This window comes from Streptomyces sp. NPDC001549 (assembly GCF_042894025.1).
Classification (GTDB): Bacteria; Actinomycetota; Actinomycetes; order Streptomycetales; family Streptomycetaceae; genus Streptomyces; species Streptomyces kutzneri.
The window spans coordinates 114,183-171,853 of sequence record NZ_JBIAVJ010000002.1 but is presented as its reverse complement, the minus strand read 5'-3'; the positions used below and the strand labels follow the sequence as shown (position 1 = coordinate 171,853).

At 70.6% G+C, this 57,671-nt stretch carries 47 protein-coding genes, 2 tRNA genes and 2 pseudogenes (2 of these 51 cut by a window edge); 34 read left to right on the top strand and 17 right to left on the bottom strand.

The features are described from left to right. On the top strand, positions 1-570 hold the 3' portion of the coding sequence (locus ACFY04_RS03665) for a DMT family transporter (protein WP_389114028.1). Its footprint begins 351 nt before the window's first position; the window shows 570 of its 921 coding nt (coding positions 352-921); its start codon lies off the left edge, out of view; it ends in the stop codon at positions 568-570. Positions 571-580: 10 nt separating this feature from the next. Continuing rightward, a complete protein-coding gene (locus ACFY04_RS03660) occupies positions 581-1,483 on the top strand; it encodes a LysR family transcriptional regulator (protein ID WP_327735482.1) in 903 nt (300 codons plus the stop codon). 143 nt (positions 1,484-1,626) lie between these two features. On the opposite strand, the gene pepN (ACFY04_RS03655) is transcribed toward ACFY04_RS03660, so the two are convergent. Beyond that, positions 1,627-4,233 (bottom strand): aminopeptidase N, encoded by a 2,607-nt coding sequence (gene pepN / locus ACFY04_RS03655; protein ID WP_389114027.1) that lies wholly within the window; start codon positions 4,231-4,233, stop codon positions 1,627-1,629. Positions 4,234-4,374: 141 nt separating this feature from the next. Beyond that, positions 4,375-5,403 (bottom strand): aspartate-semialdehyde dehydrogenase, encoded by a 1,029-nt coding sequence (locus ACFY04_RS03650; RefSeq protein ID WP_389114026.1) that lies wholly within the window; start codon positions 5,401-5,403, stop codon positions 4,375-4,377. Positions 5,404-5,663: 260 nt separating this feature from the next. On the opposite strand from ACFY04_RS03650, the gene ACFY04_RS03645 reads away from it, so the two are divergent. After that, positions 5,664-7,148 (top strand): M28 family metallopeptidase, encoded by a 1,485-nt coding sequence (locus ACFY04_RS03645; protein ID WP_389114025.1) that lies wholly within the window; start codon positions 5,664-5,666, stop codon positions 7,146-7,148. Between the two features lie 96 nt (positions 7,149-7,244). Here ACFY04_RS03645 and ACFY04_RS03640 read toward each other — a convergent pair whose 3' ends face one another. Together ACFY04_RS03640 and ACFY04_RS03635 are read right to left on the bottom strand one after the other, a co-directional pair. Next, positions 7,245-10,568, bottom strand: a complete 3,324-nt coding sequence (locus ACFY04_RS03640) for a S8 family serine peptidase (protein ID WP_389114024.1) — start codon at positions 10,566-10,568, stop codon at positions 7,245-7,247. A gap of 273 nt (positions 10,569-10,841) precedes the next feature. Further along, positions 10,842-11,402: a CGNR zinc finger domain-containing protein gene (locus tag ACFY04_RS03635; protein ID WP_389114023.1), complete on the bottom strand. Its 561-nt coding sequence runs from the start codon at positions 11,400-11,402 to the stop codon at positions 10,842-10,844. 123 nt (positions 11,403-11,525) lie between these two features. Here ACFY04_RS03635 and ACFY04_RS03630 point away from each other — a divergent pair, with 123 nt between their 5' ends. Further along, complete coding sequence (locus ACFY04_RS03630; RefSeq protein WP_389114022.1) at positions 11,526-12,413, top strand: pyridoxamine 5'-phosphate oxidase family protein; 888 nt, start codon at positions 11,526-11,528, stop codon at positions 12,411-12,413. On the opposite strand, the gene ACFY04_RS03625 is transcribed toward ACFY04_RS03630, so the two are convergent. Together ACFY04_RS03625 and pepN (ACFY04_RS03620) are read right to left on the bottom strand one after the other, a co-directional pair. Next, complete coding sequence (locus tag ACFY04_RS03625) at positions 12,389-13,348, bottom strand: hypothetical protein (RefSeq protein ID WP_389114021.1); 960 nt, start codon at positions 13,346-13,348, stop codon at positions 12,389-12,391. The genes ACFY04_RS03630 and ACFY04_RS03625 overlap by 25 nt on opposite strands. Positions 13,349-13,570: 222 nt before the next feature. After that, positions 13,571-16,129, bottom strand: coding sequence for an aminopeptidase N (gene pepN, locus ACFY04_RS03620; RefSeq protein ID WP_389114020.1), 2,559 nt, complete (start codon positions 16,127-16,129; stop codon positions 13,571-13,573). A 139-nt stretch (positions 16,130-16,268) separates the two neighbouring features. Here pepN (ACFY04_RS03620) and ACFY04_RS03615 point away from each other — a divergent pair, with 139 nt between their 5' ends. After that, positions 16,269-16,913, top strand: coding sequence for a DsbA family protein (locus tag ACFY04_RS03615; RefSeq protein ID WP_266391394.1), 645 nt, complete (start codon positions 16,269-16,271; stop codon positions 16,911-16,913). Positions 16,914-17,040: 127 nt separating this feature from the next. Here ACFY04_RS03615 and ACFY04_RS03610 read toward each other — a convergent pair whose 3' ends face one another. From ACFY04_RS03610 to ACFY04_RS03600, 3 genes are all read right to left on the bottom strand, one after another. Continuing rightward, the gene (locus ACFY04_RS03610) at positions 17,041-17,697 is read right to left on the bottom strand and encodes a superoxide dismutase (protein ID WP_389114019.1); all 657 of its coding nucleotides are present in this window, start codon (positions 17,695-17,697) and stop codon (positions 17,041-17,043) included. Between the two features lie 185 nt (positions 17,698-17,882). Then, on the bottom strand, positions 17,883-19,292 hold the full coding sequence (locus tag ACFY04_RS03605; RefSeq protein WP_389114018.1) for an amino acid permease: 1,410 nt from the start codon (positions 19,290-19,292) through the stop codon (positions 17,883-17,885). Positions 19,293-19,529: 237 nt separating this feature from the next. Beyond that, a complete protein-coding gene (locus tag ACFY04_RS03600; RefSeq protein WP_389114017.1) occupies positions 19,530-20,927 on the bottom strand; it encodes an amino acid permease in 1,398 nt (465 codons plus the stop codon). Between the two features lie 286 nt (positions 20,928-21,213). On the opposite strand from ACFY04_RS03600, the gene ACFY04_RS03595 reads away from it, so the two are divergent. Beyond that, entirely contained in the window at positions 21,214-21,798 is a 585-nt protein-coding gene (locus tag ACFY04_RS03595) for a biotin transporter BioY (protein ID WP_389114016.1), read from the top strand. A 75-nt stretch (positions 21,799-21,873) separates the two neighbouring features. On the opposite strand, the gene ACFY04_RS03590 is transcribed toward ACFY04_RS03595, so the two are convergent. Then, positions 21,874-23,307, bottom strand: a complete 1,434-nt coding sequence (locus ACFY04_RS03590) for an amino acid permease (RefSeq protein ID WP_389114015.1) — start codon at positions 23,305-23,307, stop codon at positions 21,874-21,876. A gap of 218 nt (positions 23,308-23,525) precedes the next feature. Between ACFY04_RS03590 and ACFY04_RS03585 the strand changes: the two genes are divergently transcribed. After that, positions 23,526-24,011 (top strand): ribose-5-phosphate isomerase, encoded by a 486-nt coding sequence (locus tag ACFY04_RS03585; protein WP_030010996.1) that lies wholly within the window; start codon positions 23,526-23,528, stop codon positions 24,009-24,011. 70 nt (positions 24,012-24,081) lie between these two features. Then, complete coding sequence (locus ACFY04_RS03580) at positions 24,082-24,888, top strand: Fpg/Nei family DNA glycosylase (protein WP_389114014.1); 807 nt, start codon at positions 24,082-24,084, stop codon at positions 24,886-24,888. Between the two features lie 69 nt (positions 24,889-24,957). On the opposite strand, the gene ACFY04_RS03575 is transcribed toward ACFY04_RS03580, so the two are convergent. After that, positions 24,958-26,193, bottom strand: a complete 1,236-nt coding sequence (locus ACFY04_RS03575) for a GNAT family N-acetyltransferase (RefSeq protein WP_389114013.1) — start codon at positions 26,191-26,193, stop codon at positions 24,958-24,960. A 117-nt stretch (positions 26,194-26,310) separates the two neighbouring features. Here ACFY04_RS03575 and ACFY04_RS03570 point away from each other — a divergent pair, with 117 nt between their 5' ends. Together ACFY04_RS03570 and ACFY04_RS03565 are read left to right on the top strand one after the other, a co-directional pair. Then, positions 26,311-27,453, top strand: a complete 1,143-nt coding sequence (locus ACFY04_RS03570) for a PP2C family protein-serine/threonine phosphatase (RefSeq protein ID WP_314244742.1) — start codon at positions 26,311-26,313, stop codon at positions 27,451-27,453. 115 nt (positions 27,454-27,568) lie between these two features. Next, a complete protein-coding gene (locus tag ACFY04_RS03565; RefSeq protein WP_389114012.1) occupies positions 27,569-28,465 on the top strand; it encodes an ABC transporter ATP-binding protein in 897 nt (298 codons plus the stop codon). 3 nt (positions 28,466-28,468) lie between these two features. Here the strand turns inward: ACFY04_RS03565 and ACFY04_RS03560 are convergent, their stop codons facing one another. Then, complete coding sequence (locus tag ACFY04_RS03560; protein ID WP_389114011.1) at positions 28,469-28,858, bottom strand: DUF4232 domain-containing protein; 390 nt, start codon at positions 28,856-28,858, stop codon at positions 28,469-28,471. Between ACFY04_RS03560 and ACFY04_RS03555 the strand changes: the two genes are divergently transcribed. From ACFY04_RS03555 to ACFY04_RS03535, 5 genes are all read left to right on the top strand, one after another. Next, positions 28,857-29,129, top strand: coding sequence for a hypothetical protein (locus ACFY04_RS03555; RefSeq protein ID WP_389114010.1), 273 nt, complete (start codon positions 28,857-28,859; stop codon positions 29,127-29,129). The genes ACFY04_RS03560 and ACFY04_RS03555 overlap by 2 nt on opposite strands. A 75-nt stretch (positions 29,130-29,204) precedes the next feature. Beyond that, complete coding sequence (locus ACFY04_RS03550; RefSeq protein WP_389114009.1) at positions 29,205-30,593, top strand: pyridoxal phosphate-dependent decarboxylase family protein; 1,389 nt, start codon at positions 29,205-29,207, stop codon at positions 30,591-30,593. After that, complete coding sequence (locus tag ACFY04_RS03545; protein ID WP_389114008.1) at positions 30,590-31,045, top strand: HD domain-containing protein; 456 nt, start codon at positions 30,590-30,592, stop codon at positions 31,043-31,045. Before ACFY04_RS03550 ends, ACFY04_RS03545 begins: the two co-directional genes overlap by 4 nt. Before the next feature lie 176 nt (positions 31,046-31,221). Continuing rightward, the gene (locus tag ACFY04_RS03540; RefSeq protein ID WP_030008564.1) at positions 31,222-31,416 is read left to right on the top strand and encodes a membrane protein; all 195 of its coding nucleotides are present in this window, start codon (positions 31,222-31,224) and stop codon (positions 31,414-31,416) included. Between the two features lie 115 nt (positions 31,417-31,531). After that, the gene (locus ACFY04_RS03535; RefSeq protein ID WP_389114007.1) at positions 31,532-32,101 is read left to right on the top strand and encodes a TIGR04222 domain-containing membrane protein; all 570 of its coding nucleotides are present in this window, start codon (positions 31,532-31,534) and stop codon (positions 32,099-32,101) included. An 83-nt stretch (positions 32,102-32,184) separates the two neighbouring features. Here ACFY04_RS03535 and ACFY04_RS03530 read toward each other — a convergent pair. Beyond that, positions 32,185-32,255, bottom strand: a tRNA-Gly gene (locus ACFY04_RS03530). 168 nt (positions 32,256-32,423) lie between these two features. Between ACFY04_RS03530 and ACFY04_RS03525 the strand changes: the two genes are divergently transcribed. From ACFY04_RS03525 to clpX, 5 genes are all read left to right on the top strand, one after another. Further along, positions 32,424-32,500: transfer RNA gene (locus tag ACFY04_RS03525), tRNA-Pro, on the top strand. Positions 32,501-32,664: 164 nt separating this feature from the next. Next, entirely contained in the window at positions 32,665-34,053 is a 1,389-nt protein-coding gene (gene tig, locus ACFY04_RS03520; RefSeq protein WP_389114006.1) for a trigger factor, read from the top strand. Positions 34,054-34,329: 276 nt separating this feature from the next. Beyond that, positions 34,330-34,947, top strand: a complete 618-nt coding sequence (locus tag ACFY04_RS03515; RefSeq protein WP_030649990.1) for an ATP-dependent Clp protease proteolytic subunit — start codon at positions 34,330-34,332, stop codon at positions 34,945-34,947. A gap of 55 nt (positions 34,948-35,002) precedes the next feature. Continuing rightward, positions 35,003-35,671: an ATP-dependent Clp protease proteolytic subunit gene (locus ACFY04_RS03510; RefSeq protein WP_389114005.1), complete on the top strand. Its 669-nt coding sequence runs from the start codon at positions 35,003-35,005 to the stop codon at positions 35,669-35,671. A gap of 153 nt (positions 35,672-35,824) precedes the next feature. Further along, positions 35,825-37,111, top strand: coding sequence for an ATP-dependent Clp protease ATP-binding subunit ClpX (clpX, locus tag ACFY04_RS03505; RefSeq protein ID WP_301371147.1), 1,287 nt, complete (start codon positions 35,825-35,827; stop codon positions 37,109-37,111). Positions 37,112-37,258: 147 nt separating this feature from the next. Here the strand turns inward: clpX and ACFY04_RS03500 are convergent, their stop codons facing one another. Beyond that, positions 37,259-37,600, bottom strand: coding sequence for a hypothetical protein (locus ACFY04_RS03500; RefSeq protein ID WP_389114004.1), 342 nt, complete (start codon positions 37,598-37,600; stop codon positions 37,259-37,261). Between the two features lie 139 nt (positions 37,601-37,739). Further along, positions 37,740-38,678, bottom strand: a complete 939-nt coding sequence (locus ACFY04_RS03495; protein ID WP_389114003.1) for a hypothetical protein — start codon at positions 38,676-38,678, stop codon at positions 37,740-37,742. A gap of 127 nt (positions 38,679-38,805) precedes the next feature. Between ACFY04_RS03495 and ACFY04_RS03490 the strand changes: the two genes are divergently transcribed. Together ACFY04_RS03490 and ACFY04_RS03485 are read left to right on the top strand one after the other, a co-directional pair. Beyond that, positions 38,806-41,427, top strand: a complete 2,622-nt coding sequence (locus ACFY04_RS03490; RefSeq protein ID WP_389114002.1) for a valine--tRNA ligase — start codon at positions 38,806-38,808, stop codon at positions 41,425-41,427. Positions 41,428-41,610: 183 nt separating this feature from the next. Beyond that, positions 41,611-42,759: a sensor histidine kinase gene (locus tag ACFY04_RS03485; protein WP_389114001.1), complete on the top strand. Its 1,149-nt coding sequence runs from the start codon at positions 41,611-41,613 to the stop codon at positions 42,757-42,759. Between the two features lie 25 nt (positions 42,760-42,784). On the opposite strand, the pseudogene ACFY04_RS03480 reads toward ACFY04_RS03485, so the two are convergent. Both ACFY04_RS03480 and ACFY04_RS03475 read right to left on the bottom strand, forming a co-directional pair. Then, positions 42,785-42,976, bottom strand: a pseudogene (locus ACFY04_RS03480) (rod shape-determining protein); the annotation flags it as partial. A 55-nt stretch (positions 42,977-43,031) separates the two neighbouring features. Next, a pseudogene (locus tag ACFY04_RS03475) lies at positions 43,032-43,172 on the bottom strand (rod shape-determining protein); the annotation flags it as partial. Positions 43,173-43,288: 116 nt separating this feature from the next. Here ACFY04_RS03475 and ACFY04_RS03470 point away from each other — a divergent pair. From ACFY04_RS03470 to ACFY04_RS03415, 12 genes are all read left to right on the top strand, one after another. Beyond that, positions 43,289-44,827: a bifunctional folylpolyglutamate synthase/dihydrofolate synthase gene (locus tag ACFY04_RS03470; RefSeq protein ID WP_389114000.1), complete on the top strand. Its 1,539-nt coding sequence runs from the start codon at positions 43,289-43,291 to the stop codon at positions 44,825-44,827. Between the two features lie 3 nt (positions 44,828-44,830). Then, the gene (locus tag ACFY04_RS03465; RefSeq protein WP_389113999.1) at positions 44,831-45,199 is read left to right on the top strand and encodes a DUF4233 domain-containing protein; all 369 of its coding nucleotides are present in this window, start codon (positions 44,831-44,833) and stop codon (positions 45,197-45,199) included. A 64-nt stretch (positions 45,200-45,263) separates the two neighbouring features. After that, the gene (gene ndk, locus ACFY04_RS03460) at positions 45,264-45,674 is read left to right on the top strand and encodes a nucleoside-diphosphate kinase (protein WP_389113998.1); all 411 of its coding nucleotides are present in this window, start codon (positions 45,264-45,266) and stop codon (positions 45,672-45,674) included. 296 nt (positions 45,675-45,970) lie between these two features. Then, the gene (locus ACFY04_RS03455; RefSeq protein WP_008738981.1) at positions 45,971-46,990 is read left to right on the top strand and encodes a rod shape-determining protein; all 1,020 of its coding nucleotides are present in this window, start codon (positions 45,971-45,973) and stop codon (positions 46,988-46,990) included. A 134-nt stretch (positions 46,991-47,124) separates the two neighbouring features. Beyond that, complete coding sequence (mreC, locus tag ACFY04_RS03450; RefSeq protein ID WP_389113997.1) at positions 47,125-48,072, top strand: rod shape-determining protein MreC; 948 nt, start codon at positions 47,125-47,127, stop codon at positions 48,070-48,072. Between the two features lie 13 nt (positions 48,073-48,085). Further along, positions 48,086-48,793: a rod shape-determining protein MreD gene (gene mreD / locus ACFY04_RS03445; RefSeq protein ID WP_389113996.1), complete on the top strand. Its 708-nt coding sequence runs from the start codon at positions 48,086-48,088 to the stop codon at positions 48,791-48,793. Between the two features lie 13 nt (positions 48,794-48,806). Continuing rightward, complete coding sequence (gene mrdA / locus ACFY04_RS03440) at positions 48,807-50,984, top strand: penicillin-binding protein 2 (protein WP_389113995.1); 2,178 nt, start codon at positions 48,807-48,809, stop codon at positions 50,982-50,984. An 8-nt stretch (positions 50,985-50,992) separates the two neighbouring features. Beyond that, positions 50,993-52,192: a rod shape-determining protein RodA gene (gene rodA, locus ACFY04_RS03435; RefSeq protein ID WP_389113994.1), complete on the top strand. Its 1,200-nt coding sequence runs from the start codon at positions 50,993-50,995 to the stop codon at positions 52,190-52,192. A 49-nt stretch (positions 52,193-52,241) separates the two neighbouring features. Continuing rightward, a complete protein-coding gene (locus tag ACFY04_RS03430) occupies positions 52,242-53,762 on the top strand; it encodes a CHAD domain-containing protein (protein WP_389113993.1) in 1,521 nt (506 codons plus the stop codon). A 72-nt stretch (positions 53,763-53,834) separates the two neighbouring features. Beyond that, a complete protein-coding gene (locus ACFY04_RS03425; RefSeq protein WP_314244789.1) occupies positions 53,835-55,760 on the top strand; it encodes a TIGR03960 family B12-binding radical SAM protein in 1,926 nt (641 codons plus the stop codon). Between the two features lie 63 nt (positions 55,761-55,823). Beyond that, on the top strand, positions 55,824-56,966 hold the full coding sequence (locus tag ACFY04_RS03420) for a hypothetical protein (protein ID WP_389113992.1): 1,143 nt from the start codon (positions 55,824-55,826) through the stop codon (positions 56,964-56,966). Between the two features lie 110 nt (positions 56,967-57,076). Further along, positions 57,077-57,671 carry the 5' portion of a TIGR03936 family radical SAM-associated protein gene (locus ACFY04_RS03415; protein ID WP_389113991.1) on the top strand. 185 nt of this gene lie beyond the right edge of the window, so the window shows 595 of its 780 coding nt (coding positions 1-595); its start codon is at positions 57,077-57,079; its stop codon lies off the right edge, out of view.

Sequence of the window (57,671 nt, the reverse complement as noted above, 5' to 3'; positions counted from 1 at the left end):
ATCATGGCCGCCTCGCCCGTCATCATGGCGCTCTACGCCCGCCTCGGCGGCGAACGGCTCGGCAAGCGGCGGACCTTCGGCATGCTGCTCGCCGCCCTCGGGGTGCTGCTGCTCGTCGGGGACGGCTCGGTCGGCTTCGACTTCGGCGCCGGAGACCTGTGGATGTTCGCCGCCGCCCTCTCCTTCGCCACGTACAGCGCCCTGCTGCGGCGCAAGCCCGCCGAACTCGGCGGACTGGCCTTCCTGATCACCACCTTCGTGCTCGGCGCGCTGATGCTGGCACCCGCCTACGCCGTCTCCGTCTCCGTCCAGGGCGGCTTCGAGGTCACCACCGGCACGGTCGGACCGCTGCTGTACGTCGGGGTGTTCTCCTCGGCCGTCGCCTTCTTCGCCTGGAACAAGGCCGTCTCGATGATCGGGGCGGCCCGCGCCGGAGTCGTCTACTACCTCCAGCCGGTGTGCGTGGCCGGGCTCGGCTTCCTGCTCCTGGGCGAGCACACCGGACCGGCGCAGCTGCTCTGCATGGCGCTCATCCTCGGCGGAGTCGGGCTGGGGAGTGCCCGGCGGTAGGTTCGGGCCCATGACCGAGTGGGACATCAAGAAGCTGCGGATCCTGCGGACCCTCGCCGAACAGGGGACCGTGACCAGGGCGGCCGAGGCGCTCCACATGACGCCCTCGGCCGTTTCGCAGCAACTGACCAACCTCGCCCGGCAACTGGGCGTGGTGCTGCTGGAGGCCGAGGGCCGCCGGGTGCGGCTCACGGACGCGGCCCACCTCGTCCTGCGGCACACGGAGGCGGTCTTCGCGCAGCTGGAGCGGGCCGACGCGGAACTGGCCGGATACCTCGCCGGGGACACCGGCGAGGTACGGGTGGGGGCCTTCTCCACCGCCGTACCGGCCCTCGTGGTCCCGGCGGTGGCCGCGCTGCGGCGGACCCACCCCGGGGTGGAGGTCCGGGTCCGGGAGACGGAGGCCGCGGAGGCCTACGAGCTCCTGTCGGCCGGGGGCGTGGACCTGGCGCTGTCCCTCACGGCCCACGCACCGACCGCGCGCGATCCCCGGTTCACCCGGGTGGCGCTCCTGGAGGACCCGCTGGACGTGGCGCTCCCGCCGGGCCACCCGCTGGCGGCCGCGCCCGGCCTGCGGCTGGCGGACCTGTCCGGCGACCCGTGGATCTACGGGGGCAGCGGCCCCTGGTCGGAGATCGCCCGGTCCGCGTGCGAGGCGGCGGGCTTTGTCCCGGAACAGGCGCACTCGGCGTCCGGATGGACCGCGATCCTGGCGATGGTGGAGGCGGGGATGGGGGTGGCGCTGGTGCCCCGCATGGTGTCGAGCCGCGCCTCGGGCGGGACGATCCGGGTCCTGGCCCACGACCGTCCGACCCGCCACGTGATCGCGGCGGTCCGCCGGGGCGCCGAATCCGCGCCCGCACTGTCCCACGTCCTCGCGGCCCTCCGCGAAGCGGCCGCGGCCCGGCGGTAGGGGTTTTCCGGGCTTCGCCCGGACCCGGTCCTCACACGCCGGACGGGCTGAAATTCAGCCCCGCCCGGGGGCCCCTCCCAGCGGTAGCTGGGGGAGTGTGAGGCGCGGGGTCCGGGGCGGAGCCCCGGCTACGGCGAGAGCCGTCAGACCTGAGCGGCAGCGGCGGCGGCGTCCGCGGCCTGGGCCTTCAGGGCGCGCTCGACACCCGCGCGGGACTCCGAGATCAGCCGGCGCAGGGCCGCGCTCGGCTCTGCCGAGGCCAGCCACGCGTCCGTCGCGTCCAGCGTCTCCTGCGAGACCTGCAGCGCCGGGTAGAGGCCCACCGCGATCTGCTGGGCGATCTCGTGGCTGCGGGTCTCCCAGACCTCCTTGACCGCCGAGAAGAACTTCTCGGTGTACGGGGCCAGCAGCTCGCGCTGGTCGGTCTGGACGAAGCCGCCGATCACCGCCTCCTGCACCGCGTTCGGCAGGTCGCCGGACTCGACCACCGAGGCCCACGCCTCGGCCTTGGCCTCCGCCGTCGGGCGCGCCGCCCGGGCGGTCGCCGCGTGGCGCTCGCCGGCCGCCGTGGCGTCCCGCTCCAGCTCCGCGGCGATGGCCGGCTCCCCGGCGACGCCCGTCGCGGCGAGCCGCTCCAGGAACGTCCAGCGCAGCTCGGTGTCGACGGCCAGGCCCTCGATCTCCGCCGCGCCGTCCAGCAGTGCCGACAGGTAGGTCAGCTGCCCCTCGGTGCGGGCGCTGGCCGCGAAGGCCCGCGCCCACGCCAGCTGGTGGTCGCCCGCCGGCTCGGCGCCGCGCAGGTGCTCCAGGGTGGCCTCGGTCCAGGCCGCCAGGCCCTGCTCCCGCCACGCCGGGTCGGCGTACAGGTCGATGGCCAGCTTCACCTGGCGGTGCAGCGACTGGACCACGCCGATGTCGGACTCCTTGCCGATGCCCGAGAGGACCAGCGAAAGGTAGTCGCGGGTGGCGAGCTCGCCGTCACGCGTCATGTCCCAGGCGGAGGCCCAGCACAGGGCGCGCGGCAGGGACTCGGTGAAGTCGCCGATGTGCGCGGTGACGGTGGCGAGGGACTGCTCGTCCAGGCGGACCTTCGCGTAGGACAGGTCGTCGTCGTTCAGCAGGAAGACCGCCGGACGGGTGCGGCCGACCAGCTCCGGCACCGTGGTCAGCGCGCCGTCGATGTCCAGCTCGATCCGGTCGGTGCGCACGAGGGCGCCGTCCTGGAGCTCGTACAGGCCGACCGCGATGCGGTGCGGGCGCAGGGTGGACTCGCCCTTGGCGCCGGCGGGCAGCGCGGGCGCCTCCTGGCGGATGCCGAAGGCGGTGATCACACCGTTCCCGTCGGTGGTGACCTCCGGGCGCAGGATGTTGATGCCGGCCGTCTCCAGCCACGCCTTGGACCAGGCGGCCAGGTCGCGGCCCGAGGTCTCCTCCAGGGCGCCCAGCAGGTCGGACAGGCGCGTGTTCCCGAACGCGTGCGCCTTGAAGTACGCCTGCACGCCCTTGAAGAAGGCGTCCGTGCCGACGTAGGCGACGAGCTGCTTGAGCACCGAGGCGCCCTTGGCGTACGTGATGCCGTCGAAGTTGACCATGACGTCGTCGAGGTCACGGATGTCGGCCATGATCGGGTGCGTGGACGGCAGCTGGTCCTGCCGGTACGCCCAGGTCTTCATGGAGTTGGCGAAGGTGGTCCACGCGTGCGGCCACTTCGAGCCCTCCGCGTACGCCTGGCACGCGATCGAGGTGTAGGTGGCGAACGACTCGTTCAGCCACAGGTCGTTCCACCACTCCATGGTGACGAGGTCGCCGAACCACATGTGGGCGAGCTCGTGGAGGATGGTCTCCGCGCGCACCTCGTACGCCGCGTCCGTCACCTTGGAGCGGAAGACGTACTGGTCGCGGATGGTGACCGCGCCCGCGTTCTCCATGGCGCCCGCGTTGAACTCCGGCACGAAGAGCTGGTCGTACTTGGCGAAGGGGTAGTCGTAGGCGAACTTCTCCTGGAACCAGTCGAAGCCCTGCCGGGTGACGTCGAAGATCGCGTCCGCGTCGAGGAACTCGGCGAGCGAGGGGCGGCAGTAGATGCCGAGCGGCACGGACTGGCCGTCCGGGCCCTCGTAGGAGCTGTGCGCCGAGTGGTACGGACCGACGATCAGCGCGGTGATGTACGAGGAGATGCGCGGGGTCGGCTCGAAGCGCCAGACGTTGTCCTTGACGTCCGCGGCCTCGGCCCCCTCAGGAATGTCCCGTGGGGAGTTCGAGATGACCGTCCAGCCCTCGGGGGCCGTCACGGTGAACTGGAACGTGGCCTTCAGGTCGGGCTGCTCGAAGCTGGCGAAGACCCGCCGCGCGTCCGGTACCTCGAACTGGGTGTAGAGATAAGCCTGCTGGTCGACCGGGTCGACGAAGCGGTGGAGGCCCTCACCGGTGTTCGTGTACGCGCAGTCCGCGACGACACGCAGCTCGTTGGCCCCGGCCGCCAGGTGGCTCAGGGCGATCCGGGAGTCGTGGAAGACCGCCGCGACGTCCAGAGACTTGCCGTTGAGGACGACCTCGTGCACGGCCGGAGCGACCAGGTCGATGAAGGTCTCGCCCCCGGACTCGGCCGACTGGAAGCGCACGGTGGTCACGGACGGGTAGGTGCCACCCTCCTGTGCGCCGCTGAGATCGAGTTCGATCTCGTAGGAGTCGACGGTCAGCAGCTTGGCCCGCTGCTGAGCCTCTTCACGGGTGAGATTCGTGCCTGGCACGCGTTCATCTCCTTCGATGGTGACGTTGCCCGGCCATCCTGCCATCCGGACAGCGCCACCGCCTCGGACTAATCCATGGGCGAAAAAACGCGCGCGAGGGCGGCACCGTGACGGTGCCGCCCTCGCGTCGGGTGAGCGGGATCAGCCGCGCAGCTCCTCGGCCACGAGCTCGGCGATCTGCACCGCGTTCAGGGCCGCGCCCTTGCGCAGGTTGTCGTTGGAGAGGAACAGCGCGAGGCCGTTCTCCACCGTCTCGTCGGAGCGGATGCGGCCCACGTACGAGGCGTCCTTGCCCGCCGCCTGCAGGGGGGTCGGGATCTCCGAGAGCTCGACGCCGGGGGCGTCCCCCAGCAGCTCGTAGGCGCGCTCGACGCTGATCGGGTTCGCGAAGCGGGCGTTGACCTGCAGGGAGTGGCCGGAGAAGACCGGCACGCGCACGCAGGTGCCGGAGACCTTGAGCTCCGGGATCTCCAGGATCTTGCGGGACTCGTTGCGGAGCTTCTGCTCCTCGTCGGTCTCGAAGGAGCCGTCGTCGACCAGGTTGCCCGCGAGCGGGACCACGTTGTAGGCGATCGGGCGCTTGTAGACGGCGGGCTCGGGGAAGTCCACCGCGCCACCGTCGAAGGTCAGCTGGTCGGCGGCCTCGGCGACTGCGCAGGCCTGGCCCTTGAGCTCGGCCACACCGGCCAGGCCCGAGCCGGAGACGGCCTGGTAGGTGGTGGCGATCAGCGCGGTCAGGCCGGCCTCGTCGTGCAGCGGGCGCAGCACCGGCATCGCGGCCATGGTGGTGCAGTTCGGGTTCGCGATGATGCCCTTGGGGCGGTTCTTGATCGCGTGCGGGTTGACCTCGGAGACCACGAGGGGGACCTCCGGGTGGCTGCGCCAGGCGGAGGAGTTGTCGATCACGACGGCGCCCTGGGAGGCGACCTTCTCGGCCAGCGCCCGGGAGGTGGCGCCGCCCGCGGAGAAGAGCACGATGTCCAGGCCCGCGTAGTCGGCCGTGGAGGCGTCCTCGATGGTGATCTCCCGGCCCTCCCATTCGAGGATGGAGCCCGCGGAACGGGCCGAGGCGAACAGCCGCAGCTCGTCCACCGGGAACTTCCGCTCGGCGAGGATGCTGCGCATGACTCCGCCGACCTGTCCGGTGGCTCCGACGATTCCGACCCTCACGGTGACTCCTTTTGGTACGTACGACGCGGGCGCGCGTGGAGCCATCATGCGTTCGACCCCACGAGCCTTGTCCAATCCATTGTCCGAGGTACGGACGGTGTCCTGAATGTGAACCCCTGTGGCGAGTTCGTGGCGGGCGTGTTGCGGGGTCCCTGAACACCCGTTTTGCCTGGTCGGAGCGGGTTAACGTCCGATCTGCCGTGTCCGTTGTCCGGACATGACAGACCGCAGAACGAACCACCGAATCGGGGAGATCCACCGTGCGCGCCATCCGCCACCGCCGCCGGTCCATACCGGCGCTCGCCGCCCTCGCGGCCGCCGCCGTCGCCGCACCCGTCCTGCTGACCGCCACGCCGGCGGCCGCCCACCCGCGCGAGGGCAGGCTGGCCAAGGAACTGGTGGAGGAGGTCACCGCCAAGGGCGCCTACCGCCACCTGAAGAAGTTCCAGCAGATCGCCGACGCCAACGGCGGCAACCGCGCCGCCGGCACGCCGGGCCACGCGGCCTCCGCCGCCTACGTGTACGACACGCTGAAGAAGGCCGGGTACCAGGTCTCGTACCAGGACTTCGACATCTACGAGGCGCACACCACGTCGGAGAAGACCACGGTCCTCGGCCAGGACTCCCGCGAGCTGGCCACCGCCGCCTTCACCTTCACCAAGTCCACCCCGGCCGGCGGGCTGGCCGCGCCGCTCGCCCTCGCCCGGGTCGACGAGACCCCCGGCTGCACGGCCGACGACTACCTGGCCGGTGCCTTCGCCGGGAAGATCGCGCTGGTCAAGCGGGGCGCGTGCACCTTCGTGGAGAAGCAGCGGGCCGCGGCCGCGGCCGGCGCGCTCGGCGTGATCGTCTACAACCACAGCGGTACCACCCCGGTGCGCGGCGGGTTCTCCTCGCCCACCGAGGGGATCATCCCGAGCGCCGGCATCACGCTGGCCGACGGCGAGGCGCTGACCGCGGCCGCCGCGAAGGGCGAGGTGAGCGTGCGGCTGGAGCTGGACCAGGAGCACGTGAAGAAGACCACCCGCAACGTGATCGCCGAGACCCGCGGCGGCCGCTCCGACCGCGTGGTGACCCTGGGCGCCCACCTGGACTCCGTACCCGAGGGCCCGGGCATCAACGACAACGGCTCCGGTTCGGCCGGGCTGCTGGAGGTGGCCCTGAAGCTCGCGGACGAGGGCGCCAACAAGAAGGGCAAGGGGCCCGCCAACAAGGTGCGCTTCGGCTGGTGGTCGGCGGAGGAGCTGGGCCTGCTCGGCTCGGAGCACTACGTCGCGCAGCTGTCCGGGAAGCAGAAGAAGGACATCGCGCTCTACCTCAACTTCGACATGATCGCCTCGCCGAACCCGGTGCAGTTCGTCTACGACGGCGATGACTCGGACAAGACGGGCGCGGGCGCCGGACCGGCGGGCTCGGCCGAGATCGAGAGGCTGATCAACGGCTTCCTCGACAAGAGGCGCAAGCCGCACGAGGGCAGTGACTTCGACGGCCGCTCCGACTACGGCCCGTTCATCGCGAACGGCATCCCGGCGGGCGGCACCTTCACCGGCGCCGAGGGCATCAAGACCGCCGAGCAGGCGGCGCGGTACGGCGGCACGGCCGGGGCCCCGTACGACCCGAACTACCACGGGGCGGGGGACAACCTGAAGAACCTGGACCTGGGGGTCTTCGACACCAACCTGGACGTGATCGCGCACGCGGTCGGCACCTACGCCGAGTCGCTGCGCTCGCTCGGCAAGCCGTAGGAGCGAAGAACGACCCGGGGGAACGGCCCGGGGGAACGGCCCGAGGGGGCGGTGCTCGTCAGAGCGCCGCCCCCTCGGGTTCTTCCGTACCGGGTCCTACGGGAGGACCTTCTCGATCTGCACGCTGCCGGTGCCGGCGGCGGTGCCGCGGGCGTTGAGCAGCTGGACCTGGCCGAAGAACTGCCGGCCCTCGGGGGCCGGGCTGGTGACCAGGACGTTCGCCGAGACCTGCGCGGTGGCGCCGGTGGCGAGGTTCACCGCGGCGGCCTCGTCGACCTGGACGGAGCCCAGGGCGGCCGAGAAGAACACGTCACGGTAGTCGTACGTGGTGGAGCCGGACGGGATCGCGTAGCCGATCACCTTGACGGTGTAGGTGCCCGCGGCCGGGTTCACCAGGCTCACGGCCTCCTCGGAGTCGCCGTCGGCGGCCGAGCCGACCTTGACGCCGTCCTTGTAGACCTCCAGGTCGAGGTCGGCGGCGGTGTCGGACACCTTGCCGATCGCGACGTCGAGGCGCGAGGTGCCCGCGGGGACCGCGATCTCGGTGGAGTGGGTCTCACCGGGCGCGATGGTCGGCTTGGCGACCTTCGCGGAACCGAGCGGACCGCCGACGAGCTTGCCGCCGGAGATGGCCGCGCCGGAGTTCTTGACGCTCCACTGGACCGGGGCGGGGGTGCCCTGCTTCACCTCGGGCAGGACCTTGACCGCGGGGTCGAAGGCCGCGCCGAGCACGGAGACGTCCAGCTTGAACGGGTTGTCGAGCACCGGCGACGTACGACGGGCCTCGACCTCGATCTCCCAGACACCCGGCGTCGGCTCGGGGTACGAGCGCACGTCGGGGCGGCAGGTGTTGGCCGGGTTGTCGTAGTTCGGGTAGCAGTTGGTCGTGGCCGTCGGGTCGACCGGCACGCCGTACGGGTGGATCGCGATGAAGCGTGTCTGGCTGCCCGCCGCGAGACCGCCGAGGGCGACCTCCAGGCTCTTGGCACCCGCCGGCACGGTCACGAAGTACGACTTGTGGCTGTTGCGCTGCACCGAGGAGCTCTGCGACAGGGCGAACGACGGCGCGGCCAGGGGGGCGGAAGCCACGACGGTCGTCAGGATCTGCTTGTCGATGCCCTCGGTGGTCTCGTCGTCCAGCTGCAGGATGCCGCTGTGGACGCCGGCCGTCTTGGCGTTGGCCTCGACCTTGATGGTGACGGGCTTGTTCAGCGGCAGGGTGACGTAGTCGTAGCCGCCGATGACCTTGAAGGTGCCGTCGTTGTTGCGCCAGCTCAGGTTGTGCCGGGTGCCGTACTTGACGCCCGTGGTGCGGGTGACGACGACGTTGTAGACCTTCTTCTGGTTGACCTTGAGGCCACCCTCACGGTCGTACAGGCCGGTGCCCGAGCCCGGGGTCTTCAGGAACTGGTCGATCGCGGTGTCGACCGGCGCCTGGACGGTGAACTCGTTGGCCTTCGCGTCGCCCTGGATGGACTCCCACGCGCCGGGGATGTCGATCAGACCCGAACCCTGCGCGTGCGCGGGGACGTTGTCGATCTTCTTGGCGGCGGTGGTGAGCGCGACCCGCAGGGAGGACGGCGTCAGCTTGATGTTGTGCTGCTTGGCGGCCGAGATCAGCAGGGCGCTCGCGCCCGCCGCCTGCGGCGAGGCCATCGAGGTGCCCTGGAGCATGCCGTAACCGGCCGGCAGGGTGTAGCCGGCCTCCTTCACCGGGGCGCCGGGCAGCCAGGTCTGGATGGTGTTGATGGCCGCGCCGGGGGCGCTGATGGTCGGCGTGAAGCCGCCGTCCTCACGCGGACCGCGCGAGGAGAAGGGGAACATGTTGTACTTCGCGCTCACACCGGAGCCGTAGTTGGCGGCCCAGGTCTCCTTGGAGACCGACGCGCCCACGGAGATGACCTTGTCCGCGAGGGCGGGGTCGCCGATGGTGTTGACGCCCGGGCCCGAGTTGCCGGCCGAGATGACCAGCTGGACGCCGTAGGTGTCGATGAGGTTCTTGTAGAGCTCGGAGCGCGCGTTGTTGCCGTCGTTCAGCGCCGGCAGGCCGCCGATGGACATGTTGACGATGTCCACGCCGCGGTTGACGACGAGGTCGATCATGCCCTCGGTCAGCGCGATGTTGGTGCAGCCGCCGGACCAGGAGCAGGCGCGCGAGGAGACGAGCTTGGCGCCGGGCGCCTCGCCGTTCATCTTGCCGCCGAAGAGGCTGTTGGCGGCGGTGATGCCGGCGACGTGCGTGCCGTGCTCGGACTCGATGATGCCGACGTTGACGAAGTCGGCCTTCTTGCCGACCCAGTCGCCGCCCAGCGGGTCCATCGGGACGTTCTTGCGGATCTCGATCACGAACGGGATGCGCTCGGCGACGTCGGTCGCCGGGTTGTCCGTGCCGAAGTAGCCGATCTGGTAGCCGTCCTTGTACGGCTTCATCGGCTCGTTGTTCGTGAAGTCGCCGTCCTGGTCGGTGTCGACGCGGACGGTGCCGGCGGCGGCGTCGTAGAGCAGGCCGAACCGGTCGGTGGTGTCACCGTCGCGGTTGACGTCGCCCGCCATGTCACCGGTGGCGGTGATCGACTCGGTGAAGCGGCTCCACTGGAAGCTGCCCTCCGGGGCCTTCCAGCTCTGGCCGCCCGCGGTGAAGCTGCCGCCGCTGGAGGTGACCGGGGTGATCTGCGGGCGCCAGGTGGCGTCGTTGTCGGTGATCGGGTCGGTGGCCGTCACCCAGTCGACGATCTTGCGCTCGCCGGTGGTGGTCTTCTGCAGGGCCGGGTGACCGAGGTCGATGCCCGAGTCCATGATGCCGATGGTCACGCCGCGGCCGTCGGCCTGCGGGTTGTCCTTCACGAAGTCGACCGCGCCGGTCTCGAAGGACGGGTTGTACGGGTTCTTCGCGGGGGTGTTCTTGTCCGGCGCCGCGTAGGTCTCGGCGGCGGTCTTCTTCACCGTGCCGGTCTCGCGGTCCGCGTCGGGGCGCGGGTCCGGCAGCTGGATCTCGTGCCGCAGGTCGATGCCGTGCACCGAGGAGAGCTTGGTGGCCGCCTTCAGCGCGGCCTCGGCCTTGCCGGTGGGCAGGGTGGCGCGCACGTAACCGAGGTTGTCGTACGTCTGGCCCACCGAGGCGCCCTGGACCGAGCCGAGCTGGTCCGCCACCTGCTTGGTCTGGCCGGGGGCGGTCGCGACCATGACGGTGACGTTCGCGTCACCCTTGGCCTTGGCCTGCTGAAGGAGCTCGGCGTCGGCCGAACCGAGCTTCTGGTCGGCGGACTTGACCGCGGGCGAGGTGCCCGGGGTGTCCGCGCCGGTCGCCGCGAAGACGGGCCCGGCGCCGGTGGCCGCGAGAGCGGCGACCAGACCGGCCGCGGCCGCGACGCGCGCGACGCGTCTGGCCCCGGGTATGGAGCTGGGGGATTCGAGGGTCATCAGCATCCCTGGTAAGTGAAAGATACGGTCCGGATTTCGGTGCCGGATGACCGGTCAGCTTGGCCTAAGCGACAGCTCTTTGGGGAGAGTTGTCATTGACCGAGACCTGTCATGGCGGACTCTCGCCAGTGCGAAGAATGCGCCAGCACGGCCTTACTAGGGCACAGTGGTGCGAACCATAGGTGCCGATCGGTCGATTTATCGACTTGGCGGCCGTACGTCAGCACCGGGACGCGGTCGCGCCCCGGTGTGGGTGTGACAGATTTGGTGCGCTCAGCGCTCGCGCGTGCGCGCGTAGTGGCGCGAGGCTTTCGCCCGGTTTCCGCAGGCGGCCATCGAGCACCAGCGCCGCGTGCCGTTGCGCGAGACGTCGAAGAAGCGCAGGACGCAGGTCTCCGACGCGCACGTGCGGATCCGCTCGGGCGCGGAGCGCAGCAGATCGAGGTAGTCGCGCGCCGCCGTCCAGGCGGGCCCCCAGGCCGGATCGGCGAACTCGGCGCGCTCGCCCGGGCCTTCGGCGGTCAGGGTGGCGCGGATGCGGCCGTGCTCCAGCACGGCGTCGATCAGGGCGCGGGCGCTCTCGTCGGCCGGGTCCGCGACCGCGCGGGCCAGGGCTTCGCGGGCGGTCAGCAGGTGGACGAGGGTGGCCGCGTCCGCTCGGAAGCGGCCGGCCAGGCCGGTGCTCTCCAGCCAGACCGCGAGTCCCTGCATCCGGGTGAGCCCGGCGGCACCGGCGAACAGGTCCAGCGGTTCGCCGTCGACGGCCCAGCGGGTGTTGAGCAGGTCGAGGGCGATCGGCTCCCCGGTCAGGGGTCGTGGGTCCGCCGCGGTCATGTCCGTCTCGTCCCTCTCGCCGGGTGGCTAACCCTTTAAGGGTACGTGAGCGGTTGACGCCCACTCGCCTAACCTTTAATCTAGATATGAAAGGTTAGATTCGATCGTGGGAAGGTTCCTCCGATGTCCGGGGCATACCACTGGGGCGCGCTGGCCGTGCAGGACCGGGTCGGCGTGCGCGACCTCGCCGAGCACGTCGGCCGCTCGATCGGCACGGGCATCCGGGACGTCGTCGCGGCCTTCCTCGGGCTCCAGCCGCACCTGGTCGTCGGCGCCGCGGACGGCACGGGGCGGGTGTGGGCCACCCTGCTCACCGGTGCGCCCGGTTTCGTGCGGGCCACCGGGCCGGACCGGATCGCGGTCGCCGGCGGTCCGCCGGCGGGCGACCCGCTCGCCGAGGCGCTGGCCACGGCCGGGACCCGGGTCGGGACCATCGCGCTCGACCCGCGCACCCGGCGCCGGATGCGGCTGAACGGAACCCTGGAGGTGACGCGGGGAGGCTTCGCCGTCGAGGCCGAGCAGGTCTTCGCCAACTGCCCGAAGTACCTGCAGAAGCGGCAGCCGCTGGAGCTCGCCCGGCAGGGTGCGGGTGTGGTGCGGCGCGGAGAGGCGCTGACCCCCGGCCAGCAGCGGACCGTGCGCGGCGCCGATACCTTCTTCGTCGCCACCACGGCGGAGGCGGACGGGGCCGACGCCAGTCACCGGGGCGGGCTGCCGGGCTTCGTGGAGGTGCTCTCGCCGGTCGAGCTGGCCTGGCCGGACTACGCGGGCAACGCCATGTTCCTGACGCTGGGGAACCTGACGGCCGATCCGCGGGCCGGGCTGCTCTTCCCGGACTGGGAGAGCGGGGCGGTCCTTCAGATCAGCGGCCGGGCCCGGACGGAGTTCGGGGCCGACGGGAGTCGCCGGACCCGCTTCCGGGTGGAGTCGGTGGTGGAGAGCGTGCATCCGGGGCGGCTGCTCTGGAGCACCCCGGAGTACTCGCCTCACCTGGGCAGTACCACCAGGTAGGCGGCGGGTTCCCGGTCGTCGGAGGCCGTCAGGGCGGTCTGGATGACCGCCGCCTGCTGCTCGGGCCAGTCGCGGAGCTTGCGCGGGGTGATGTGGATGACGGTCACCCCGAGCCGTTCCAGCGTCTCGCGCTTGCGCACGGACTCGGACCACTGCTCGTCCTCGCCCTGGCGCGGGGCGCGGGTGTCGATCTCCACGGCGACGGCGTGCTCGGGCCAGTACGCGTCGACTCCGCCGAGGTGCGGGCCGCCGGGCAGCCGCAGGTCCACGTTCCACACCGGGTCGGGGAGCTCGAAGCCGCGTACGACGCGGTACAGCCGGTCCTCGGCGATGGCCCGGCCCTCCGCGAGCAGCGACTCGACCGCGTCGACCACGTGCGGCCGGTTCAGCAGCCGGGCCACCGTCAGCTCCCGTACGACTGCGGCCGGTTCGCAGTGCCCGCCGCGAACGGCCTCGCTCAGCAGGCGGCGTACGGTGCCGGCGTCGGAGAGCTGGGTGACGGCGTCGGCGACGGCCCGCGCGACGGGCGCCACCGGCAGCCCGGTCACCTCCTGGGGCCTCGGCGGGGTGTGCGTCCGTACGATCCGCACGTCCCCGGTGGAGCGCAGCCGCCGGGTGCCGGGAACGAGGACGTCGATGTGCGAGAGGGCGAGCAGCGGGAGCGCGGAGCTGAACCGGTACAGGGCGAGCGCCGCCAGCCCGGTGATCATGGCCTCGCCGCCGCGCCGCCCCGCGTACAGCAGCGCCGCGTGCAGCCGCTCCTCGCTCGTCGCGGGACCGGGGTGGAGCAGGAACACCCCGGGCAGGATCTGCTGCCAGGGCCGCTCGGCCGCGTCGGAGGCGGTGACGCCGTGCTCGCGCAGCTGGGCGAGGGTCAGCACGCGGGGGCGGCTGCCGGTGAGGTGGGCGAGGGGGAGGGGTGCGTTGTGGTTCATGACGCGGTGATTCCCTCAGGCCATGGCCCTGCTAACCCCTGTTACACGCTCGTCGACAAATCCGGACAAGCTGGGGCTAAAGTACGGGCGTTCGACTGCCGATGGAGTGCGCCCGTGTGGGGGACCCGGCCCGGCGCCGCTGCCGGCGGGGCTGGAGGATTCAGCCCCGCCGGCGTTTGAAGCGCGGGGTCCGGGGCGGAGCCCCGGCGGCGGACCCGCGGGCTAGTCGCCGGCCGCCGCGTCGCACCGCTGCGCGGCAAGGGCACGGGCCAGGTCATCGCGCGACTCCAGGACCAGCCGGCGCAGGGCCGGCGGAGCCGAAGGGCGGGCCGACAGCCACGCGTCGGTGGCCTCCAGCGTGGCGGAGTCACTCTGCAGCGACGGGTACAGCCCCTTCACCACGTCCATCGCGATCTGGATCGACCGGTCCGCCCACACCCGTTCGATCACCTCGAAGTAGTGCCCCGCGTAGGCCGCCAGCAGTCCCCGCTGCGAGGACTGCTGCATGCCCGCGATCGTCGCCTCGACCAGCGCGTTGGACAGCGCGTCCGATTCGACCACAGCCGCCCACGCCTGGTCCTTCACCGCCTGCGAGGGCCGCGCCGCCAGGCACCGCACCTGGTGCCGCTTGCCCGAGGCCGTGTCGTCGCGCGCCAGTTCGGCGGCGAGCACGGTCTCGTCCACCGCCCCGTGCGCGGTCAGCGGCAGCAGGAAGTCCCAGCGCAGCTCCTGGTCCACCTCCAGCCCGTCGATCCGCGCCGAGCCCTCCAGCAGCCCGAGCAGCAGCTGGAAGTCGCCCTCCGTCGCCGCGCTCGCCGCGAAGAAGCGGGCCCACGTCAGCTGGTGCTCCGACCCCGGCGCCGCGACCCGCAGTTCGTGCAGCGCACCCGCCGCCAGCTCCCGGCCGCCCTGCTCACGCCAGGTGGGCGCCGCGTAGTGGGTGACGGAGGTCAGGGCCTGCGCGTGCAGCATCTGCAGGACGCCGACGTCCGTCTCCCGGCCCGCGTGCGCGAGGACCAGCGAGACGAAGTCGCGCGCCGGCATCAGGCCGTCGCGCGTCAGGTTCCACAGCGCCGACCAGCTCAGCGCCCGCGCGAGCGGGTCCGTCAGGTCGCCGAGGTGCGCCCGCAGGGTGGCCAGCGAGCCCTCGTCGAAGCGGATCTTGCAGTAGGTGAGGTCCTCGTCGTTGACCAGGACCAGGTCGGGCCGCTCCGCGCCCGTCAGCTCCGTGACGACCGTCCGCACGCCCGAGACGTCCGCGTCGGCCCGCGCGTAGCGGAGCAGCGCCCCGTCCGACTCCAGCCGGTACAGGCCCACCGCGACCCGGTGCGGGCGCAGCTCGTCGCCCTCCTGCACGACCGCCAGCTCCGTCACCCGGCCGCCCGCGTCGTAGGTGATCACCGGGGTCAGCGCGTTCACGCCGGCGGTCTGCAGCCAGGCCCGCGACCACTGCGCCATGTCCCGCCCGGAGACCTCCGCGAGCACCGAGAGCAGGTCGTCGAGCGTGGTGTTCCCGTACGCGTTGGCCTTGAAGTAGCGCCGCGCGCCCTCCAGGAAGGCCTCCCGTCCCACGTAGGCGACCAGTTGCTTGAGCACCGCCGCGCCCTTGGCGTAGGTGATGCCGTCGAAGTTCAGCTTGGCGTCCTCCAGGTCACGGATGTCGGCCGTGATCGGGTGGGTGGACGGCAGCTGGTCGGCCCGGTAGGCCCAGGCCTTGCGGTTGTTGGCGAAGGTGACCCACGCCTGGTCGAAGCGGGTGGCCTCCACCAGGGCGAAGGAGCCCATGAAGTCCGCGAAGGACTCCTTCAGCCACAGGTCGTCCCACCACTTCATGGTGACCAGGTCGCCGAACCACATGTGCGCCATCTCGTGCAGGATCGTGTTCGAGCGCCGCTCGTAGGAGGCCTTCGTGACCTTGCCGCGGAAGATGTACTCCTCGCGGAAGGTCACCATCCCCGGGTTCTCCATCGCGCCCAGGTTGTACTCCGGCACGAAGGCCTGGTCGTACTTCCCGAAGGGGTACGGGTAGTCGAAGAGCTCGTGGAAGAGGTCGAAGCCCTGCTTGGTGACGAGGAAGACGTCATCCGCGTCGAAGTGCTTCGCCAGCCCCTTGCGGCACATCGCGCCCAGCGGGATGGTCAGGTCCCCGCGCGTGTAGGAGTCCGTCACGTAGTGGTAGGGACCCGCGACCACGCACGTGATGTACGTGGAGATCGGCGCGGTCTCCGCGAACCGCCAGACGCCCGCCTCGCGGGACGCCTCCGCGCCGTTGCTCCACACCTGCCAGCCCTCGGGAGCCGTCACCTCGAAGCGGTACGGGGCCTTCAGGTCGGGCTGTTCGAAGTTCGCGTACACCCGCCGTGCGTCGGCCGGCTCGTACTGGGTGTAGAGGTAGACCTCGCCGTCCTCCGGGTCCACGAAGCGGTGCAGGCCCTCGCCGGTCCGGCTGTACGCGCAGTTCGCGTCCACCACGAGGACGTTCTCGGCGGCCAGGCCGTCGAGGGTGATCCGGGCGCCGTCGAAGACCGCGGCCACGTCCAGTGCGTGCCCGTTCAGGGTCACGGCGTTCACCGAGGGCGCGATCAGGTCCGCGAAGGTGGAGGCGCCGGCACCCGCCGCCCGGAAGCGGATCGTCGTCACCGAGCGGAAGGTCCGCGGCCCCTCGGCCGGTTCGGCCTCGTCCACCGCGGACCGGATGTCAAGGACCACCTCGTACCCGTCGACGGACAGCAGCTCGGCCCGCTCGCGGGCCTCGTCGCGGGACAGATTCTCTCCGGGCACGTGCACTCCTTCGTGCGTGATCGCGTTCTTGTGTCGAATCCTCGCACGAGGGAATGCGCGCCAGCCGGTACTGGTTGGTGACGGGGAACGTGAGCCCAGTGATGCCTTTTTGCGACCCATGCCGAGACTGAGGAGAGACATGACCGACACCCAGGTGCGCGAGAAGACCCCGGTCGACTTCTGGTTCGACCCGCTCTGCCCTTGGGCCTGGATGACGTCCCGCTGGATGGTCGAGGTCGAGAAGGTCCGCGACGTCGAGGTCCGCTGGCACGTGATGAGCCTCGCGGTGCTCAACGAGAACAAGCTCGACGAGCTGCCCGAGACCTACCGCGAGCTGCTCGGACCCAAGGGCTGGGCCCCGGTGCGCGTGGTGATAGCGGCCCAGCAGAAGCACGGTGAGGAAGTCACCGGCAAGCTCTACACCGCGCTCGGCACCCGCATCCACAACGACGAGAAGGGCCCGACCCGCGAGGTGATCGCCGAGGCGCTGGCCGAGGTCGGCCTGCCGGCCGAGCTGCTCGCGTACGCCGACTCGGACGAGTACGACGAGGTGCTGCGGGCCTCGCACAACGACGGGATAGACCGGGTGGGCCAGGAGGTCGGCACCCCGGTGATCTCCGTTCCGGGAGCCGAGGGCGATGTGGCCTTCTTCGGTCCGGTCGTCACCCCGACCCCGCGCGGCGACGCCGCCGCCCGGCTCTGGGACGGCACCCTGCTCGTCGCCTCGACCCCGGGCTTCTACGAGATCAAGCGCACCCGTACCAAGGGCCCGTCCTTCGAGTAGGCCCGGGCCGGCGCACCACACAGAAGACCCCCGTGAGTCACGTCCTCACGGGGGTCTTCCGTTCGACACGCCCGCCGGCGAAGGCTGAGAAGACGATCACGAGGCGGACGGGCTTGTGGTGCTGGGATCAGCCCTTGGCGGGGATCAGCAGCGGGGTGTTCGCCTTGGCGTCGGCGTAGCGCTTGGACACGTCCTGCCAGTTGACGACGTTCCACATCGCCTCGATGAAGTCCACCTTCTGGTTCTTGTACTGAAGGTAGAACGCGTGCTCCCAGGCGTCGAAGACCAGGATCGGCGTGCTGGCGACCCCCACGTTGCCCTGGTGGTCGTAGACCTGCTCGACGACCAGGCGGCCGCTGACGGGCTCGTACGCGAGCACGCCCCAGCCGGAGCCCTGGGTGGCGGAGGACGCGAAGGTCAGCTGCTTCCTGAACTTCGCGAAGGAGCCGAAGGACTCGGTGATCGCGTCGGCCAGGTCGCCCAGACCGTCGGCCGCGGTGGGCTCGCCGCCGCCCTCGCCGGTCTTCGGGCTGGCCATGTTGTGCCAGTAGATGCTGTGCAGGATGTGGCCGGAGAGGTGGAACGCGAGGTTCTTCTCGAGGCCGTTGAGGGCGCCCCAGTTCTCCTTGTCGCGCGCCTCCGCCAGCTGCTCCAGCGTGTTGTTGGCGCCCGTGACGTAGGCCGCGTGGTGCTTGTCGTGGTGCAGCTCGATGATCTGCGGGTTGATCACCGGCTCCAGCGCCGCGTAGTCGTACGGAAGCTCAGGAAGCGTGTAGATGGCCATGCGTGTTATCCGGTCCCCTCAGCGTGCCAATCGCTTATTGCAATTAATGCGCAACTGCACGCTAGCAGCATCTATTCCTCTCCTCACGTAAGGGCTGCCTCTCTTGCCGGGACCTCCGGAACGCCGAAGGCCGGGCCCATGCGATCGCATGAGCCCGGCCCCTGACGTGCCGTTCGGTGCGGGTGTTACACCGCTGCACGCTCCGCCGCGGCCCGGCGCTGCATGACGTAACCGGTCGCCGCGAGGGCGACCGTCAGCCCGCCGGTGAAGACCACCTGGACCTGCGTGTCCTCGCCCAGGGCCATCAGCGCCAGGACCCCGGCCACCCCGGCCAGCGCCACCCAGGTCAGATAGGGGAAGCCCCACATCTTCACGACCAGCTTCCCGGGGGCCTCGCGCTCCAGCCGGCGGCGCAGCACGAACTGCGAGACGGCGATGAAGCCCCAGACGATCAGGATGACCCCGCCCACCATGTTCAGCAGCCAGGCGAACAGGGTGTCCGGGTACCAGTAGGACAGCAGCACGGTGACGAAGCCGAAGCCGCAGGAGGCGAGGACCGCCCGGCGCGGCACCCCGCCGCCGACCTTGCCCAGCGCCTTCGGGCCCTGGCCGCGGGAGACGAGGGAGTAGGCCATGCGCGAGGAGCCGTAGATGTTGGCGTTCATCGCGGACATCAGGGCGATCAGGATGACCACGTTCATGATCTCGCCGGCGGCCGGGATGCCCAGGCGGTCCAGGGTCGCGGCGTACGGGCCGTCCGCCGTGACGGCCGGGTCGTTCCACGGCAGGAGGGTGACGATGACCAGCATGGAGCCCACGTAGACGATCGCGATCCGCCACATGGTGGTCCGCACGGCCTTGGCCACACCCTTGACCGGGTCCTCGGACTCGGCGGCCGCGATGGTCACCGTCTCCAGTCCGCCGTACGCGACGACGGAGGCCAGCAGTCCGACCAGCAGGCCGTCCACGCCATGGGGCAGGAAGCCGCCGTCGTGCAGCAGGTTGGCGGAGCCGGGGGAGTCGGTGCCGGGCAGCAGGCCGAGCACGGCCAGCACGCCCAGGCCCAGGAAGAGCGCGATCGCGCCGATCTTGAGGGCGGCGAACCAGAACTCGAACTCGCCGAAGTTCGATACGGCGGCCAGGTTGGAGCCGCAGAACACCGCCATGAAGACCAGCACCCACATCCAGGAGGGGGTGCCCGGGAACCAGCCGGTCATGATGTGCGCGGCACCGATGCCCTCGATGGCCACGCCCACGCAGAGCAGGGTCCAGAACATCCAGCCGGCGGTGAATCCGGCCCAGGGGCCGATCGCCCGCTCCGCGTGTACGGAGAAGGAGCCCGAGGCCGGGTTGGCGGCGGACATCTCGCCGAGCATCCGCATCACGAACATCACGAGCAGCCCGGACGCGGCGTACGCGAGCACGATCGAGGGACCTGCGGCGGCGATGCCGGCGCCGGAGCCGACGAAGAGTCCGGCGCCGATGACACCGCCGAGGGCGATCATCGAGAGGTGGCGCTGCTTGAGTCCGTTGCCGAGGGGTGATCCGGCGCCGGTCTGCGGTGCTTCGGGGGGTGTCAGGGTGCTCTGACTCATTGGGGGTGTGCCTGTCCGGTTGTGCGGGGGGACGTGATGAGGTGCGCCAGTCTGCCGAGTGCCCGATCGCCGGATGTTCTGAGTCCGATATCCGGACATCAGGCTCACGGTTCGTGATCATTCCCGTACGCGCCCCGCGTCGCCGCCGTACGCTCCCGCGTCGCCGCCGACCCGGGAACGAAGAAGAAGAGGACCCCCGTACCGCGGTACGGGGGTCCTCTTCTTCGTCTTCCTTCGTCAGGCCTTGCGGGCCCTCAGCTCGCGGATCCCCGCCACGGCGAGGACCAGCGCGGCCGCGCCCGAGGACCACAGCAGCTGGGGCCGCGCGGAATCGTCGAACAGCATCAGGACCAGCACCGCCGCCATCCCGAGCAGCGCCGCCCAGGTCGCGTACGGGAACAGCCACATCGGCAGGGTCAGCCGCTCGGGCATGTCCCGCTCGATCCGGCGGCGCAGCTTCAGCTGCGAGACGGCGATCAGCGCCCACACGAACAGCAGCACCGCGCCGACCGCGTTGAGCATGTAGAGGAAGATCGTGTCCGGCCACAGCAGGTTGAGCACCACCGACACGAAGCCGAAGGCCACCGAGGCGAACACCGCCCGGCGCGGCACCCCGCCGCCCGAGACCTTCAGCAGCGCCTGCGGCGCCTCGCGGCGCTCGGCCAGCGAGAACACCATGCGCGAGGACCCGTAGAGGTTCGCGTTCAGCGCCGACAGCAGGGCCACGAACACCACGATGTTCATGATCTGGCCGGCCGCCGGGATGCCGATCGAGTCGAGCACCGCCACGTAGGGGCTCTCGCCCGGCTTCAGCGAGTCCCACGGCAGCAGGGTCACGATGACGACCATCGAGCCGACGTAGAAGAAGAGGATGCGCCACACCGCGCTGCGCACCGCCCGGGACACCGACCGCGCCGGGTCGTCCGACTCGGCGGCGGCGATGGTGACGACCTCCAGGCCGCCGAAGGCGAAGATGACGGCGAGCATGCCCGCGACCACTCCGCCGAAGCCCTCGGGGAAGAAGCCCCCCTGGCCGGTGAGGTTGGCCATGCCGACCGGTTCCGTGTCCGGGAGCAGGCCGAGGACCGCGAGGGTGCCGAGGATCAGGAAGAGCACGATCGCGCCGACCTTGAGCGCGGCGAACCAGAACTCGAACTCGCCGAAGTTCTTCACGGCGGCCAGGTTGCTCACGGTGAAGACCACCATGAACAGCAGCACCCAGACCCACTGGTCGACCGAGGGCACCCAGCCGTTCGCGATCTTCGCCGCGCCGGTGGCCTCCACGGCCAGCACCACGACCAGCAGGAACCAGTACAGCCAGCCCGCCGAGAAGCCGGCCCAGCGCCCGAGCGCCCGCTCCGCGTAGACGGAGAACGAGCCCGAGGCGGGCATCGCGGCCGACATCTCGCCCAGCGCCCGCATCACCAGCATCGCGAGCACGCCCGCGAGCAGGTAGGAGCAGATGATCGCGGGACCGGCGATGCCGATGCCGGCGCCGGAGCCGACGAAGAGCCCGGCGCCGATGACGCCGCCGAGGCCCAGCATGGTCAGGTGGCGCTGCTTGAGGCTGTGGCTGAGGGGTTCCGCGGGCAGGTCGCCCGTGGCGGGAGGTGCTTCTTCCAGGCGCTCACGCATGAAGGGTGCTCGTACTCTCGTTCGGGCCCAGTGGCGGTGGGAGCCCCGCAGCAGAATTGGCGGGATCCTACAGTCTCGCTGAGCGGTGGTCTTTCGTGCAAAACGGACGTGCTGTCCGATGTTCCTCGTGATGAGGATCACGCCGACTCGGGTGTGGGGTAGCGGGTTTGTGAAATCCCCACCAAAGCGGGGAGTGCGGCTTTGTCCCGGGCGGCGGCGGGGCGGTGGGGGAGCGCGCACTAGCGTCGGTGATCGTCCTGCCACCCCCATCCCGTGGAGCCTCCCGATGAGCACTGCCTCCGTCTCCCTCCGGCCCGGCGCCGTCCTCGCCGATCTGCTGCCCGCGAGCCGCGTCCGCGACATCGCGCTCGTCGTCGGCGGCGCCGCGCTCACCGGGCTGGCCGCCCAGATCGCGGTTCCCGTTCCCGGCTCCCCGGTCCCCGTCACCGGCCAGACCTTCGCCGCGCTGCTCGTCGGTACCGCGTTCGGTGCCCGCCGCGGCTTCCTCTCGCTTGCGCTGTACGCCCTCGTCGGCATGGCAGGCGTGCCGTGGTTCGCGGGCGGGACCTCCGGTGCGGGCGGCGCTTCCTTCGGTTACGTGCTCGGCATGCTGCTGGCCGCCACCGTCGTCGGCGCCCTCGCGCGGCGCGGCGGCGACCGCTCGGTGCTGCGTACGGCCGGCTCGATGGTGGTGGGCTCCGCCGTGATCTACGCGGTGGGCGTGCCGTACCTGATGGCCGTCACCGGGATGTCCCTCGGCGCGGCCGTCGCGGCGGGCCTGGTCCCCTTCCTGATCGGCGACGCGCTCAAGGCCGCGCTGGCCATGGGCGCCCTGCCGGCCGCCTGGAAGCTGGCCGGCCGCCGCGGCTGAGCGGCCCCTGAAACGCACCGGAGCCCGGCCCGCCTTGTGAAGGCGGGCCGGGCTCCGGTGTACGTGCATGTGCGATCAGCCCTGCAGGGCCCGCTTGCGGCGGAAGTCCAGGACCACACCGACGAGCACGACGAGGCCGGCGACGAGGGTGGACAGGGTGACGACCTCGCGGTTGGCGTCGTCCACGAACATGTAGCCGATCACGAACGTGATCAGGGCGGCGGTGGCCCAGGTCAGCCACGGGAACAGCCACATCTTCACGGTCAGCTTCTCCGGGGCCTCGCGGACCAGGATCCCGCGCATCTTCAGCTGGGTGAAGCAGATCACCAGCCAGACGAAGAGCGCGATGGCACCCGAGGAGTTGAGGAGGAAGTTGAAGACCGTGTCCTTGAAGGCGTAGTTGAAGTAGACGGCGACGAAGCCGAAGACCGTGGAGCCCAGGATCGCGGCGACCGGCACACCGTTCTTGTTGACCTTGGCGAACGCCTTGGGGGCGTCACCGCGCTCACCGAGCGAGAAGGCCATGCGGGAGGCGGTGTAGAGGCCCGAGTTCAGGCAGGACAGCACGGCGGTCAGGACGATGACCTCCATGATCGTGCCGGCGTGCGCGATGCCGATCGAGTCCAGGGCGGCGACGTACGAGCCCTTCTCGGTGATCGACTTGTCGTTCCACGGGAGCAGGGTCAGCACGATGAAGATCGAGCCGAGGTAGAAGACGCCGATCCGCCAGATGACGGAGTTGGTGGCCCGGGTGACCGCCTTGCGGGGGTTCTCCGACTCGCCGGCCGCCAGGGTGACGATCTCGCTGCCCATGAAGGAGAAGACGACCATCAGCACACCGGTGAGGACGGCGCCGTAGCCGTTGGGGAAGAACCCGCCGGCGTCGGTGAGGTGCGCGAAGCCCGAGCCCGGGTTGTCGGAGCCCGGCAGCAGGCCGAAGACGGCCAGCATGCCGACGATCACGAACGCGCCGATGGCGACGACCTTGATGCCCGCGAACCAGAACTCGAACTCACCGTAGGAGGCGACCGAGCCGAGGTTGGTGGCGGTCAGCACCGCCATCACGATCAGCGCCCAGGCCCACTGCGGGACGGCCGGGATCCAGCTCTCCAGGATGGAGGCACCGGCGGTGGCCTCCACCGCGAGCACGACGACCCAGAAGAACCAGTAGAGCCAGCCGATGGAGAAGCCCGCCCAGCGGCCGAGCGCGCGGTCGGCGTAGGCCGAGAAGGAGCCCGAGTTCGGGCTGGCGGCGGCCATCTCGCCCAGCATCCGCATCACGAAGACCACCATCGCGCCGACCAGCGCGTAGGAGATCAGGATGGCGGGGCCGGCCTTGGCGATGCCGCCGCCGGAACCGACGAAGAGGCCGGCGCCGATGACGCCGCCGATGGCGATCATGGACAGGTGGCGGTTCTTGAGACCGGCCTTCAGACCGTCGGAGGGCTGGCCGTCACCGGGGTTGCCGGTGGGGCCGCCTTCCTTCTGAAGGGTCGTCGTGGAGCTCATGGACGGATCCTTAGGTTCTCGGGTTGCGAGCCCCGGCATTCAAACCTGAGATGAACGCAGGACGGAAGACCTCAATCCCGATCGTTGCCTTGGTGTGAACGCCCAGAGCGCGGCCCCGCCCTGTCCCATCTGCGTTCTTTGGGTTTACTTGAGCTTTAGAAGTGACTTACGCGACACCCGCTGCGGGTCGTCGGGCCTCCTCGTGCCACACTCGTCCCATGCGCGTGTACCTCGGATCCGACCATGCCGGCTTTGAGCTCAAGAACCACCTGGTGGACTGGCTCAAGAACAACGGCCACGAGCCCGTCGACTGTGGGCCCCACATCTACGACGCGGTGGACGACTACCCGCCGTTCTGCCTCCGCGCCGCGGAGAAGACCGCCGCCGACGCCGGCAGCCTCGGCATCGTGATCGGCGGCTCCGGCAACGGCGAGCAGATCGCCGCGAACAAGGTCAAGGGCGTCCGCGCCATCCTGGCCTGGAGCGTCCAGACCGCCCAGCTCGGCCGTGAGCACAACAACGCCAACGTCATCTCCGTCGGCGGCCGGATGCACACGCAGGACGAGGCCGTCAGCTTCATCGAGGCCTTCCTGGCGACCCCGTACTCCGACGAGGAGCGCCACACCCGCCGCATCGACATGCTCTCCGCGTACGAGACCACCGGCGAGCTCCCCCCGATCCCGGCCCACCACCCGCAGGGCTGATCCCGCTTCCGGCCGTGCCGCCCCTTCCCGGGGGCGGTACGGCCGGTTTCTCTTTCCGAGGAGCTCCGCCGTGCCCGAGGGGCATACGATCCACCGCCTCGCCCAGGACCACGCCGAGCGGTTCGCGGGCCGGCCGGTCCGCGTCAGCAGCCCCCAGGGCCGGTTCGAGCAGAGCGCGGCCGTGCTCGACGGGCGCGAGCTGGACGGCGCCGAGGCGCACGGCAAGCACCTCTTCCTGGAACTCGGCGACGCCTGGATCCACATCCACCTCGGCCTGTTCGGCAAGCTCGGCTTCGGCCCCGCCCCGGCCCCGCCCGCCACGGACACGGTCCGGCTGCGCCTGCTGAACGAGGACCACTACGCCGACCTGCGCGGCCCCACCGCCTGCGCACTGATCGGCGAGGGCGAGAAGAAGGCAATACACGACCGGCTCGGCCCGGACCCGCTGCGCGCCGGCGACGACCCCGACCGGGCCTGGACCCGGATCTCCCGCTCCCGCACCACCGTCGCCGCCCTGCTCATGGACCAGAAGATCGTCGCGGGCATCGGCAACGTCTACCGCGCCGAGGTCCTCTTCCGGCACGGCATCGACCCCTACCGCCTGGGCAAGGACCTCACCCGCGGCGAGTGGGACGCCATGTGGGCCGACCTGGCCGCCCTGATGCGCGAGGGCGTGCGCAACAACCGCATCGACACCGTCCGCGACGAGCACCTGCCCGAGGCCATGGGCCGGCCGCCGCGCGTCGACGACCACGGCGGCGAGGTGTACGTCTACCGGCGGGCGAACATGCCCTGCCACATCTGCGGCGGCGGGATCCGCACCGCCGACCTCGCCGCCCGCAACCTCTTCTGGTGCCCCGGCTGCCAGTCCCGCTGACGCGGTCGCACGGTCCATCGCCCCGGTCCGTCGCCCGTTCCGCCGCCCCGTTTCGCTCGCCGCCCGTCTCTAGAAGCCGTGCGGCAGCCAGGGAGCCACGTCCCCGGCGAAGGCGCGCGAGGCCTCCGTCAGAGCGCCCGGGCGCAGCTCGCGCACCAGACCGGCCCCGGCCAGTGAGGTGAGGGTGATCCCGCCCAGGTACGCCGATCCCAGCTCCCGGACCGACAGCTCCAGGTCCGCCGGCTCCTCGGTCCGCGTACAGCGCGCGGCGCCCTTCGCGTCCACGGACAGCCGCCACCGCCCCTCGTTCCAGGGACAGAACGCGTCCCGGACCTCCACGACCACGTCCACCGGCGCCCCGTACGTCCGCGCCTCCAGCGCCGCCGCCAGGTCCACCAGCCGTACGTGCAGCGAGTCCCGCGTCCGCGGCCGCGACCGCCGGACGTCGCTGACCAGGTGCAGCACCGGGTCGTCCACCGGCCGCCGCTGCGCCCGTACCGTCCAGGTCAGGTCGATGGAGAACAGGTAGCGCCACAGCGCCGCGCACGCCGCCGGGTCCAGTGCGTCGAGATCGCGCACCTCGACCTTGCCGTCCGAACCCGTCGGGTCCCAGTCGGGCTTGACCCGGTAGCGGGCGTACCCGATCACCTCGCCGTCCTCCCGCTCGGCGACCACGCACTTCAGCGGGGACCCGCCGCCGCGCATCGCATCCGGGTCCAGCAGCGGCAGCCGCTCCCAGCCGGGCTGCCGGGCGGGCATGCCCGGCCGCGTGGGGACCAGCGCCGCGTAGACCCGCTCGCAGTCGGCCAGCGCCCGGCCCGGGTCCACGAGGCGCAGCCGCACCCCGTCCGTGCCCGGCGGCACGGACAGCCGTACGCGGGTCGTGTCGATGTCCACCGCCAGGGCGTACGTCGCCGTGCCGTAGCCGAAGCGCCCGTAGATCGCCGGGTCCGAGGCCGTCAGCACGGCGAGCGGTTCGTCACCCGCCCGGATGTCGTCGAGCTGGCGCCGCATCAAAGAGGTGAGCACCCCGCGCCGGCGGTGGGTGGGGGAGACCCCCACCATCGTGACTCCGGCCGCCGGGACGGCCGCCCCGCCCGGCACGGAGAGCCGGAAGGAGAACGCACCGGCCGCGCCGACGCAGGTGTCGCCGTCCCAGACGCCCAGCGAGCGGTCGGCCTCCGTCAGCGACTTGTAGAGCTCCCGCTCCTCGGGGGAATCGGGCACGCCCCCGAAGGCCAGTTCCAGGTGGTCGTACCAGACATCCCACTCATCAGACTTCAATGCGCGCATCTCCAGAGTCATGTGGCCATCCCTATCAGGGCATTCCGGCTCAGTCGACCTGTTTTCGGACGCCTGCGGACCCCCGGTCCGGGGGTACCCCTGCGCATCCACAGCCAGGATGGATAAGGTCCCGAATCAATGGCCGGAGCACGCGTGGAATCCCTCATGGCCCGGATGCGCATGCTGTCGCACCGGGGCCGCACAGCCCTGCGGAAATCAGCCGTCGACTACTTCCGCGGCGACGCCTCCGACTGGCTCGCCTTCGGCGGCCTGCTCCTCACCATCCCCGCCATCGCCTGCGGCACGCTGATGCTGCCTGTCTGGTTCTCGCCGTCGGCGCTCGTCCTGCCGATCGTGGCCGGCGGCCTGCTGCTGCGCCCCGCCAGCCTCCTCGCCCTGTACGCCGCCTCCGCGGCCGCACTGATCGTCGAGGCCCTCGTCCTCGGCCCCTATACCCAGGGCCCGGCCCGCGTCACCCCCGGCACTGTGCTGGTGGTGGCCGCCTGCGGGTTCTTCGGGCTCGTCATCGCCCAGTTCCGCAGCCGCGTCGGCGTGCCGTGGAGACGCGGCGGCACCATGCTCTTCGACCTGCGCGAACGCATCCGCGTGCAGAGCAAACTGCCCGCCCTGCCGCGCGGCTGGCACCGCGAGATGGCTCTGCGCCCGGCCGGCGGCCAGTCCTTCTCCGGCGACTTCGTGGTCGCGGCCCGCACCAACGGCGGCCGGACCCTGGAGATCGTCCTGACCGACGTCTCCGGCAAGGGCATGGAGGCCGGCTCCCGGGCCCTGCTGCTCTCCGGTGCCTTCGGCGGACTGCTCGGCGCGCTGCCCGCCCACGGCTTCCTGCCCGCCGCCAACGGCTACCTGCTCCGCCAGGACTGGGACGAGGGCTTCGCCACCTCCATCCACCTCGTCCTGGACCTGGAGACCGGCGACTACGAACTCCTCTCGGCCGGCCACCTCCCCGCCCTCCAGCTCTCGGCGGGCACGGGCCGCTGGCAGGAGAAGTCCGGCGAGGGCCCGCTCCTCGGCGTCTACGACGGCGCCGAATTCACCCCCGCCCGCGGCAGCCTGCGCCCCGGCGACGTCCTGATGCTCTTCACCGACGGCCTCGTCGAGACCTCCGACCGGGAGATCAGCGAGGGCATCGACCGCCTCACCGGCGAGGCCGACCGCTACGTCGCCGCCGGCTGGGACGGCGCGGCCTGGCACCTGATCGAGAAGGTCGCCAAGGACGTCAACGACGACCGCGCGCTGCTGCTCATCCGCCGCTCCGCCTGACCGCGGGGTGGGGATTGCCCCACCACCGGTCCGCCGGGCGGCGTCATGGCCGCCGGCCCACCGTGATCCGTAGCGTCGGAGCCACGATCAGGACGGCGGCGAGAGGCGGCACCCCATGAGGCTCCGACGGAGCGAGCGGCGGCACGGGCAGCACGGACAGCACGGGCAGCACGGACAGCTCCGGCAGCACCGGCAGACCTCCGAGGAGCGGTACGACACCACGGCCGCCGTCGAGCTGCGCGGCGTACGGCGGGCCTACGGACGCGGGGGCTCCGCCGTGCACGCGCTGCGCGGGATCGACCTCACCCTGCCGCGCGGCAGCTTCACCGCCGTCATGGGACCCTCCGGATCCGGCAAATCGACCTTCCTGCAGTGCGCCGCCGGACTCGACCTGCCCACCGGGGGATCCGTCCGGCTCGGCGGCACCGAGATCACCGCGATGAACGAGAACGAGCTCACCGAACTCCGGCGCAGCCGCCTCGGCTTCGTCTTCCAGGCCTTCAACCTGCTGCCGTCCCTCACCGTCGAGCAGAACGTACTGCTCCCGATGCGGCTCGCCGGCGGCCGCTCCGCGCACGAGGGCCGGACCTACGCCGCCGAGCTGCTCGCCCGCGTCGGCCTGGAGGGCAAGGGCGGCCGCCGCCCGGCCGAGCTGTCCGGCGGCCAGCAGCAGCGCGTGGCCATCGCCCGGGCCCTCGTCACCCGGCCCGACGTGGTCTTCGCCGACGAACCCACCGGAGCGCTCGACACCACCACCGCGGCGGAGGTCCTCGGGCCGCTCCGGGACGCCGTCGACTCCCTGCGCGCCACCGTCGTCATGGTCACCCACGACCCGGCCGCGGCCGCCCACGCCGACCAGGTGCTCTTCCTCGCCGACGGCCTGATCGCGGACCGGCTGCCGCGCAGCTCGGCGGCGGCCGTCGCGGACCGGATGACCGTACTCACCGCCCGGCGCGCTCCGGCCGCTTCCGCTGCTGCCGCCGCTCCCGCTCCTGCTGCCGAAGCAGCCTGAGGCTCAGCGGACCAGCGGCTGCCACGGCCCGAGCCCCAGCTTCCCGGTGTTGCCGAGGTCCACCGGTGCGGCGAGCCGCAGCCACAGCCGGGGGGCTCCGGGCCGGGGCTCGACCTCAACGATCCGCGCCGTCACCGCCGGCGTCGCCGATTCGGTGACGAGATTGCGCCACACCATCCCGAAGAAGGCCGCCTGCCCCGGGGCCAGCGTCACCGGCCGCGGCGCCTCGTCCAGGTTCGGCGTGCCCGTGGTGATCCCCGCCGACCCGTGCTCCACCGCGACCTCCACCGGATCGTTGAGGTTGTCGCGCAGCGACAGCTGTGGGTAACCCTCCAGTACGTACGGCTGCGTACCGCAGTTGACCAGCTGGAAGTCCGCCACTCGCAGCCCCATGGCCGCGTTCCCGTCCATCTCGACGAGCCGGACCCCGCCCTCCGGGCAGGGCTCCGCCGTGGTCGGCGCCGCCGCGGGCGCACTCCGGACGGGCGCGGGCTCCGCCGGCGCGCCCGCCGCGGTCGGCCCGCTCGCCGCGGTCGGCCCGGGAGCCGCCCTCGGGGCCGGAGGCGCCGAGCACCCCGCCACCCCCGCCACCCCTGCCAGCACGCCCGCCGCGACCAGCCCCGGTATCCCTCGCCGCATCCACCGTTTCGCGATCATCCGGTGAGCCTACGACGGCACGCGGGCCACTCCCCGTGGATTGGCCCGCCCCCTCGGCCCCGGCCGCGCCTAACGTGCCCCCATGGACCGCACGCTCGCCGCCGACCTGGCCCGGCTCCCCGAACTCCTCGACGCCACCCGCGGCGCCGCCGCCGACGCGCTCGCCACCCTGGACGCGCGTCCCGTCGTACCGCCCGCCGGAAAGCCGCACGGCCCCGAACCCCTCCCGGAGCACGCCACCGGCACGGACGCCGCGCTCGCCGCCTTCCGCGACTGCTGGGAGCCGCGGCTGTCGGCCTCCGCGGGACCGCGCTACCTCGGCTTCGTCACGGGAGGCGCCACCCCCGCCGCCCTCGCCGGGGACTGGCTCACCGCCGTCCACGACCAGAACTCCAACTCCGGCCTCGACGGCGGCGGCCAGGACCTCGAACGCGAGACCGTCGGCTGGCTCCGCGACCTCTTCGGCCTGACCGCCGCCCACTCCGGCACCTTCGTCTCCGGCGCCACCATGTCCAACACCACCGGCCTCGCCATCGCCCGCGAATGGCTCGGCGAACGCCTCGGCGTCTCCCCGGCCGAGGACGGCGCGGCGGCCCTCGGCCCGGTCCGCGTGCTCTCCGGCGCCCCGCACTCCTCGATCGCCAAGGCCCTCTCGGTCCTGGGTCTCGGCCGCAACTCCCTGGTCCGGGTGCCCACCCTGCCCGGCCGCGAGGCCGTCGACCCCGCCGCCCTGCAGCGGGCACTGGCCGACACCCCCGGACCGGCCGTGGTCGTCGCCAACGCGGGCACCGTCAACACCGTCGACTTCGACGACCTCCGGGCGATCGAAGCCCTGCGCGAGCGCCACGACTTCTGGCTGCACACCGACGCCGCGTTCGGGGCCTTCGCCGCGCTCTCCCCGGAGCACGCGCACCTCGCCGACGGCCTCGACGCCTCCGACTCCATCTGCGTCGACCTGCACAAATGGCTCAACGTCCCCTATGACAGCGCCGTCCAGTTCACCCGCCGGCGCGACCTGCAGGCCCGCGTCTTCCAGAACTCCGCCGCCTACCTCGGCCCCCTCGGCGACCACCCCGACCTCGTCCACCTCACCCCCGAGAACTCCCACCGGCTGCGCGCCCTCGCCGCCTGGTTCACGCTCCGCGCGTACGGCCGCCAGGGCCACCGGGAGATCGTCGAACGCGACATCGCCTGCGCCCGCGCGCTGGGCGCCACCCTGGAGGAGGACCCCGCCTTCACCCTCCTCGCCCCGGTCCGCCTGAACGTCGTCTGCTTCACCCTCGCCGAGGCCCCCACCCCGGAGCGCCTCGCCGCCCTGCGGGAGGCGGTGGCCGCCGAGGTGTTCGTCACTCCCACCGTCTACGAGGGAACCGCCGCCCTGCGTGCCGCGTTCTCCAACTGGCGTACCACGCAGGCGGACGTACGCCGGGCAGCGCAGGCCCTCGGCGCGGCAGCAAGGGAGATCGCATGACGAACAGCCCCCTGACTCTGATCGAGGTCGAGTCCCTGGCGCGCAGCGCGCACGAGGGCCAGACCGACAAGGCCGGCAGGCCGTACGCCGAACACCTCGCGGCCGTGGCCGAGGGCGTGCGGCTGCGCGGCGGCAGCGCCGAACAGCAGGCGGCGGCCTGGCTCCACGACGCCATCGAGGACGAGGCCCTCAGCCTCACCTGGCTGGATTCGGCGGCCCTCCCGCAGACGGTGAAGGACATGGTCCTCGCGGTCACCAAACGCCCGGGCGAACCGGTCGAGCAGTACGCGGCCCGCATCCTGGCCACCCCCGGCGCCCTGCTGATCAAGGAAGCCGACCTCGCGCACAACGCGGACCCCGTACGCCTCTCCGTGCTGGACGGTCCCACGCGCGAGAGACTGTCCGCAAAGTATGCGAATATCCGTTCCCTCCTCGGCCTCGCCACCCCGTGACGCGTGCTCCGCGCCCGAAATATTCCTGTCGCACCTGTGGTTGGCGGAAACGGAACCAGGGCTATTCGTCACGGGGCGTATAGCCGAGGCCCGTTGGTGGGAGGATGGTCCATGTGGGGGTGTGCCAGGCCGTGCCCCCCGGGCCGACCAGGGGACGACCGAAGGTGTGATCAGTAGTGGCCATTTCGCTGTCAGTGGTGGTTCTGTTGGCGGTCATCCTGGTGGTGCTGATCCGTGGCAACCACATCAAGACGGGTCCCGCCATCGTCGCGGCGCTCTTCGGCTTCTTCCTCGCGTCCAGCTCGATCGCGGACGACGTGAACCGTTTCCTCAACTCCCTCGCGACGATGATCGCGAACATCAAGCTCTGACCCCCCTCCAGGCGCGCCGCCACCTCAGAAGAAGCTCTGATTTCGGCTGAAGGCGCGTCAGGGCCGCCACCCCCGGGAGACCATGCGGCACGGTGCGTCCGAAGGGGGAGACGGTATGGCAGAGGAACACCACCAGACGGGAGCAGGGAACGGGAGCGAGGTACTGCACCTGTACGAGTACGCCTACCTCGCCGGCGGCGGGCAGCGGGTCGTGGAGAGTGCGATCGTCTCGCTCGTGGAGCGCGGGACGCTGTCCCTGCGGGCCGCTCGGCTCCGCATCGTCGCCGTAGAACCCCCGCGGCATCCGGTCGAACGCGCAGTGATCGCCGCCTGCCCGCGGAGCAAGCGCGTCGCGGAGGTGTTCGAAGCCCTCAGGCACTGCGACGAGGTCGACGAACTCGCCCGCCGGCTCGTCCTCCTCGGCCTGGTGCGCAACTGGCGGCGACGGACCACCCGCGCGGGGCGCCGCCGCCTCGCGTCCGCGGCATCCGAGGGCAGCCTTCCCCCGTACGTGTTTGAAGGCCCCGCAGTGCTCGACCCGGGCCCCGTCCGGCACGGGCTGCTCCCCCACACCGTCCCCGACGGCCTCGGCCGCAGTCTCCGCCGCATGGGCAAAGCCCTGGACGACGACTCCGATCACCCCACGGACGGCGGTTCCGGCGGTGGAGGCGACGGCGGGTACTAGCCCCCGCGCCGCGGGACCAAAGCCGGGAACGACGGAGGGCCAGGTCGAGGAAACATCCTCTGACCTGGCCCTTCGTGCTTCTGAGCGGGTGACGGGAATCGAACCCGCGTAGCTAGTTTGGAAGACTAGTGCTCTACCATTGAGCTACACCCGCAACGCGCGTGCCGCGGGTCCGGGGACCTTGGCACGGACAGCATCCTAGCGGGTCGCTCCCGGTGGGTGCACACCACATTCGGCGCCGTGGCGGAGGTCCGCCCGGAATACCTCGGGAAACCGCGCGCATCAGAGTGTCTCCAGGCATGTACCCTACGTGTCGCACCGACGGGGTGTGGCGCAGCTTGGTAGCGCGTCCGCTTTGGGAGCGGAAGGTCGTCGGTTCGAATCCGGCCACCCCGACCATCAGCAGTGTTTCCACAAGATCGCGTTGTGGGCTGATTGCCGCTTGCGGTTACTATGCAAGCTGCGTGCCCGTGTGTCTGATGTACCGGGCCGAAGTCCGCTGAACCGCTGAATCACAGCGTGACGGCAGAATCCCCAGCAGTCAGCCACAAGGAGACCGAACCGTGAAGAGCGCCGTGGAGACCCTGAACCCGACTCGGGTTCGGCTCACTGTTGAGGTGCCCTTCGAGGAGCTCAAGGACAGCCTCGACGCGGCGTACAAGAAGATCAACCAGCAGGTCACGGTGAAGGGCTTCCGCAAGGGCAAGATCCCGGCCCGCGTCATCGACCAGCGCTTCGGCCGCGGTGCGGTGCTGGAGGAGGCCGTCAACGACGCGCTCCCGAAGTTCTACACCGAGGCCGTCAACGAGGCCGACCTGAACCCGCTGGGTCAGCCCGACGTGGACATCACCGAGCTGAAGGACGGCGAGGTCCTCGCCTTCACCGCCGAGGTCGACGTCCGTCCCGAGATCGAGATCCCGGACTTCTCCGGCATCGAGGTCGAGGTCGACGCCATCGAGGTCTCCGACGAGGACGTCGAGAAGTCCGTCGAGCAGCTGCGCGGCCGCTTCGCGTCCACCACGGACGTCGAGCGCGCCGCCGCCGATGGTGACGTCGTCACCATCGACCTCGAAGCCAAGGTCGACGGCGAGGTGCTGCCCGACGGCGTCGCCTCCGACGTCTCCTACACCATCGGCTCGGGCGAGCTCCTCGAGGGCATCGACGAGGCCGTCACCGGCCTGGAGGCCGGCGCCGAGGCCACCTTCACCTCGCAGCTGAAGGGCGGCTCCGCCGAGGGCAAGGACGCCGAGGTCACCGTCAAGGTCACCAAGGTCTCCGCCAAGGAGCTCCCGGCGCTGGACGACGAGTTCGCGCAGCTGGCGAGCGAGTTCGACACCATCGAGGACCTCAAGGCGGACAGCCGCAAGCGCCTCGAGAACATGAAGCAGTACGACCAGGCCACGCAGGCCCAGGAGCGCGTCCTGGAGAAGCTGCTGGAGCTCGTCGAGGTCCCGATCCCCGAGAAGCTCCTCGCGGACGAGGTCCAGACCCGCAAGCACAACCTGGAGCACCACCAGCTCGGCCAGATGGGTCTGACCATCGAGAAGTACCTGGAGTTCCAGGGCAAGACCGTCGAGGAGTTCGACGCCGAGACCTCCGAGCAGGCGATCAAGGGCATCAAGACCCAGTTCGTCCTCGACGCGCTGGTCAACAAGGAGAAGCTGGGCGTCAACCAGGAGGAGCTCACCGAGCACCTCATGCGCCGCGCCGCTTCCTCCGGCATGTCCCCCGACCAGTTCGCCCAGGCCGTGGTCGAGGGTGGCCAGGTTCCGATGCTGGTCGGCGAGGTCGCCCGCGGCAAGGCCCTCGCGGTCGTCGTCGAGGCCGCCAAGGTCGTCGACACCAACGGTGAGGTCGTGGACCTGTCCGACGAGGACGAGGAGCAGGCCGCCGAGACCGTCGAGGCCGCCGTCGACGGTGACGACGAGGTCAAGGCCGAAGAGGCCAAGTAACACCCCGGGCGAAGCCCACTGAGCAGTGCCCCGAAGGGCCCGGACACAGCCGTGTCCGGGCCCTTCGGTATGGGCCTCGTAAGGCCCCCGGAGCTTGCGCTCCGAGCGAACAGTTCGGGAAGCGGGATGGCGTTGTCCTACCTGCGCGTTAGGGTCCATGAATACGAGGGCACGTGAGTACCCGGGCGCCGGCGGACTCGTCCGCTCCGTCCGGACCGGACCCCAGAACGAGACGCTGAGACGGCACATGGCCGTCGGAGACGAGCAGGTGGATACGTGACGAATCTGAAGCCTTACGCCGCGGGTGAGCCGTCCATCGGTGGCGGCCTCGGCGACCATGTCTACAACCGGCTGCTCGGCGAGCGCATCATCTTCCTCGGCCAGCAGGTCGACGACGACATCGCCAACAAGATCACCGCGCAGCTCCTCCTCCTGGCCGCCGAGCCGGAGAAGGACATCTACCTCTACATCAACAGCCCCGGTGGCTCCGTGACGGCCGGTATGGCCGTCTACGACACCATGCAGTACATCCCGAACGACGTCGTCACCATCGGTATGGGCATGGCCGCCTCGATGGGGCAGTTCCTGCTCACCGGTGGCGCCAAGGGCAAGCGCTTCGCCCTGCCGAACACCGACATCCTGATGCACCAGGGCTCCGCCGGCATCGGTGGCACCGCGTCGGACATCAAGATCCAGGCCCAGTACCTGCTGCGCACCAAGCAGCGGATGGCCGAGATCACCGCGTTCCACTCGGGCCAGACCGTCGAGGCGATCATCCGCGACGGTGACCGCGACCGCTGGTTCACCTCCGAGGAGGCCAAGGAGTACGGCCTCATCGACGAGATCATCTCGGCCGCGTCCAACGTTCCGGGCGGCGGCGGCACCGGGGCCTGATCCCGGGACCCACCGTCAGTACCCCGCAGCCGACAGCCCGCAGAACGCCACCAGGATGGTGAACACCCAGATGCAGAACAACTTCTCCGCGAGCAGCCTCTACACCGGCCCGCAGGTGGACAACCGCTACGTCATCCCGCGCTTCGTCGAGCGCACGTCGCAGGGCGTGCGCGAGTACGACCCGTACGCGAAGCTCTTCGAGGAGCGCGTGATCTTCCTCGGCGTGCAGATCGACGACGCGTCCGCCAACGACGTCATGGCGCAGCTGCTGTGCCTGGAGTCGATGGACCCGGACCGCGACATCTCCATCTACATCAACAGCCCCGGTGGCTCCTTCACCGCGCTGACGGCGATCTACGACACGATGCAGTTCGTGAAGCCGGACATCCAGACGGTCTGCATGGGCCAGGCGGCCTCCGCCGCCGCGGTCCTGCTGGCCGCCGGTACCCCCGGCAAGCGCATGGCCCTGCCGAACGCCCGCGTGCTGATCCACCAGCCCTCCGGTGGCACCGGCCGCGAGCAGCTCTCCGACCTGGAGATCGCGGCCAACGAGATCCTGCGCATGCGTGACCAGCTGGAGACCATGCTGGCCAAGCACTCGACGACGCCGATCGAGAAGATCCGCGACGACATCGAGCGCGACAAGATCCTCACGGCCGAGGATGCGCTCGCGTACGGGCTGATCGACCAGATCATCTCCACCCGTAAGAGCAGCAAGGCCTGATCCTTGCCACCAGTTGGCGTGAGCACGTCGTCGGATTCGGCGATGTGAACCACGTCAAGGGGGCCCCGCACGGGGCCCCCGGCAAGGTACCGTCGGATATGAGGCACCAGGAGCGCTGAACCAGGCGTCTCCCAGGCGAAGGGGAAGCACCTCGTGGCACGCATCGGTGACGGCGGCGATCTGCTCAAGTGCTCGTTCTGCGGAAAGAGCCAGAAGCAGGTGAAGAAGCTCATCGCAGGACCCGGTGTGTACATCTGCGACGAGTGCATCGACCTCTGCAACGAGATCATCGAAGAGGAGCTCGCGGAGACCTCCGAGGTCCGGTGGGAGGAACTCCCCAAGCCCCGTGAGATCTACGAGTTCCTGGAGAGCTACGTCGTCGGCCAGGAGCCGGCGAAGAAGGCGCTCTCGGTAGCGGTCTACAACCACTACAAGCGCGTGCAGGCCGGCGAGAACGGCGGCGCGCAGGGCCGGGACGACGCGATCGAGCTCGCCAAGTCCAACATCCTGCTGCTGGGCCCCACGGGCTCGGGCAAGACGCTGCTCGCGCAGACCCTCGCCCGGATGCTGAACGTCCCCTTCGCCATCGCCGACGCGACGGCGCTGACGGAGGCCGGGTACGTCGGCGAGGACGTCGAGAACATCCTGCTGAAGCTGATCCAGGCCGCCGACTACGACGTCAAGAAGGCCGAGACCGGGATCATCTACATCGACGAGATCGACAAGGTGGCCCGCAAGAGCGAGAACCCGTCGATCACGCGCGACGTGAGCGGCGAGGGTGTGCAGCAGGCCCTCCTGAAGATCCTGGAAGGCACGACCGCCTCCGTACCGCCGCAGGGCGGCCGGAAGCACCCGCACCAGGAGTTCATCCAGATCGACACGACGAACGTGCTCTTCATCGTGGGCGGCGCCTTCGCCGGCCTGGAGAAGATCATCGAGTCGCGTGCGGGTGCCAAGGGCATCGGCTTCGGGGCGACGATCCGCTCGAAGCGCGAGATCGAGGCCAGCGACCAGTTCCAGGAGGTCATGCCGGAGGACCTGGTGAAGTTCGGGATGATCCCCGAGTTCATCGGCCGCCTCCCCGTGCTGACCTCCGTGCACAACCTGGACCGCGAGGCCCTGCTCCAGATCCTGATCGAACCGCGCAACGCGCTGGTGAAGCAGTACCAGCGGCTGTTCGAACTCGACGGTGTGGAGCTGGACTTCGAGCGCGAGGCGCTGGAGGCCATCGCGGACCAGGCGATCCTCCGCCAGACGGGCGCGCGCGGCCTGCGCGCCATCATGGAAGAGGTCCTGATGTCGGTGATGTACGAGGTCCCGTCCCGCAAGGACGTGGCCCGCGTGGTCATCACCTCGGACGTGGTCCGCTCCAACGTCAACCCGACGCTGGTCCCGCGCATCGTCCCGAAGGACCAGGGCCCGCACGAGAAGTCGGCGTAACGCAGAGCCAGGAACGACGAACGCCCGGGGTGATCCAAGGATCACCCCGGGCGTTCGTGTGCCGCGGCTGCGATTCAGCCGGGCGGCAGCGCATGGGCCCCCGTCCACGCCGCCGCCCGGCAGGTCAGCGGCAGCGGGCGGCGGACGTCAGGCGGGCCACTTCAGGCAGGCGCTCGCGACCCAGAGCTTCACGGGAGAGAAGAAGCCCGTCACGCGGGTCCACTGGTTGCTGGTCTTGCCGCACGCGGTGTACCGCTCGCCCGTGGCGTTCCCGTACGAGCACACGGTCTGGCCCTTGGCGACGGACCCGAACGCCGGGTAGCTGGTACCGGCGCCCATCCGCTTCGTGAGCTGGGCCGTGGCCTTGTGCGTGCTTTCGAAGCTGCAGTCGCTGCTGGAGCCCTGGGCCGAAGCGGTCTGGGCGCCCGCGAGCGACAGGCCGATTCCGAGTGCGAGGGCCGCGGCACTGGCAACGAGACGATTCTTCAAGGCGATTCCCCCTGAGTTGGCTGAAAGGTCCCCGGAATTCTAGCGCCTGATGATCGTTTTTCGGCGGGCGAGGAGTCGGCCCTGAAGCACTGCAGGGCGGTCGGCGCGGCTGGGGTGCCGGCGCCGACCGCCGTCTTGATCAAGCCTTGGTGCGGCCGGTGTTGTACAGCTTGGCCGCGAGCGAGGACACGTCGTCAAGGCTGCCGCTGCTGCCACCGGTGAGGGCCGCGAGCGTGTCGATGGCGTTGACTGCGGTCAGGGTGGAGTGATCGCCCCAGACGCAGCTCGGAATCTTCATCTCCTTCGGCGTCCCGGGCTTGGGTTCCTTGATCGGGGTCGCTTTGATCTCGGCGCACTTCATCACGGCGCCCTTGAAGCCACTCGGCGTGAATGCCTTCGGCGCGCCGACCAGCTCGTACTTGAAGCCGGACTTCTCGGCTTCCTTGTTGAGGCCGATGGATGCGTAGTACGCGTCGACGGCCTTCTCCGGGTCGGTCAGCTCGCCCCACAGCCCGTTGACGCTGAGATTTTTGCCCTTGCCGTCCGGAGTGGTCGAGTACGTAGCGGCAGAGTTGTGCGGATTCTTCACGCCGAGGGCCTCGGCCTTCGTCTTCGATTCGCCCTCCAACGGGGTTTCGGGCGACGGCTTTGCCTCCTTCGGCTGCGCATATGCATCGACCGTCGCCGGGAAGGCCAGCTTGTAGCCCTTGGTGTCCGCGGAGATGTTGCCGCCCCCGCCGCCGCCCACGAGGTACCAGCCGCCGCCCGCGATCACCGCGACCGCGACGACCACGCCGATGATCACGCCGGCCTTGGACTTCTTCGGGGGCTGGCCGCCGTACGGGGCCTGCTGCTGCGGGTAGCCGTAGGCCGGGGCCGGCGGCTGCTGCGGGTAGCCCTGCGGGGGGACGCCCGGCTGCTGCGGGTAGCCGTAGCCCGGCTGCGGGGCCGCGGGCTGGCCGTACGGGTTGGGCTGGGGGGCGGGCTGGCCGTACGGGCCCGGCGGCGGGGGCTGCTGTCCGTACGGTCCCGGCTGCTGGGGCTGCTGCCCGTAGGGCCCTGGCTGGTTGTAGCTCATCCCGCGTCCCCCAATGAGGTTGCTTATACGTTTCACACATCCTGGCGGAAGCCAGGCGCGGGAAGGGCGCCGGGCCCCGGGAATACCGGTTTCATGACTGGACTGTTACCGCTCTAAACTGTGCCCCGTGACCGAGAACACGCAGACACCCAGCAGCCCCACCTCCGAACTGCCGACCACGTACGCGCCGGCCGAGGTAGAAGGGAAGCTCTACGAGCGCTGGGTAGAGCGCGGTTACTTCGAGGCGGACGCCAAGAGCGAGAAGCCTCCGTACGCGATCGTCATCCCGCCGCCCAACGTCACCGGCAGCCTGCACCTGGGCCACGCCTTCGAGCACACGCTGATCGACGCCCTCACCCGCCGCAAGCGCATGCAGGGCTACGAGACGCTGTGGCAGCCCGGCATGGACCACGCCGGCATCGCCACCCAGAACGTCGTCGAGCGCGAGCTCGCCAAGGAGGGCAAGTCCCGCCACGACCTCGGCCGGGAGGCCTTCGTCGAGCGTGTCTGGGAGTGGAAGGGCGAGTCCGGCGGTCAGATCTCGGGCCAGATGCGCCGCCTCGGCGACGGCGTCGACTGGTCCCGTGAGCGCTTCACCATGGACGAGGGCCTCTCCGAGGCCGTCCAGACCATCTTCAAGAAGCTCTACGACGACGAGCTGATCTACCGCGCCGAGCGCATCATCAACTGGTGCCCCCGCTGCCTGACCGCGATCTCCGACATCGAGGTCGAGTACCAGGACGACGAGGGCGAGCTCGTCTCGATCCGCTACGGCGAGGGCGACGCGTCCATCGTCGTCGCGACCACCCGCGCCGAGACGATGCTGGGTGACACGGCCGTCGCCGTCCACCCCGAGGACGAGCGCTACAAGCACCTCGTCGGCACCGAGATCGAGCTGCCGCTCACCGGCCGCCGCATCCCGGTCGTCGCGGACGAGCACGTCGACCCGGAGTTCGGCACCGGCGCCGTCAAGGTGACCCCGGCGCACGACCCGAACGACTTCGAGATCGGCCAGCGCCACAACCTGCCGAACCTCGCCGTCATGGACGAGCACGCGATCATCACCGTCCACGGCCCCTTCCAGGGCCTGGACCGGCTGGAAGCCCGCTCCGCCATCGTCGGCGCGCTGCGCGCCGAGGGCCGGATCGTCGCCGAGAAGCGCCCGTACACGCACTCCGTCGGCCACTGCTCGCGCTGCAAGACCACCATCGAGCCGCGTCTGTCGATGCAGTGGTGGGTCAAGGTCGGCCCGCTCGCCAAGGCCGCCGGTGACGCGGTCCGCAACGGCGAGGTCAAGATCCACCCGCAGGAGATGGAGAAGCGGTACTTCGACTGGGTCGACAACCTCCACGACTGGTGCATCTCGCGCCAGCTGTGGTGGGGTCACCGCATCCCGGTCTGGTACGGCCCGAACGGCGAGGTCGTCTGCGTCGGACCGGACGAGCAGCCGCCCACCGGCGAGGGCTGGACCCAGGACACCGACGTCCTGGACACCTGGTTCTCCTCGGGCCTGTGGCCGTTCTCCACGCTCGGCTGGCCGCAGCAGACCGACAGCCTGGCGAAGTTCTACCCGAACGCCGTCCTGGTCACCGGGTACGACATCCTCTTCTTCTGGGTCGCCCGGATGATGATGTTCGGCCTGTACGCGATGGACGGCACCCCGCCGTTCCACACCATCGCCCTGCACGGCATGGTCCGTGACGAGCGCGGCAAGAAGATGTCGAAGTCCTTCGGCAACGTGGTCAATCCGCTGGACTGGATGGACAAGTACGGTTCCGACGCGGTCCGCTTCACCCTGGCCCGCGGCGCCAACCCGGGTATCGACGTCCCGATCGGCGAGGACTGGGTCCAGGCCTCCAGCAAGTTCGCCAACAAGATCTGGAACGCCACGCGTTTCGCGATGATGAACGGCGCCACGATCGAGGGCGAGCTGCCGCCCGTCGAGCGACTGTCGGCCACCGACCGCTGGATCCTGTCCCGGCTGAACGAGACGGTCGCGCAGGTCGACGCGTACTACGAGGACTACCAGTTCTCGAAGCTCAGCGAGGCGCTCTACCACTTCGCGTGGGACGAGGTCTTCGACTGGTACGTCGAGCTGTCGAAGACGACCTTCTTCGCGGGCGGCGAGCAGGCCAAGGTCTCCGGCCGCGTCCTCGGTGAGGTCGTCGACGTCATGCTGCGGCTGCTGCACCCGGTCGTCCCCTTCGTCACCGAGACGCTGTGGACCACGCTGACCGGCGGCGAGTCCCTCGTCATCGCCGACTGGCCGAAGGACAGCGGCTTCCGCGACGAGGCCGCCGAGGCGGAGATCGCCTCCGTCCAGTCGGTGGTCACCGAGGTCCGCCGCTTCCGCAAGGAGCAGGGCCTGCAGGACGGCCAGAAGGTTCCGGCCCGTCTGGAGCTGGGCGTCACCGGGCTGGGCGCGCACGAGGCGGCCATCCGGCAGCTGCTGCGCCTCCAGCCTGAGGGTGACGCCTTCAGCGCCACCGCGACCCTCCCGGTCGCCGGCGGCACCGTCGCGCTCGACCTGTCGGGCACCATCGACGTGGCGGCCGAGCGCAAGCGCCTGACGAAGGACCTGGGCGCCGCGGAGAAGGAGAAGCAGCAGGCCGAGGCGAAGCTCGGGAACGAGGCGTTCATCGCCAAGGCTCCGGACAACGTCGTGGACAAGATCAAGGGCCGGCTCGCCAAGGCCGAGGCGGACATCGCCCGGCTCCAGGCGCAGCTGGACGGCCTGCCGGCCGCCTAGCAGCCGGTACGTACGCACAGGAGAAGGCCCCCGCACCGTCGGTCGACGCGGGGGCCTTCGCCGTATCCCTTCCCCGTGCGGGGGCCGGCGTCACGGCGGACGGCTGTCCGAAGTGCCCTAAATCACTCCGTTTTCGATTCTGCGTGATCCGAACCGAGGCGCTGACCACGGATGATGGAGGGCATGCGCGTCAAGCCCGTCGTCCCGGCCTTCGACCGGCTGGTGGCTTCCGGCCGCCGGCTCACCGAGAGCTGGGCCGGGTCGCCGCGGGCCGTGGACGTGCTCACCGCGCTCGGCTGCCTCGGCCTGATGGCCCTCGACCTCCCGGGTCTCGCCGCCGCCGACAACTCGCTGACCGGGCCCACCGCCGCCGTCGTCCTCGCCCTCGGCTGCGCCACCCTGCTGGTGCGCCGTCGGCAGCCCTGGATCTCGTACCTGGCCGCGCTGCTCTTCATCGGGTGGCTGCACGAGCTCACCCTGATCCAGTTCGCCCTCTACTCGGTCGGCCGCTACCGCGGGCGCCGGGCCGGGATCCTCGCCACGCTCGGCTACGTCGCCTTCGCGCTGGTCATGTTCGTCCTGCCGGGCTGGCCCGAGCCCGCGGGGCAGACCCTCAGCGGGTTCCTCAGCGTGGTCGTGCCCATCGGGGTGCTCGCCTCCGCGGTGGGCATCGCCGCCTACCGGCACGACCTGGTGGGGGAGCTGACCGCCCGGCGGGCCGAGTCCGCCGTGCTCCACGCCGTCCAGCAGGAGCGCACCTCCGTGGCCCGCGACGTCCACGACTTCGTCGGGCGCGAGCTGACCCTGCTCACGGTCCGCTCCGAGGTGCTGTCGATGCGGGCGCGCGAGACGGCGTACGGGCCGGACTTCGAGGAGCTCGCCGACACCGCGCGGCGGGCCCATCTGGTGCTCAACGAGATCATCGTGCAGCGCGGGGAGCGGGCCTCGACCCCGGGCGTGGACGGGCTGCCGGCGCTCGCCGAGGAGAGCGGGCGGGCCGGTTCGCCCGTCCGGCTCGCCATGGACCAGGACGTGCACGGGCTCTCCCCGCTGCGGCAGGCGGCGGTCTATCGGGTGGTGCAGGAGTGCCTGACCAATGCCGCCAAGCACGCGCACGGGGAGACCATCGACGTGTCGATCACGGCGGACGGCCCGCGGCTGCGGATAGCGGTCGGCAACGCGCTGCCGGCCCGGACCCCGGGCCGGGCCCCGGTCTCTGCGGGCTCGGGCACGGCGAGCATGTCCGAGCGCGTACGCAGCCTGGGCGGGACCCTGACGGCGACGCGCACGCGGGACTCGTACGAGGTCGTCGCCACCCTCCCGCGCGGCTGAGCCCTTCCAGGGCCCAGGGCGCGGCTCAGACCTTCGCCGGGGCCGGCAGGCCGCCCAGGGTGTCCAGGTCCTGCACGCACCGGCCGGAGCCCAGCGCCACGCAGTCCAGCGGGTTGTCCGCGACGAAGACCGGGATGCCCGTGGCGGAAGCCATCCGCAGGTCCAGGCCGGGCAGCAGTGCGCCGCCGCCGGTCAGCACGATGCCGTGCTCCGGAGCCGGGGGTGCGGCCGATGGTCTCCTTGGCGTCCGTACCCCCGGCCAGTGCGGTGGTGGTGCCCGCCTTCACGGCGACCACGGACGGCTCATTGAGGACGATGCCGTGCCCCCGTGCGTGGGCGAGGGTGTTGGCGGCGCCCAGGTCGATCCCGATGTCGCGGCTGGATGCTGTCTTATTGCTGCTGGAATGCGGCATTTATCCCCCTGTCTCCTGCCGCAAGGCTTGCATAACGATCCGGTCGCTCCGGGCGCCGGAGGTCCCGAAACGGCCGGGCCGAAAGTCCTCCGGGTCCCCGTCCGTAGACTGGCCCTGTGAGTGACCAGCAGCCCGAGAGCCACGACCGCGACGACAACGACGACCTCGCCGGCACCTTCGACGAGTTCGACCAGATCGTGGCGGAAGAGTCCGACCGCGACCCCGACCTGGCGGTGATCGAGGCCGGTAGCCGCACCCTGCGCGCCCAGGCCGGACCGCCCCAGGGCGACCCGGTACCCGCCATGCCCGTCGACCCCGAGATCGCCAAGGCGCTGCTGGAGGTGGAGCAGGAGCTCGCCACCCGCTGGGGCGAGACCAAGCTGGAGCCCTCGGTCTCGCGGATCGCGGCGCTGATGGACGTGCTGGGCGAGCCGCAGCGCGCGTACCCGTCCATCCACGTCACCGGCACCAACGGCAAGACGAGCACAGCCCGCATGATCGAGGCCCTGCTGAACGCCTTCGAGCTGCGCACCGGGCGCTACACCAGCCCGCACGTGCAGTCGATCACCGAGCGGATCAGCCTCGACGGGGCGCCGATCACCGCCGAGCGGTTCGTCGAGACGTACCACGACATCAAGCCGTACGTGGAGATGGTCGACGCCTCCGAGGAGTACCGGCTGTCCTTCTTCGAGGTGCTCACCGGAATGGCCTACGCGGCCTTCGCGGACGCCCCGGTGGACGTGGCCGTGGTCGAGGTCGGCATGGGCGGCAGCTGGGACGCGACCAACGTCATCGACGCGTCCGTCGCCGTGGTCACCCCGATCAGCCTGGACCACACCGACCGGCTCGGCTCCACGCCCGGTGAGATCGCGGTGGAGAAGGGCGGCATCGTCAAGCAGGACGCGACCGTGATCCTGGCCCAGCAGCCGGTGGACGCGGCGCAGGTGCTGCTGAAGAAGGCCGTCGAGGTGGACGCCACGGTGGCCCGCGAGGGCATGGAGTTCGGCGTCGTCTCGCGCGAGGTCGCGGTCGGCGGCCAGCAGCTGACGCTGCGCGGTGTGGGCGGCGAGTACGACGGCATCTTCCTGCCGCTGTACGGCGCGCACATGGCGCACAACGCGGCGGTGGCGCTGGCCGCCGTCGAGGCCTTCTTCGGGATCGGCCAGGAGCACGCCCGGGTCCTGGACGTGGACACCGTGCGCAAGGCCTTCGCCTCGGTGTCCTCGCCGGGCCGCATGGAGGTCGTGCGGCGCAGCCCGACGGTGGTCCTGGACGCGGCGCACAACCCGGCGGGCGCGGCGGCCACCGCGGAGGCGGTCACCGAGTCCTTCGGCTTCAGCCGGCTGATCGGGGTCGTGGCCGCGAGCGAGGGCAAGGACGTCCGCGGGGTGCTGGAGGCCTTCGAGCCGATCTTCGCGGAGGTGGTGGTGACGGAGAACTCCAGCCACCGGGCGCTGGGAGCGGACGAGCTGGCGGCCGTCGCGGTCGAGGTCTTCGGCGCGGAGCGGGTGCAGGTGGAGCCGCGGCTGGACGACGCCCTGGAGGCGGCGATCACCCTGGCGGAGGAAGAGGCCGAATACGGTGGGGCCGGGGTCCTGGTGACCGGTTCCGTGATCACGGTGGGCGAGGCCCGCCTGCTGCTGAAGAGGGGCTGAGGGATGCGCACGCTGTGTGCGAGCACGCTGATCGGCGAGTTCTTCGTGATCGGCTTCGCGGGGCTGGTGGCGATGAAGGACCCCGATCTGACCCAGGCCGCGGTCTGGACGGTGTGCGGGGTCGCCATGCTGCTGTCGGTGCTGCTGTGCGGGATGCTGTCGCGCCCCGGGGCGGTCCAGCTGGGCTGGGCCCTGCAGATCGGCCTGATCGTGAGCGGGTTCGTCGTCCCGACGATGTTCTTCCTCGGCGCGGTGTTCGCCGGGCTGTGGTGGTGCTCCGTGCACTACGGCCGCAAGATCGACACGATCAAGGCGCGCTGGGCGGCCGCTCAGGAGGCGCCGGGGGCGCCCGGGGCGCCTGACGCTGCGTGACGGGTCACCGGATCGGCCCTGTAGATTCGCCCTACCGCACCCGTTTGCCGCAAGGAGCCGCAACATGACCCAGCGCACCCTCGTCCTGCTCAAGCCCGACGCCGTCCGTCGCGGTCTGGTCGGCGAGATCATCGGCCGCATCGAGCGGAAGGCCGGCTGGAGCATCCCCGCACTGGAGCTGCGTACGCTGGACCAGGAGACCCTGGAGGCGCACTACGGCGAGCACAAGGGCAAGCCGTTCTACGAGCCCCTCATGGGCTTCATGGCGAGCGGCCCGATCGTCGCCCTGGTGGTCGAAGGTGAGCGGGTGATCGAGGGTGTCCGCCAGCTGGCCGGACCCACTGACCCGATCGCCGCGGCACCGGGCTCCATCCGGGGTGATTTCGGCACGATCACGCGTGAGAACCTGATCCACGCCTCGGACTCGGAGGAGTCCGCCGAGCGTGAGCTGAAGCTGTTCTTCCCGGCGCTCTGAGCACTCTTCCCTGACGGAACATCAGCCGAATAGCGCTCATGACCTGGGGCGACCGAAGTAATTTCGGTCGCCCTCCGGTATTTCCGGGCCGAAGCGGGAACGCCTGGGCAGGACACGTCGTCACCACTGAGGGGGCGGGTATCCGTTCCGGCGGGATTGCCGGAGTCCCGTCGCGCGGTCTTCGTACTTGCGGCACTACGATGGGGCCTCCACCCACACACCCACCTCGCCGACCTGACAGCAGCCGCTATCAACTGGAAGGCCAGACGCTCCTCATGGGGAACAAGGGGAACAAAATGTCGTTCATCGGCCGTGACATGGCGATCGACCTCGGGACCGCCAACACGCTGGTGTACGTGAGGGGCCGGGGGATCGTCCTGAACGAGCCGTCCGTGGTCGCCATCAACACGAACACCGGTGGCATCCTGGCGGTCGGCTCGGAGGCGAAGAAGATGATCGGGCGCACGCCCGGCAACATCGTCGCCGTACGGCCCCTCAAGGACGGCGTCATCGCCGACTTCGAGATTACCGAGCGCATGCTCCGGTACTTCATCCTCAAGATCCACAAGCGCCGCTACCTGGCCCGCCCGCGCGTGGTGGTCTGCGTTCCCTCCGGCATCACGGGAGTGGAGCGACGCGCCGTCATCGAGGCGTCCACGCAGGCCGGCGCCCGCCAGGTGCACATCATCGAAGAGCCCATGGCCGCCGCCATCGGCTCGGGCCTGCCCGTCCACGAGGCCACCGGCAACATGGTCGTGGACATCGGCGGCGGCACCACCGAGGTCGCCGTCATCTCCCTCGGCGGAATCGTCACGGCACAGTCCATCCGGGTGGCCGGCGACGAGCTCGACAACGCGATCATCCAGCACATCAAGAAGGAGTACTCGCTCCTGCTGGGCGAGCGCACGGCCGAGCAGATCAAGATCACCATCGGGTCGGCCTACGACCTCGACAAGGACGAGCACACCGAGATCCGCGGTCGCGACCTGGTCTCCGGCCTGCCCAAGACGGTCGTCATCTCGGCCGCCGAGGTGCGCAAGGCCATCGAGGAGCCGGTCAACGCCATCGTCGACGCGGTCAAGACCACGCTCGACAAGTGCCCGCCGGAGCTCTCCGGCGACATCATGGACCGCGGCATCGTCCTGACCGGCGGCGGCGCCCTGCTGCGCGGCCTCGACGAGCGGCTGCGCCGGGAGACCGGCATGCCGATCCACATCGCGGAGGACCCCCTCGACTCCGTCGCGCTCGGCTCCGGCAAGTGCGTCGAGGAGTTCGAGGCCCTCCAGCAGGTCCTGGACGCCCAGCCCCGTCGCTGACAGATGCCCCTCCCTGCCGGGAGGGGCCATGCGGAACACAAGGATCCGCCGTACGGGTGCTACCGGGCCCGTGCGGCGGATCGTTGATATACAGGCAAAAGAGAATTTCGACGAGGAAGGCACGGCCGCCGCACGTGAGGGACACACGAGAAAGCCGGCTGCTCCTGGTGCTTCTGATCGCCATCGCGTTCGCGTTGATCACGGTGGACATCAGGGCAGGCGAGGAGTCGCCGGTCGACGGTGCCCGGCAGGCCGCCGCAGCGGTCTTCGGCCCGGTCGAGGAAGGTGTGGCGACCGCGGTCGACCCGGTCGCCAACGCCATAGGGGCGGTAAGGGACTCCGGCGAGCGCCACAACCGCATCGCCACGCTGGAGCGCGAGAACGCGGCGCTGAAGGCCAAGCTGGGCAGCGAGGGCCAGACCCGCAGCCGCATCCACGAGCTCGACGAGATGCTCAAGCGGGCCGGCGCCGGGCAGTACGGCATCAAGGGCGCCGAGGTCATCGCCATAGGAGCGGCCCAGGGCTTCTCCTGGACCGTCACCATCGACGCCGGCAGCAAGGACGGCATCGAACGCGACATGACCGTCCTCAACGGGGACGGGCTCGTCGGCCGGGTCAGCACCGTCGGCCCCGACACCGCCACCGTCGTCCTCGCCAACGACCCCGACTTCACCGTCGGCACCCGGCTGGAGAAGACCGGTGAACTGGGCTTCGCCACCGGCCAGGGCGACCGCGCCCTGTCCGTCCAGATGCTCAACGGCAAGGCCAAGGTCAGCCCCGGCGACCGGCTCGTCACCTTCGGCTCGCGCGGCAACAAGCCCTTCGTGCCCGGTGTGCCGATCGGCGAGGTGGTCAAGGTCGACCCCTCGCGCGGCGACCTGACCCGCACCGTCTGGGTGCGTCCGTTCGTCGGCTTCTCGCGCCTGGACATCGTCGGCGTCGTCGTGATGCCGCCGCGCGAGGACCCCCGCGACGCGGTGCTGCCGCCCAAGCCCGAGGCACCCAAGCCCACCCCGACGGTCACCGTCACGGTCACCCCGTCCGGGTCCGCCGGCGTGCCCGCCAAGCCGGCCGACGACTAGGAGCAGACCACGCATGCGCTTCAACCGGATCCTGCTCTCGGCCACCCTCGTCGTGGTCGCCCTCGTCATCCAGGTCACCGTCCTGGGCCGGCTCCAACTGCCCGGCGCCGTGCCCGACCTGCTGCTCCTCACGGTCGTCTCGCTCGCACTCGTGTACGGGCACGTCAGCGGTGCGCTCATCGGCTTCGCCGCCGGACTCCTCGCCGACCTGGCCCCGCCCGCCGACCACGCCGCCGGGCGGTACGCGCTCGTGCTGTGCGTCATCGGCTACGTCGCCGGGCTGACCCGCCCCGACGGCGGCCGGTTCCGTTCCGCCTGGGGCCCGATGCTCACCGTCGTCGCCGCCGCGATCGGCTCCACTCTCCTCTACGCGAGTGTGGGCGCCCTCGTCGGCGACACCGCCGCCCGCCACGTGGGTCTGACCGGGCTGCTGTTCACCGCGACCCTCTACGACCTGCTGCTCGCGCCGTTCACCGTGCCGTTCATCATGGCCCTGGCCCGGCGCGCCGAGAACGACCCGATGGCCGTCGAGGCCGGCGGCGGCCCCGCCAACAAGGCCGCCGACGTCTCCGCCGGCTGGCTGGCCGGCGGTACGGGCCTGCGCATCGGCAGCCAGCGCGGCGGCCTGCGCCTGAAGACCGCCCGCTCGCGGGCGAACAAAGCCGTCCGTATAAAGGGGGTCAAGGCGGTCAAGGGTGTGAAGAGCGTCAAAAAGCTGTGAGGGAGGAGCCGTCGTGAGCAACGTTCCGGAGACCGGCCGTACCTCCCGGGTGCAGATCAGGCTCGTCATGATCCAGGTGCTCGTCCTCTCGATGTTCCTCACCCTCGGCGGACGGCTCTGGTACCTCCAGATCCGCAACGGCGACGAGTACTACCACGAGGCGAAGAGCAACCACGTCCAGCGGGTCGTCCAGCCCGCCGTGCGCGGCTCGATCCTCGACGCCCGCGGGGTCCCGCTCGCCGACAACGAGACCCGCCTCGTCGTCTCCGCCAGCCGCACCGCGCTGATGAAGATGAAGGACAAGGGCAAGGGCGTCATGACCCGCCTCGCCGACGTCCTGGACATGACCCCCAAAGAGGTCATGGACAAGGTCCGGCTCTGCGACTCCCAGACGCCCGCGCCCTGCTGGAACGGCTCCCCGTACCAGCCGATCCCGGTCACCCTCGAAGCCACCACGCAGCAGGCGCTGCAGCTGCGCGAACGCCCGGAGGACTTCCCCGGCATCACCGCCGAGCCCACCGCGGTCCGCCGCTACCCGGCCCCCGGCGGGGCCCGTACCGCACAGGTGCTCGGCTATCTCTCGCCGGTCACCGACGAGGAGATCCAGAAGGCCAAGGACTCCGACTCGCCGCACCTGCGGTCCGACCAGGTCGGGCGCTCCGGCATCGAACGCACCTATGACAGGCAGCTGCGCGGCAAGGCGGAGGTCACCTCGTACGAGGTCGACAACCTCGGCCGGGTCATGGGACAGACCAAGTCCGACCGGGGCGTGGCCGGATCCACCCTCGTCACCAGCATCGACGCCCGGGTCCAGGCCGTCGCCGAGTACGAGCTCCAGGACGCGATGAAGGTCGTCCGCAACGAGACCGACAACATCACCGGCCGCAAGTACGAGGCCGACTCGGGCGCCGTCGTCGTCATGGAGGCCAAGACCGGCCGCATCGTCGCCATGGCCTCCCAGCCCGACTACGACCCCAACACCTGGGTCGGCGGCATCTCCGGCAAGGACTACGCCAGGCTCACCAGCAAGGGCTCCAACTACCCGCTGCTCAACCGGGGCATCCAGGGCATGGCCCCCGCGGGCTCCATCTTCAAGGTGGTCTCCGCGAGCGCGGCCGTCCGGGCCGGCTACAAGTTCGACGACAAGTACAACTGCAGCAGCTCCTACAGCCTCGGCGGCCGCAGCTTCGCGAACTTCGAGTCCAAGGGGCACGGCCCCATCACCCTCGGAGACGCCCTCAAGTTCTCCTGCAACACGGTCTTCTACGCCCTGGGCCACAAGGAGTGGCAGCGCGACGGCGGCCTCAGCCCCAAGAACGCCCACGACTGGTTCTACCGGACCGCCCGGGAGTTCGGACTCGGCTCCGAGACCGGGATCGACCTGCCGAACGAGGTCACCGGACGCATCCCCGACCGGAAGTGGAAGCAGAACTTCTGGAAGGCCAACAAGAACGCCTGGTGCAAGCAGGGCAAGCGGGGCGGCACCTACGTCGAGCAGATCGCCTACGAGAGCTGCCTCGAAGGCAACCAGCTGAAGGCCTACGACAGCATCAACTTCGCCATCGGCCAGGGCGACGTCCTCGTCACCCCCATCCAGATGGCCACCGCGTACTCCGCCATCAGCAACGGGGGCACCCTCTACAACCCCACGGTCGGCAAGGCCGTGATCAGCCCCGACGGCAAGCACATCGAGATGATCAAGCCCCAGTCGCACGGCAGGCTGCCGATCGACGCCAAGACCGTCAGCGACCTCGACAAGGGCCTGCGCTCGGTCGTCGAGCCCGGCGGCACCGCCGCCTGGCGGTTCGGCGGCTGGCCGATGGACAAGATCCCGATGCACGCCAAGACCGGTACCGCCCAGGTCTACGGCAAGCAGACCACCTCCTGGCTGGCGACCTACACCAAGGACTTCACGATCGTCATGACGATCTCCCAGGGCGGCACCGGCTCCGGAGCCTCGGGCCCCGCCGTGCGCAACCTCTACAACGCCATCTACGGTCTGACCATGGACGGGAAGCAGGACCTCAAGAAGGCCCTGCTGCTGGGCCCCGAGGCGAAGCTGCCCCGGATCGAGCCCGACGGCTCCATCATTTCCCCGGAGATCCGGCCGTACGTGCCGGCGTCCCCGGAGGATCTGGAGCCGGCCGTGCTCGCAGGGCCGCCCGCACCGCCCGCGGCACGCCAGGACTAAGGGAAGACATGCAGACCGCCAACAAGTTCTCCGTCTCCCGGTACGCGCCCGAGCGCGGGGCGATGGCCAAGCTCACCGCCCGCGACTCGGTGGTGCGCCGGCTCGACTGGCCGATACTCCTCTCCGCGCTCGCCCTCTCCTTCATCGGCGCCCTGCTGGTGTGGTCGGCGACCCGCAACCGGACCACCCTGAACCAGGGGGACCCGTACTACTTCCTGGCCCGGCACGCCCTGAACACCGGCATCGGCCTCGTGCTGATGATCGGCACGATCTGGCTCGGCCACCGCACCCTGCGCGGCGCCGTGCCGATCCTCTACGGGCTCTCCCTCGTGCTGATCCTCGCCGTGCTGACCCCGCTCGGCGCCACCATCAACGGCGCCCACGCGTGGATCGTCATCGGCGGCGGATTCTCCCTCCAGCCGTCCGAGTTCGTGAAGATCACGATCATCCTGGTGATGGCGATGCTGCTGGCCACCCGGGTGGACGCGGGCGACCTCGCCCACCCGGACCACCGCACGGTCGTCAAGGCGCTCTGCCTGGCGGCGGCCCCGATGGGCATCGTCATGCTGATGCCCGACCTCGGCTCCGTGATGGTCATGATCGTGATCGTGCTCGGCGTGCTGCTGGCCTCCGGCGCCTCCAACCGCTGGGTGGTGGGCCTGCTCGGCGCCGGCGCGAGCGGCGCCGTCCTGATATGGCAGCTCGGCGTCCTCGACGAGTACCAGATCAACCGCTTCGCGGCCTTCGCCAACCCCGAGCTCGACCCGGCGGGCGTCGGCTACAACACCAACCAGGCGCGCATCGCGATCGGCTCCGGCGGCCTCACCGGCTCCGGGCTGTTCAAGGGCTCGCAGACCACCGGCCAGTTCGTGCCCGAGCAGCAGACCGACTTCGTCTTCACGGTGGCGGGGGAGGAGCTGGGCTTCATCGGGGCCGGGCTGATCCTGCTGCTGCTCGGCGTCATCCTGTGGCGGTCCTGCATGATCGCCCGGGAGACCACCGAGCTGTACGGGACGATCGTGTGCGCCGGGATCATCGCCTGGTTCGCCTTCCAGTCCTTCGAGAACATCGGGATGACCCTCGGGATCATGCCGGTGGCCGGGCTCCCCCTGCCGTTCGTCTCGTACGGAGGATCGTCGATGTTCGCGGTGTGGGTGGCGATCGGACTACTGCAGTCGATCAAGGTGCAAAGGCCATTGTCAGCCTGATGTTCCGTTCACCCTGCCGACGTGATCCGTTCAGGACTAAGTTCGGTCTATGGCGGACACCAAGCGCGAAATCGAGCGGAAATTCGAGTTCTCCAAGGCCAAATCTGCCCGGCGCGGGGTGCCGGACCTGACGGGCACGGCCGCCATCGCAGCCGTCTCCGACCAGGGCACCGTCGACCTCGACGCCGTCTACTACGACACCCCCGACCAGCGGCTCGCCGCCGACGGTCTCACCCTGAGGCGCAGAACGGGTGGCGCGGACGAGGGCTGGCACCTCAAACTGCCCGTCTCCCCGGGAGTGCGCGACGAGATCGGGGCCGCGCTCAGCGACACGGTCCCGCCCTCCCTCGCCGCCCTCGTCCGCTCCCGCGTCCGCGGCGCCGGGCTCCAGCCGCAGGTCAGGCTCCTCTCCTCACGCCGCGTCAGCCATCTGCTCGACGCCGACGGGGCCCTGCTCGCGGAACTGAGCACCGACGCCGTCCTCGCCGAGCGCGGCGAGGCCACCGCCGCCTGGACCGAGGTCGAGGTGGAACTCGCCGACGGCGTCGACCCCGAACTGCTCGACGCCGTGGAGAAGACCTTCCGCAAGGCCGGACTCCGGGTCTCCGACGCCCCCTCGAAGCTCGCCCGGGCCCTCGCCGAGACCGCGGCCGAGCCCCCGGCCCGGCCCGAGAGCGGCGGCCCCGAGGGCACCACGGGCGCGCACGTGCTCGCGTACCTGCGCGAACAGCGCGACGCGCTCGTCGCCCAGGACCCGGCCGTGCGGCGCGGGCTGCCGGACTCCGTCCACCAGATGCGGGTCGCGAGCCGCCGGATCCGCAGCGCCTTCAAGACGTACCGCAAGGTGATCGACCGGGCGGCCACCGACCCGATCGGCGAGGAACTGCGCTGGCTCGCCGCCGAGCTCGGCGTCGACCGCGACCAGGAGGTGCTGCTGGAGCGGATCCAGAACCACCTCGGTGAGCTGCCCCGCACCCTCATGACCGGCCCGGTCCGCAGCAGGCTGCGGACGTGGAACACCGCCCGGCGCACCGGATCGCGTCGCCGCGTCCTGGCCGCCCTGGACGGCAAGCGGTACCTCGTCCTGCTGGACGCCCTCGACGCCGTGCTGGAAACCCCGCCGCTGAAGAAGGCCGCCGCCCGCTCCCCGGAGGCGGTCCTGCCGAAGGCGGTGCTGCGCGACTACGAGCGCCTCGCCGCCCGGGTCGGGACGGCGCTCACCCAGGAGCCGGGCCATGAGCGTGACCTGGCCCTGCACGAGGCCCGCAAGGCGGCCAAACGCGCCCGGTACGCGGCGGAGGCGGCGGCGCCCGCGCTCGGCAAACCGGCCGAGCACCTGGCCAAGTCGGTGAAGAAGGTGCAGTCCCTGCTCGGTGACCACCAGGACAGCGTGGTGGCCCGCGAGGCCCTGCGCGGCCTCGCCGTCCAGGCGACGGGCGCCGGCGAGTCCGCGTTCACCTGGGGCGTGCTCTACGCCCGCGAGGAAGCCCTGGCCGAGCGGAGCGAGCGGGAACTTCCGGACATCTGGGCGGAGGCCTCCGACCCCGCGCTGCGGGCTCCACTGGAATGATCATGTGGGTGGGGGCGGCCGAGCCTCGGGGTACGCTAGATAGCTGCCCCCCGCCCGCTTCACGAAAGTCGCGTGATGACCGAGTCGGTCTTCCCTCAGCTTGAGGCCCTGCTTCCGCACGTGCAGAAGCCCATCCAGTACGTCGGCGGTGAACTCAACTCCACGGTCAAGGAGTGGGAGAGCTGCGACGTCCGCTGGGCCCTCATGTACCCGGACGCGTACGAAGTCGGGCTGCCCAACCAGGGCGTCATGATCCTGTACGAGGTGCTCAACGAGCGCGAGGGCGTCCTCGCCGAGCGCACCTACAGCGTGTGGCCCGACCTCGAAGAACTGATGCGCGAGCACAAGGTGCCGCAGTTCACCGTGGACAGCCACCGCCCGGTCTCCGCCTTCGACGTGTTCGGCCTGTCCTTCTCCACGGAGCTGGGCTACACCAACATGCTCACGGCCCTGGACCTCGCCGGCATCCCCCTGGAGGCCCGCAACCGTACCGTCGACCACCCGATCGTCCTCGCGGGCGGCCACGCGGCCTTCAACCCCGAGCCGATCGCGGAGTTCATCGACTGCGCGGTCATCGGCGACGGCGAGCAGGCCGTCCTCGACATGACCGAGATCATCCGCACCTGGAAGGCCGAGGGGCGGCCGGGCGGGCGCGAAGAGGTCCTCCTCCGTCTCGCCAAGACCGGCAACGTCTACGTCCCCGGCTTCTACGACGTCGAGTACCTGCCGGACGGCCGCATCGGCCGTGTCGTGCCCAACCGCTCCGGCGTGCCGTGGCGCGTGTCCAAGCACACGGTCATGGACCTCGACGAGTGGCCCTACCCCAAGCAGCCCCTGGTCCCGCTCGCCGAGACCGTCCACGAGCGCATGTCCGTGGAGATCTTCCGCGGCTGCACCCGCGGCTGCCGTTTCTGCCAGGCCGGCATGATCACGCGCCCCGTGCGGGAGCGAAGCATCACCGGCATCGGCGAAATGGTGGAGAAGGGCCTGAAGGCCACCGGCTTCGAGGAGGTCGGCCTCCTCTCCCTGTCCTCCGCGGACCACACGGAGATCGCCGACATCGCCAAGGGTCTCGCCGACCGCTACACGGACGACAAGGTGGGCCTGTCCCTGCCGTCGACCCGCGTGGACGCGTTCAACGTGGACCTGGCCAACGAGCTGACCCGCAACGGTCGCCGCTCCGGCCTGACCTTCGCCCCCGAGGGCGGCTCCGAGCGCATGCGCAAGGTCATCAACAAGATGGTCTCGGAAGAGGACCTGATCCGGACCGTCTCCACCGCGTACGGCAACGGCTGGCGCCAGGTGAAGCTGTACTTCATGTGCGGCCTGCCCACCGAGACCGACGAGGACGTACTCCAGATCGGCGACATGGCGGTCAACGTCATCGCCAAGGGGCGCGAGGTCTCCGGCCAGAACGACATCCGCTGCACGGTGTCCATCGGCGGATTCGTGCCCAAGCCGCACACCCCGTTCCAGTGGGCGCCGCAGCTGTCGGCCGAGGAGACGGACGCCCGCCTGGGCAAGCTCCGCGACAAGATCCGCGGCGACAAGAAGTACGGCCGCTCCATCGGCTTCCGCTACCACGACGGCAAGCCGGGCATCGTCGAGGGCCTGCTCTCGCGCGGTGACCGCCGCATCGGCGACGTCATCCGCGCCGTGTACGAGTCGGGCGGCCGCTTCGACGGCTGGCGCGAGCACTTCAGCTACGACCGCTGGATGGAGGCGGCCGAGAAGACCCTGCCCGCCTACGGCGTGGACGTGGCCTGGTACACGACCCGCGAGCGCACCTACGAGGAGGTCCTGCCCTGGGACCACCTGGACTCCGGTCTCGACAAGGACTGGCTCTGGGAGGACTGGCAGGACGCCCTCGACGAGACCGAGGTCGACGACTGCCGCTGGACCCCGTGCTTCGACTGTGGCGTGTGTCCTCAGCTCGACACGCACATCCAGATCGGCCCGACCGGCAAGAAGCTCCTGCCGCTGTCGGTCGTGAAGTAACCCTTGGGTCACGAGAGGCCCCCGCCCGCAACGGGTGGGGGCCTCCGCCGTGTCCTTCACTGCATGGAAACGGACAAGCGACCTCCGGTCGGCGGCGGCGACGGGTGCCTGGTGGGCGTCATCAGGGTCCCCGTCAAGATCGTCGCCGTACTCGTCGTACTGCCCGTACGAGTGGTTTGGGAACTGCTGGTCGCCGGGGGCCGGGCTGCGCACCGGCACGTCCTGCGGCCGCTGTACGTCCATGTCATCGAGCCGTTGCTCCGGGCGCTGGGATGGCTGCTGACCACCCTGCTCAAGCTGGTCTTCGTCTGGCCGTGGGTCGGGCTCTGGCGGTACGTGCTCACCCCGGTCGGCCAGGGACTGGCATGGCTGTGCCGCGGCGCGTACGACCACCTGCTCGCGCCGGCCGGGCGGTTCCTGGGCGCCTACGTGCTGCGTCCGCTCGGCGGGGCGCTCGCCTGGCTGGGCCGGGGCGGCATGCGCTACCTGCTCGCGCCCCTCGCCAAGGGCGTCGGCTGGATCGGATGGGCCCTCGGCATGACGCTGTTCGTCTGGCCGTGGGTCGGGCTGTGGCGCTACGTGCTCGCACCCGTCGGCCGCGGGATCGCATGGCTGGCCGCGGTGGTCCACCGGTACGTGCTGCGGCCGGTCGGGCTGGGTCTCGTGTGGCTGGTGGTCGCGGTGTACCGGTATCTGCTGCGGCCGGTCGGGCTGGGCTTCGCGTGGCTGGTGGTCGCCGTGTACCGGTATCTGCTGCGGCCGGTCGGGCTGGGCTTCGCGTGGCTGGTGGTCGCCGTGTACCGGTATCTGCTGCGGCCCTTCGGGCTCGGCCTCGGGTGGCTGGCCATCGGCCTGTACCGGTACGTGCTCGCACCGGCCGGACGGGTCCTCGTATGGGCCTGGCACGTGGCCGGGCTGATCACCCGCGCCCTGTGGCGCGGACTCAAACGGATCGGCTGGGTGCTGATCGGGTGGCCCGCGTCCCAGGTGTACCGGCACGTGCTCACCCCCGTCGGGCACGCCGTCCGCGAGGTCTGGCGGACCGGCCGCGCCGCGGTCCGTGAGGCGCGGGCCACCGTACGCCGTGCGCTGTTCGGTACTCCTCCCGTGGAACCGGCGAGGTCACGGGCGCGTACTCTGGGTAGTACGACAGCCGCCGACGCGGCACCCGCTGACGAGATCTCCCTGCCCCGACGGCAGGGGTGAGCCGGAGCGGGTCGACAGACCTCAGGGCGACGCGCGAGCCGCGGAGCCCCGCACAAGGAGAAGAACCACTGGGCAAGCGACAGCCCGAAGGCCCGCCTCCCGCACCGGTGGTGCAGCGCATCCGACTGCGCTACACCAAGCGCGGCCGCCTCCGGTTCACCAGTCACCGTGACTTCCAGCGCGCCTTCGAGCGGGCCCTGCGCCGCGCCGAGGTGCCGATGGCGTACTCGGCCGGCTTCACCCCGCACCCGCGCGTCTCGTACGCGAACGCCGCCCCGACCGGCACCGGCAGCGAGGCCGAGTACCTGGAGATCGGGCTCGCCGAGCCCCGCGACCCCGAGAAGCTCCGTGAGCTGCTCGACGAGTCGATGCCCACCGGACTCGACATCATCGACGCCGTCGAGGCCCGCACCTCGGGCCTCGCGGACCGGCTGACCGCCTCCGTGTGGGAGCTGCGCCTGGACGGCGTGGAGCTCGCCGAGGCCGAACGGGCCGTGACGGCCTTCCTCGCCGCCGAGAACGTGGAGGTGCAGCGCCGGACCAAGAACGGAATGCGGACCTTCGACACGCGCGGCGCGGTCGTCAGTCTGGAAGCGCTTCCCGCCCCGGCTGATAGGCCGCTGGACAATGCCTGTGCGATACTGCGGCTGGTTGTTCGGCATCTGACACCTGCCGTGCGACCCGACGACGTCCTGTCCGGTCTCC

Coding starts and splice junctions, on each gene's coding strand:
- ACFY04_RS03660 (WP_327735482.1), top strand. CDS start 581: ATGACCGAGTGGGACATCAAGAAGCTGCGGATCCTGCGGACCCTCGCC.
- ACFY04_RS03640 (WP_389114024.1), bottom strand. CDS start 10,568: ATGACCCTCGAATCCCCCAGCTCCATACCCGGGGCCAGACGCGTCGCG.
- ACFY04_RS03635 (WP_389114023.1), bottom strand. CDS start 11,402: ATGACCGCGGCGGACCCACGACCCCTGACCGGGGAGCCGATCGCCCTC.
- ACFY04_RS03630 (WP_389114022.1), top strand. CDS start 11,526: ATGTCCGGGGCATACCACTGGGGCGCGCTGGCCGTGCAGGACCGGGTC.
- ACFY04_RS03625 (WP_389114021.1), bottom strand. CDS start 13,348: ATGAACCACAACGCACCCCTCCCCCTCGCCCACCTCACCGGCAGCCGC.
- ACFY04_RS03615 (WP_266391394.1), top strand. CDS start 16,269: ATGACCGACACCCAGGTGCGCGAGAAGACCCCGGTCGACTTCTGGTTC.
- ACFY04_RS03610 (WP_389114019.1), bottom strand. CDS start 17,697: ATGGCCATCTACACGCTTCCTGAGCTTCCGTACGACTACGCGGCGCTG.
- ACFY04_RS03605 (WP_389114018.1), bottom strand. CDS start 19,292: ATGAGTCAGAGCACCCTGACACCCCCCGAAGCACCGCAGACCGGCGCC.
- ACFY04_RS03600 (WP_389114017.1), bottom strand. CDS start 20,927: ATGCGTGAGCGCCTGGAAGAAGCACCTCCCGCCACGGGCGACCTGCCC.
- ACFY04_RS03595 (WP_389114016.1), top strand. CDS start 21,214: ATGAGCACTGCCTCCGTCTCCCTCCGGCCCGGCGCCGTCCTCGCCGAT.
- ACFY04_RS03590 (WP_389114015.1), bottom strand. CDS start 23,307: ATGAGCTCCACGACGACCCTTCAGAAGGAAGGCGGCCCCACCGGCAAC.
- ACFY04_RS03585 (WP_030010996.1), top strand. CDS start 23,526: ATGCGCGTGTACCTCGGATCCGACCATGCCGGCTTTGAGCTCAAGAAC.
- ACFY04_RS03575 (WP_389114013.1), bottom strand. CDS start 26,193: ATGACTCTGGAGATGCGCGCATTGAAGTCTGATGAGTGGGATGTCTGG.
- ACFY04_RS03570 (WP_314244742.1), top strand. CDS start 26,311: ATGGCCGGAGCACGCGTGGAATCCCTCATGGCCCGGATGCGCATGCTG.
- ACFY04_RS03565 (WP_389114012.1), top strand. CDS start 27,569: ATGAGGCTCCGACGGAGCGAGCGGCGGCACGGGCAGCACGGACAGCAC.
- ACFY04_RS03555 (WP_389114010.1), top strand. CDS start 28,857: ATGGCCGCGTTCCCGTCCATCTCGACGAGCCGGACCCCGCCCTCCGGG.
- ACFY04_RS03560 (WP_389114011.1), bottom strand. CDS start 28,858: ATGGGGCTGCGAGTGGCGGACTTCCAGCTGGTCAACTGCGGTACGCAG.
- ACFY04_RS03550 (WP_389114009.1), top strand. CDS start 29,205: ATGGACCGCACGCTCGCCGCCGACCTGGCCCGGCTCCCCGAACTCCTC.
- ACFY04_RS03545 (WP_389114008.1), top strand. CDS start 30,590: ATGACGAACAGCCCCCTGACTCTGATCGAGGTCGAGTCCCTGGCGCGC.
- ACFY04_RS03535 (WP_389114007.1), top strand. CDS start 31,532: ATGGCAGAGGAACACCACCAGACGGGAGCAGGGAACGGGAGCGAGGTA.
- ACFY04_RS03510 (WP_389114005.1), top strand. CDS start 35,003: ATGGTGAACACCCAGATGCAGAACAACTTCTCCGCGAGCAGCCTCTAC.
- ACFY04_RS03495 (WP_389114003.1), bottom strand. CDS start 38,678: ATGAGCTACAACCAGCCAGGGCCCTACGGGCAGCAGCCCCAGCAGCCG.
- ACFY04_RS03485 (WP_389114001.1), top strand. CDS start 41,611: ATGCGCGTCAAGCCCGTCGTCCCGGCCTTCGACCGGCTGGTGGCTTCC.
- ACFY04_RS03465 (WP_389113999.1), top strand. CDS start 44,831: ATGCGCACGCTGTGTGCGAGCACGCTGATCGGCGAGTTCTTCGTGATC.
- ndk (WP_389113998.1), top strand. CDS start 45,264: ATGACCCAGCGCACCCTCGTCCTGCTCAAGCCCGACGCCGTCCGTCGC.
- ACFY04_RS03455 (WP_008738981.1), top strand. CDS start 45,971: ATGTCGTTCATCGGCCGTGACATGGCGATCGACCTCGGGACCGCCAAC.
- mreD (WP_389113996.1), top strand. CDS start 48,086: ATGCGCTTCAACCGGATCCTGCTCTCGGCCACCCTCGTCGTGGTCGCC.
- rodA (WP_389113994.1), top strand. CDS start 50,993: ATGCAGACCGCCAACAAGTTCTCCGTCTCCCGGTACGCGCCCGAGCGC.
- ACFY04_RS03430 (WP_389113993.1), top strand. CDS start 52,242: ATGGCGGACACCAAGCGCGAAATCGAGCGGAAATTCGAGTTCTCCAAG.
- ACFY04_RS03420 (WP_389113992.1), top strand. CDS start 55,824: ATGGAAACGGACAAGCGACCTCCGGTCGGCGGCGGCGACGGGTGCCTG.